The 56,831-nt window shown below is 64.7% G+C and carries 54 protein-coding genes and 3 tRNA genes (2 of these 57 cut by a window edge); 14 read left to right on the top strand and 43 right to left on the bottom strand.

Annotated features, from left to right (window positions below; all coding sequences use genetic code 11):
* The 7 genes from WQQ_RS22370 to rpsB all read right to left on the bottom strand — a co-directional run.
* Positions 1-708 carry the 5' portion of a 1-deoxy-D-xylulose-5-phosphate reductoisomerase gene (locus tag WQQ_RS22370; protein ID WP_007187562.1) on the bottom strand. It extends 495 nt beyond the left edge of the window, so only the first 708 of its 1,203 coding nucleotides appear in the window; its start codon is at positions 706-708; its stop codon lies off the left edge, out of view.
* The gene (locus tag WQQ_RS22375; RefSeq protein ID WP_007187563.1) at positions 708-1,544 is read right to left on the bottom strand and encodes a phosphatidate cytidylyltransferase; all 837 of its coding nucleotides are present in this window, start codon (positions 1,542-1,544) and stop codon (positions 708-710) included. Before WQQ_RS22375 ends, WQQ_RS22370 begins: the two co-directional genes overlap by 1 nt.
* Before the next feature lie 59 nt (positions 1,545-1,603).
* Complete coding sequence (gene uppS / locus WQQ_RS22380; protein ID WP_040455325.1) at positions 1,604-2,323, bottom strand: polyprenyl diphosphate synthase; 720 nt, start codon at positions 2,321-2,323, stop codon at positions 1,604-1,606.
* Between the two features lie 55 nt (positions 2,324-2,378).
* On the bottom strand, positions 2,379-2,936 hold the full coding sequence (gene frr / locus WQQ_RS22385; RefSeq protein ID WP_007187565.1) for a ribosome recycling factor: 558 nt from the start codon (positions 2,934-2,936) through the stop codon (positions 2,379-2,381).
* A gap of 10 nt (positions 2,937-2,946) precedes the next feature.
* A complete protein-coding gene (pyrH, locus tag WQQ_RS22390; protein ID WP_007187566.1) occupies positions 2,947-3,669 on the bottom strand; it encodes a UMP kinase in 723 nt (240 codons plus the stop codon).
* Between the two features lie 116 nt (positions 3,670-3,785).
* A complete protein-coding gene (tsf, locus tag WQQ_RS22395; RefSeq protein WP_007187567.1) occupies positions 3,786-4,691 on the bottom strand; it encodes a translation elongation factor Ts in 906 nt (301 codons plus the stop codon).
* Between the two features lie 98 nt (positions 4,692-4,789).
* Positions 4,790-5,599, bottom strand: coding sequence for a 30S ribosomal protein S2 (gene rpsB, locus WQQ_RS22400; protein ID WP_007187568.1), 810 nt, complete (start codon positions 5,597-5,599; stop codon positions 4,790-4,792).
* 183 nt (positions 5,600-5,782) lie between these two features.
* Between rpsB and map the strand changes: the two genes are divergently transcribed.
* The 5 genes from map (at position 5,783) to WQQ_RS22425 (ending at position 12,388) form a co-directional block, all read left to right on the top strand.
* A complete protein-coding gene (map, locus tag WQQ_RS22405; RefSeq protein ID WP_007187569.1) occupies positions 5,783-6,592 on the top strand; it encodes a type I methionyl aminopeptidase in 810 nt (269 codons plus the stop codon).
* A 117-nt stretch (positions 6,593-6,709) separates the two neighbouring features.
* A complete protein-coding gene (glnD, locus tag WQQ_RS22410; RefSeq protein WP_007187570.1) occupies positions 6,710-9,394 on the top strand; it encodes a [protein-PII] uridylyltransferase in 2,685 nt (894 codons plus the stop codon).
* A 15-nt stretch (positions 9,395-9,409) separates the two neighbouring features.
* A complete protein-coding gene (gene dapD, locus WQQ_RS22415; protein WP_040455645.1) occupies positions 9,410-10,225 on the top strand; it encodes a 2,3,4,5-tetrahydropyridine-2,6-dicarboxylate N-succinyltransferase in 816 nt (271 codons plus the stop codon).
* Between the two features lie 61 nt (positions 10,226-10,286).
* Positions 10,287-11,393 (top strand): succinyl-diaminopimelate desuccinylase, encoded by a 1,107-nt coding sequence (gene dapE, locus WQQ_RS22420; protein WP_040455648.1) that lies wholly within the window; start codon positions 10,287-10,289, stop codon positions 11,391-11,393.
* Positions 11,393-12,388 (top strand): YheT family hydrolase, encoded by a 996-nt coding sequence (locus tag WQQ_RS22425; protein ID WP_007187573.1) that lies wholly within the window; start codon positions 11,393-11,395, stop codon positions 12,386-12,388. The genes dapE and WQQ_RS22425 overlap by 1 nt, the downstream gene beginning before the upstream one ends.
* Here the strand turns inward: WQQ_RS22425 and WQQ_RS22430 are convergent.
* Together WQQ_RS22430 and WQQ_RS22435 are read right to left on the bottom strand one after the other, a co-directional pair.
* Positions 12,381-13,295: a 5'-nucleotidase gene (locus WQQ_RS22430; RefSeq protein WP_007187574.1), complete on the bottom strand. Its 915-nt coding sequence runs from the start codon at positions 13,293-13,295 to the stop codon at positions 12,381-12,383. The two genes, WQQ_RS22425 and WQQ_RS22430, sit on opposite strands and share 8 nt — an antisense overlap.
* A 1-nt stretch (position 13,296) precedes the next feature.
* Positions 13,297-14,085 (bottom strand): SDR family oxidoreductase, encoded by a 789-nt coding sequence (locus tag WQQ_RS22435; protein ID WP_007187575.1) that lies wholly within the window; start codon positions 14,083-14,085, stop codon positions 13,297-13,299.
* A 188-nt stretch (positions 14,086-14,273) separates the two neighbouring features.
* Between WQQ_RS22435 and WQQ_RS22440 the strand changes: the two genes are divergently transcribed.
* Positions 14,274-14,954 (top strand): YjbF family lipoprotein, encoded by a 681-nt coding sequence (locus tag WQQ_RS22440; protein WP_040455329.1) that lies wholly within the window; start codon positions 14,274-14,276, stop codon positions 14,952-14,954.
* A gap of 16 nt (positions 14,955-14,970) precedes the next feature.
* On the opposite strand, the gene WQQ_RS22445 is transcribed toward WQQ_RS22440, so the two are convergent.
* The 7 genes from WQQ_RS22445 to dapA all read right to left on the bottom strand — a co-directional run bounded on the left by WQQ_RS22445 (position 14,971) and on the right by dapA (position 22,093).
* The gene (locus WQQ_RS22445) at positions 14,971-17,124 is read right to left on the bottom strand and encodes a YjbH domain-containing protein (RefSeq protein ID WP_083844701.1); all 2,154 of its coding nucleotides are present in this window, start codon (positions 17,122-17,124) and stop codon (positions 14,971-14,973) included.
* A gap of 6 nt (positions 17,125-17,130) precedes the next feature.
* A complete protein-coding gene (locus WQQ_RS22450) occupies positions 17,131-19,548 on the bottom strand; it encodes an SLBB domain-containing protein (RefSeq protein WP_192813013.1) in 2,418 nt (805 codons plus the stop codon).
* Between the two features lie 578 nt (positions 19,549-20,126).
* Positions 20,127-20,378, bottom strand: a complete 252-nt coding sequence (locus WQQ_RS22455; RefSeq protein WP_157534839.1) for a hypothetical protein — start codon at positions 20,376-20,378, stop codon at positions 20,127-20,129.
* Positions 20,379-20,578: 200 nt separating this feature from the next.
* Positions 20,579-20,655: transfer RNA gene (locus tag WQQ_RS22460), tRNA-Arg, on the bottom strand.
* Positions 20,656-20,736: 81 nt separating this feature from the next.
* Positions 20,737-20,828: transfer RNA gene (locus tag WQQ_RS22465), tRNA-Ser, on the bottom strand.
* A 72-nt stretch (positions 20,829-20,900) separates the two neighbouring features.
* A complete protein-coding gene (locus WQQ_RS22470; protein WP_007187580.1) occupies positions 20,901-21,203 on the bottom strand; it encodes a hypothetical protein in 303 nt (100 codons plus the stop codon).
* A gap of 8 nt (positions 21,204-21,211) precedes the next feature.
* Entirely contained in the window at positions 21,212-22,093 is an 882-nt protein-coding gene (dapA, locus tag WQQ_RS22475; protein WP_007187581.1) for a 4-hydroxy-tetrahydrodipicolinate synthase, read from the bottom strand.
* A gap of 204 nt (positions 22,094-22,297) precedes the next feature.
* Between dapA and WQQ_RS22480 the strand changes: the two genes are divergently transcribed.
* The 4 genes from WQQ_RS22480 to WQQ_RS22495 all read left to right on the top strand — a co-directional run bounded on the left by WQQ_RS22480 (position 22,298) and on the right by WQQ_RS22495 (position 25,256).
* Positions 22,298-22,837 carry a glycine cleavage system transcriptional repressor gene (locus WQQ_RS22480; RefSeq protein WP_040455655.1) on the top strand — a complete coding sequence of 180 codons (540 nt, stop codon included), beginning with the start codon at positions 22,298-22,300 and terminating at the stop codon, positions 22,835-22,837.
* Positions 22,838-22,873: 36 nt separating this feature from the next.
* A complete protein-coding gene (locus WQQ_RS22485) occupies positions 22,874-23,341 on the top strand; it encodes a peroxiredoxin (protein WP_007187583.1) in 468 nt (155 codons plus the stop codon).
* Between the two features lie 99 nt (positions 23,342-23,440).
* Entirely contained in the window at positions 23,441-24,892 is a 1,452-nt protein-coding gene (locus tag WQQ_RS22490) for a PhoH family protein (protein ID WP_040455331.1), read from the top strand.
* A 31-nt stretch (positions 24,893-24,923) separates the two neighbouring features.
* On the top strand, positions 24,924-25,256 hold the full coding sequence (locus tag WQQ_RS22495; RefSeq protein WP_007187585.1) for a hypothetical protein: 333 nt from the start codon (positions 24,924-24,926) through the stop codon (positions 25,254-25,256).
* A 61-nt stretch (positions 25,257-25,317) separates the two neighbouring features.
* On the opposite strand, the gene radA is transcribed toward WQQ_RS22495, so the two are convergent.
* A complete protein-coding gene (gene radA / locus WQQ_RS22500) occupies positions 25,318-26,685 on the bottom strand; it encodes a DNA repair protein RadA (RefSeq protein WP_007187586.1) in 1,368 nt (455 codons plus the stop codon).
* 181 nt (positions 26,686-26,866) lie between these two features.
* On the opposite strand from radA, the gene WQQ_RS22505 reads away from it, so the two are divergent.
* Positions 26,867-27,688: a Stp1/IreP family PP2C-type Ser/Thr phosphatase gene (locus tag WQQ_RS22505; protein ID WP_007187587.1), complete on the top strand. Its 822-nt coding sequence runs from the start codon at positions 26,867-26,869 to the stop codon at positions 27,686-27,688.
* 15 nt (positions 27,689-27,703) lie between these two features.
* Here WQQ_RS22505 and alr read toward each other — a convergent pair whose 3' ends face one another.
* The 8 genes from alr to rnr form a co-directional block, all read right to left on the bottom strand.
* Positions 27,704-28,795, bottom strand: coding sequence for an alanine racemase (gene alr, locus WQQ_RS22510; RefSeq protein ID WP_007187588.1), 1,092 nt, complete (start codon positions 28,793-28,795; stop codon positions 27,704-27,706).
* Entirely contained in the window at positions 28,792-30,144 is a 1,353-nt protein-coding gene (dnaB, locus tag WQQ_RS22515) for a replicative DNA helicase (protein ID WP_007187589.1), read from the bottom strand. The genes alr and dnaB overlap by 4 nt, the downstream gene beginning before the upstream one ends.
* Positions 30,145-30,225: 81 nt before the next feature.
* Complete coding sequence (gene rplI, locus WQQ_RS22520) at positions 30,226-30,678, bottom strand: 50S ribosomal protein L9 (protein WP_007187590.1); 453 nt, start codon at positions 30,676-30,678, stop codon at positions 30,226-30,228.
* Between the two features lie 15 nt (positions 30,679-30,693).
* Positions 30,694-30,960, bottom strand: a complete 267-nt coding sequence (gene rpsR, locus WQQ_RS22525; RefSeq protein WP_007187591.1) for a 30S ribosomal protein S18 — start codon at positions 30,958-30,960, stop codon at positions 30,694-30,696.
* On the bottom strand, positions 30,960-31,373 hold the full coding sequence (rpsF, locus tag WQQ_RS22530) for a 30S ribosomal protein S6 (RefSeq protein ID WP_007187592.1): 414 nt from the start codon (positions 31,371-31,373) through the stop codon (positions 30,960-30,962). Before rpsF ends, rpsR begins: the two co-directional genes overlap by 1 nt.
* Positions 31,374-31,526: 153 nt before the next feature.
* A complete protein-coding gene (rlmB, locus tag WQQ_RS22535; protein WP_007187593.1) occupies positions 31,527-32,267 on the bottom strand; it encodes a 23S rRNA (guanosine(2251)-2'-O)-methyltransferase RlmB in 741 nt (246 codons plus the stop codon).
* Positions 32,268-32,335: 68 nt separating this feature from the next.
* Positions 32,336-33,052: a YiaD family glycine zipper/OmpA-like lipoprotein gene (locus WQQ_RS22540; RefSeq protein ID WP_007187594.1), complete on the bottom strand. Its 717-nt coding sequence runs from the start codon at positions 33,050-33,052 to the stop codon at positions 32,336-32,338.
* Positions 33,049-35,388, bottom strand: a complete 2,340-nt coding sequence (rnr, locus tag WQQ_RS22545) for a ribonuclease R (protein ID WP_040455334.1) — start codon at positions 35,386-35,388, stop codon at positions 33,049-33,051. The genes WQQ_RS22540 and rnr overlap by 4 nt, the downstream gene beginning before the upstream one ends.
* Positions 35,389-35,461: 73 nt before the next feature.
* On the opposite strand from rnr, the gene WQQ_RS22550 reads away from it, so the two are divergent.
* Both WQQ_RS22550 and WQQ_RS22555 read left to right on the top strand, forming a co-directional pair.
* Positions 35,462-35,546: transfer RNA gene (locus WQQ_RS22550), tRNA-Leu, on the top strand.
* Positions 35,547-35,778: 232 nt separating this feature from the next.
* Entirely contained in the window at positions 35,779-36,960 is a 1,182-nt protein-coding gene (locus tag WQQ_RS22555; RefSeq protein ID WP_040455336.1) for a transglutaminase-like domain-containing protein, read from the top strand.
* 49 nt (positions 36,961-37,009) lie between these two features.
* Here WQQ_RS22555 and WQQ_RS22560 read toward each other — a convergent pair whose 3' ends face one another.
* The 14 genes from WQQ_RS22560 to WQQ_RS22625 form a co-directional block, all read right to left on the bottom strand.
* Complete coding sequence (locus WQQ_RS22560; protein WP_007187597.1) at positions 37,010-38,302, bottom strand: adenylosuccinate synthase; 1,293 nt, start codon at positions 38,300-38,302, stop codon at positions 37,010-37,012.
* 165 nt (positions 38,303-38,467) lie between these two features.
* On the bottom strand, positions 38,468-39,448 hold the full coding sequence (locus tag WQQ_RS22565; RefSeq protein ID WP_007187598.1) for an ATP phosphoribosyltransferase regulatory subunit: 981 nt from the start codon (positions 39,446-39,448) through the stop codon (positions 38,468-38,470).
* Between the two features lie 110 nt (positions 39,449-39,558).
* A complete protein-coding gene (locus WQQ_RS22570) occupies positions 39,559-39,762 on the bottom strand; it encodes a DUF2065 domain-containing protein (protein ID WP_007187599.1) in 204 nt (67 codons plus the stop codon).
* A 21-nt stretch (positions 39,763-39,783) separates the two neighbouring features.
* Positions 39,784-40,653 carry a protease modulator HflC gene (gene hflC, locus WQQ_RS22575; RefSeq protein WP_007187600.1) on the bottom strand — a complete coding sequence of 290 codons (870 nt, stop codon included), beginning with the start codon at positions 40,651-40,653 and terminating at the stop codon, positions 39,784-39,786.
* On the bottom strand, positions 40,653-41,789 hold the full coding sequence (gene hflK, locus WQQ_RS22580; RefSeq protein ID WP_007187601.1) for an FtsH protease activity modulator HflK: 1,137 nt from the start codon (positions 41,787-41,789) through the stop codon (positions 40,653-40,655). The genes hflC and hflK overlap by 1 nt, the downstream gene beginning before the upstream one ends.
* Before the next feature lie 149 nt (positions 41,790-41,938).
* Entirely contained in the window at positions 41,939-43,270 is a 1,332-nt protein-coding gene (gene hflX, locus WQQ_RS22585; protein ID WP_040455670.1) for a ribosome rescue GTPase HflX, read from the bottom strand.
* Between the two features lie 26 nt (positions 43,271-43,296).
* Positions 43,297-43,557, bottom strand: coding sequence for an RNA chaperone Hfq (hfq, locus tag WQQ_RS22590; protein ID WP_007187603.1), 261 nt, complete (start codon positions 43,555-43,557; stop codon positions 43,297-43,299).
* Between the two features lie 81 nt (positions 43,558-43,638).
* Positions 43,639-44,574 carry a tRNA (adenosine(37)-N6)-dimethylallyltransferase MiaA gene (miaA, locus tag WQQ_RS22595; RefSeq protein WP_007187604.1) on the bottom strand — a complete coding sequence of 312 codons (936 nt, stop codon included), beginning with the start codon at positions 44,572-44,574 and terminating at the stop codon, positions 43,639-43,641.
* A gap of 8 nt (positions 44,575-44,582) precedes the next feature.
* Positions 44,583-45,707: a M48 family metallopeptidase gene (locus WQQ_RS22600; RefSeq protein ID WP_007187605.1), complete on the bottom strand. Its 1,125-nt coding sequence runs from the start codon at positions 45,705-45,707 to the stop codon at positions 44,583-44,585.
* On the bottom strand, positions 45,704-46,900 hold the full coding sequence (locus WQQ_RS22605; protein ID WP_007187606.1) for a YjgN family protein: 1,197 nt from the start codon (positions 46,898-46,900) through the stop codon (positions 45,704-45,706). The genes WQQ_RS22600 and WQQ_RS22605 overlap by 4 nt, the downstream gene beginning before the upstream one ends.
* Positions 46,901-46,947: 47 nt before the next feature.
* Complete coding sequence (gene mutL, locus WQQ_RS22610) at positions 46,948-48,801, bottom strand: DNA mismatch repair endonuclease MutL (protein WP_040455338.1); 1,854 nt, start codon at positions 48,799-48,801, stop codon at positions 46,948-46,950.
* Between the two features lie 92 nt (positions 48,802-48,893).
* Positions 48,894-50,201, bottom strand: coding sequence for an N-acetylmuramoyl-L-alanine amidase (locus tag WQQ_RS22615; protein ID WP_007187608.1), 1,308 nt, complete (start codon positions 50,199-50,201; stop codon positions 48,894-48,896).
* A 96-nt stretch (positions 50,202-50,297) separates the two neighbouring features.
* On the bottom strand, positions 50,298-50,792 hold the full coding sequence (gene tsaE, locus WQQ_RS22620; protein WP_007187609.1) for a tRNA (adenosine(37)-N6)-threonylcarbamoyltransferase complex ATPase subunit type 1 TsaE: 495 nt from the start codon (positions 50,790-50,792) through the stop codon (positions 50,298-50,300).
* Complete coding sequence (locus WQQ_RS22625) at positions 50,792-52,279, bottom strand: NAD(P)H-hydrate dehydratase (RefSeq protein WP_085943174.1); 1,488 nt, start codon at positions 52,277-52,279, stop codon at positions 50,792-50,794. Before WQQ_RS22625 ends, tsaE begins: the two co-directional genes overlap by 1 nt.
* Positions 52,280-52,326: 47 nt before the next feature.
* Between WQQ_RS22625 and queG the strand changes: the two genes are divergently transcribed.
* Entirely contained in the window at positions 52,327-53,403 is a 1,077-nt protein-coding gene (gene queG, locus WQQ_RS22630; protein WP_007187611.1) for a tRNA epoxyqueuosine(34) reductase QueG, read from the top strand.
* Here queG and WQQ_RS25045 read toward each other — a convergent pair.
* The 4 genes from WQQ_RS25045 to WQQ_RS22650 all read right to left on the bottom strand — a co-directional run.
* On the bottom strand, positions 53,400-54,296 hold the full coding sequence (locus WQQ_RS25045) for a PA2778 family cysteine peptidase (protein WP_157534840.1): 897 nt from the start codon (positions 54,294-54,296) through the stop codon (positions 53,400-53,402). The genes queG and WQQ_RS25045 overlap by 4 nt on opposite strands.
* 126 nt (positions 54,297-54,422) lie before the next feature.
* The gene (locus WQQ_RS22640) at positions 54,423-54,809 is read right to left on the bottom strand and encodes a PA2779 family protein (RefSeq protein WP_007187613.1); all 387 of its coding nucleotides are present in this window, start codon (positions 54,807-54,809) and stop codon (positions 54,423-54,425) included.
* An 81-nt stretch (positions 54,810-54,890) separates the two neighbouring features.
* On the bottom strand, positions 54,891-56,513 hold the full coding sequence (gene pgi, locus WQQ_RS22645; RefSeq protein WP_040455340.1) for a glucose-6-phosphate isomerase: 1,623 nt from the start codon (positions 56,511-56,513) through the stop codon (positions 54,891-54,893).
* A gap of 47 nt (positions 56,514-56,560) precedes the next feature.
* Positions 56,561-56,831 carry the final stretch of a TIGR02466 family protein gene (locus WQQ_RS22650; RefSeq protein ID WP_007187615.1) on the bottom strand. The gene runs 344 nt beyond the window's last position, so only the last 271 of its 615 coding nucleotides appear in the window; the start codon falls outside the window, past its right edge — the gene reads right to left on this strand; its stop codon occupies positions 56,561-56,563.

The following is a 56,831-nucleotide window of genomic DNA, read 5'->3' on the forward strand; positions in this document are numbered from 1 at the left end:
GACTTGATACAGCACCGAAGCTTCGATGAGTTCGAGCCCCTTGTTCATGAGCGTGGCGGAGTCGACCGAAATCTTCTGGCCCATGCTCCAGTTCGGATGCTTGACCGCTTCCTGCGGCGTCGCGGCGTCGATGCGCTCGCGGCTCCATTCACGGAACGGCCCGCCCGAGGCGGTCAACAGCAGCTTGCGCACCCCCTTGGGCGCATCACCGCAGCGATAGGCCGGCGGCAGGCACTGGAAGATGGCGTTGTGCTCGCTGTCGATCGGCAGGATGCAGGCGCCGTTTGCGGCGGCTTCGCGCATGAGCAGGCGGCCGGCCATCACCAGCGGCTCCTTGTTGGCGATCAGCAGCTGCTTGCCCGCGCGTACGGCGGCCAGCGTCGGCAGCAGGCCGGCGGCCCCGACGATGGCCGACATCACCACGTCGGTATCGCTCGATCCGGCGACTTCGTTGAGCGCCTCGACGCCGGACAGCACTTCGCAGTGAGAGTGTTCGGCGGCCAACGCCTTGCGCAGCAAAGTGGCGGCGGATTCTTCGACGAGCACGACGCGCTTGGGCGCGAATCGCCGGCAGAGCTCAAGCATGCCGCCCGCATCGCGGAACGCGGTCAACGTATGCACCTCGATCTCGTCCGCATGCAGCGCGGCCACTTCCAGGGTGCTGCGACCGATGCTGCCGGTCGCCCCGAGAATGAGCAGACGACGCATCAAAGTTTCAGCAGGTGCAAGCCGAGCGCCATCATCGGCGCGGCGGCGAGCAGGCTGTCGACGCGGTCGAGAAAGCCGCCGTGGCCGGGCAGCAGCGTGCCGCTGTCCTTCACGCCGGCGGCGCGCTTGAACAGGCTCTCGGTCAGGTCGCCGAGGATCGAAACCGCCGCGACCGTCATCGATACGAGCACGAACGGAACCGTCTTGTCGCCCGGCGCGAAGATCGCAATGCCGGCCGTGCAGGCCCAGACCGCACAAAGCAGCAGGCCGCCGATCGCGCCTTCGACGCTCTTGCCGGGCGATACCAGCGGCGCGAGCTTGCGCTTGCCGAAGCGGCGACCCGCGAAGTAGGCGCCGGTGTCCGCTGCGAAGATCAGGAAGAAGACGTACAGCAGCCGCCAGGTTCCCTCGTGCGGCTGCCCGCTTCCGCCGGCATGCAATACCGCGAGCGCGAGGATGGTCGGCAGCACGAGCACCTGCCCGATCAGCCCCATCGTGAGCTTGCCCGGGGCACCGCGTTCGAAGTTCTTCGGGTAGCCGCGCACGAGCGTGAACGCATAAAGCCACCAGAGCAGCGACACGATCGCGAGCAACAGCCAGAGCTCGGGACGCTGCTGAACGAGCCACCAGACCGCGGCGAGCAGCAGGCCCGTCAGCGCCGCATACGCCAGCTTCGGCGACGCGGACGAAAACCGCATCAGCCCGGCCCATTCCCAGGCGATCAGCACGCCGATCAGCGAGAACACCGCATACAGCGCTGGAGTCGGCAGCCACCAGATCGCCGCGAGCAGCAACGGCAACAGGACCAGGGCGGTGGCGACTCGCTGCATCAGCATGGGAATTCGATCTGCGATCCGCGGAAAAGAGGAGGAATCCGGACGGCCGGGCGTTGAAGCTAGGCGGATTCGGGCAAGCGTCCGAAACGACGATCTCGCGAGGCGAACCACTCGAGCGCCCGGGCGAACTCGGCATCACCGAAATCGGGCCAGAGGGTGTCACAAAAGTACAGCTCGGTATAGGCGAGCTGCCAGAGCATGAAATTGCTGATGCGCTGCTCGCCGCCGGTGCGCACGAGCAGATCGGGCGGCGGAACGCCCCGGGTATCGAGTTGTAACTCCAGGCTTTCGGTGGTGATCTCACCGCCGGCCGCGAGCACCCGGCGTGCCGCCTGAACGATGTCCCACTGCCCGCCGTAATCGACGGCGACCAGCAGCGTCAGCCCGGTGTTGTCCTTCGTGAGGTCGATCGCCCGCTCCATCGCGTCCTGCAGCTTCGGCGCGAAGCCTTCGCGGCTGCCGACGAAACGAATGCGTACGTTGTTGCGGTTCAGCGAAGCCACTTCGCGGCCCAGCGTCGCGACGAACAGCTGCATGAGCAGCTTCACTTCGAGTTCGGGACGTTTCCAGTTCTCCTGGCTGAACGCGAAGATCGTCAGGTAGCGCACGCCAGCGCTGTGCGCGGCCCGCAAGACCTTGCGAACCGAGCGCACGCCGGCCCGGTGGCCGAGCGCGCGTGGCTGGTGGCGCTGCTGGGCCCAGCGGCCGTTGCCGTCCATGATGATGGCGACGTGGGCGGGAACCGAAGACTGGGGAACGCTGGGCGGAAGCCGGGTCACGGTGAGAGTCCGACGATGGAGACCGATGCGCGGAACGGGACAGGAAACGCCCGTCCTACATCGACATCAGTTCCTTTTCCTTGGCCGCGGCAACTTCGTCGATCTTGGCGACGAACTGGTCCGTGAGCTTCTGGATATCGGTCTCGCCGCGCTTCTCGTCGTCGGCGCTGATGAGCTTTTCCTTGGCGAGCTCCTTGATGTCCTGGTTGGCGTCGCGACGCACGCTGCGAATGGCCACGCGGGCGCCTTCGGCTTCGCTCTTGACCACCTTGACCAGATCACGGCGCCGCTCTTCGGTGAGGGGCGGCATGATGATGCGGATGATGGTGCCCGCGGTGTTCGGGTTCAGGCCGAGGTCCGACTTCATGATGGCCTTCTCGATCACCGACACCATGTTCTTTTCCCAGGCCGTGATCGAGATCGTGCGGGCATCTTCGACGGTGATCTGCGCGGTCTGCGAAAGCGGAACTTCCGAGCCGTAGTAGTCGACGCGGATGTGGTCGAGCAACGCGGCGTTGGCGCGCCCGGTGCGCAGCTTGGCGAGTTCGTGGCGCAGCGAATCCACGCTCTTGTTCATGCGCTCGGTGGCGTCTTTCTTGATGTCGTTGAGCATTGTCTTTTCCTTAGCGGTGCACGCGCGTGCCGATGGTTTCGTCGCCCATGACGATGCCCATCAGGGCACCCGGACGGTCCATGTCGTAGACGCGCAGTTTCATCTTGTGGTCGCGGCACAGCACCATCGCGGTCTGATCCATCACGCCCAGGCGCTTGTCGAGTGCCTCATCGTAGGTCAGCTCGTCGTAACGCGTCGCGGTCGGGTCTTTCTTCGGGTCGGCCGTATAAATACCGTCGACCTTGGTCGCCTTGAGCATCACGTCGGCATTGATTTCGACGGCGCGCAGCGCGGCAGCGGAATCGGTCGTGAAGAACGGGTTGCCGGTGCCGGCCGCGAACACCACCACGCGGCCTTTCTCGAGATGGCGCACGGCGCGGCGGCGGATGTAGTCCTCGCAGACTTCGTTGATGCGGATCGCCGACTGCACGCGGGCTTCCAGGCCGACGCGCTCGACCGCATCCTGGATCGCAAGCGCGTTGATGCAGGTGGCGAGCATGCCCATCTGGTCGCCGGTCACGCGGTCCATGCCAGCCTTGGCCAGGCCTTCGCCGCGGAAGATGTTGCCTCCGCCGACGACGAGCGCCACCTGCACCCCCGCGTCGATGACTTCCTTGAGTTCGGCCGCCAGAAAGCGCATCACGTCCGGGGCGATGCCGAAATCTTCGCGCCCCATGAGGGCTTCGCCGGAGAGCTTGAGCAGAATGCGTTTGTAGGCAGGTTGATTGGCCATGTGCTTGGGCTGGGCGATTGGAGGTCGGGCGAGGAACGCCGGAACGGACCTCATTTGAAGGAAGGCCCCGTTTCCGGGGCCTTCCTGACTGCGTCGATTGTATCTCAGCTAGCGGCTCAGACCTGACTGGCCGCGGCGACTTCGGCCGCGAAGTCCACCTGCTTCTTCTCGATGCCTTCGCCGACAGCGAGTCGCACGAAGCGAGCCACACCGGCCTTTTTGGACTGCAGCAGCTTTTCGACCGTCACGCTGTCGTCCTTGACGAACTTCTGGCCCAGGAGGGTGACTTCCTCGAGGAACTTGCGCAGGTTGCCTTCGACCTTCTTGGGAAGGAATTCGGGCTTGGTGGCCTGCTTGCCGTTGGCGACGGCTTCTTCGTCGTCACGCGCGATCTTGGCTTCGATGATCTTGCGCTCGGATTCGAGGCTTTCCGCGGGGACCGCAGCAGCGTCGAGGTAGCGCGGGCTGGAGGCTGCCACGTGCATGGCGATGTCCTTGGCGAGTTCTTCGTCGCCGGCGGACAGCGCCACGACTACGCCGATGCGCGAGCCGTGCAGATAGGTCGCGATCGCGCCGCCGGATTTCTCGACCACTTCGAAGCGGCGGATGGTGGTGTTCTCGCCAGCCTTGGCGACGAACTCGCGGCGCTTCTCCTCGAGCGTCTTGCCGCCCTCGGTCAGCGCGAGCAGCGCTTCGAGCGTGGCCGGCTTGTTGGCCAGCGCGAGCTTGGCGGCGGCTTCGCCGAGTGCCTTGAAATCGTCGCCCTTGGCGACGAAGTCGGTTTCGCAGTTGACCTCGACGAGCGCAACGGCGGAGTCGCTCGAGGCAACGGCGATGATGCCTTCGGCGGCCGTACGGGCGCCCTTCTTGTCGGCCTTGGCCATGCCGTCGATGCGGAGCTTTTCGGCCGCCTTGTCGAGGTCGCCGCCGGTGGCTTCGAGAGCCTTCTTGCAGTCGCCCATGCCGGCGCCGGTGCGGTCGCGCAGCTCTTTAACCAGTGCAGCAGTGATCGGGGTGCTCATGAATAATCTTCCTATGACTGACGACCCCGTGAACGTTGCCGCGCACGGGGTCGGTTTGGACACATCGGGCCGGAGCGAACCCCGGTACCGATCAAGCTTTAGGCGTCGGCGCGCTCGCGACGGCCACCGCCGCCGGGCTTGCCGTCACGCGGAGGACGGCGCGGGCCACGCGGACGCTCTTCGCGGGCGACCGGCTCCGGAGGCGCTTCGCGGAACGGAACCGAGCTGGAGGCGCGCGCTTCGATGATGGCGTCGGCCACGCACTGGGCGTAGACCTTGATCGCGCGGGTGGCGTCGTCGTTGCCCGGAATCACCACGTCGATGCCCTGCGGATCGTTGTTCGAATCGACGATGGCGACGACCGGGATGCCGAGCTTGCGGGCTTCGGCGACGGCGATCTTTTCGTAGCCGGTGTCGACGATGAACAGGCAGTCCGGCAGCGTCGGGAGGTTCTTGATGCCGCCGAGCGACTTGCGGAGCTTCTCGAGCTCGCGCGAGAACATCAGCTGTTCCTTCTTGGACAGGCGGTTGACGGTGCCGTCCTCGACCTGCTTTTCCATCTCGTGCAGGCGCTTGATGGAACCCTTGACCGTCTTGAAGTTGGTCAGGGTGCCGCCGAGCCAGCGCTGGGAGACGAACGGCATGCCGGCGCGAGCGGCTTCGGCCTCGACGGCCTCGCGAGCGGCGCGCTTGGTGCCGACGAACAGGACACGACCGCCGTTGGCGGCGATCTTGCCCACGTAGTTGCAGGCGTCCTTGAGCATCGGCAGCGTGTGCTCAAGATTGATGATGTGGATCTTGTTGCGGCTGCCGAAGATGTAGGACTCCATCTTCGGGTTCCAGTAACGGGTACGGTGACCGAAATGCACGCCGGCTTCGAGAAGCTGGCGCATGGTGATGTTGGACACGGATTGACTCCTTGGGTTGGTCAGACCGCGCCGCCCAAAAAGGCTCCGAAGAGCTCACCCAAGATCGGCGCGGATGAAATTTCAGAGTGCTCGAGCGAGCTCGATGACCCTGGCTTTGCAAAAAAAAGCCCGGCTTTATACCATGCGGCGCTCCGCTGAACAACGAGCCAGACGGTCAACGTAGTGGATTCCACCGGCAACAATTCGAGCATTTCCCTGAAGTCCACGCCCGAGGCCATCGAGGGCATGCGGGCCGCCGGCCGCGCAGCCGCTAGCGTGCTCGAGATGATCGCCCCGCACGTCAAGCCTGGCGTGAGCACCGAGGAGCTCGACCGCATCTGCCATACCTTCATCGTCGACGAGCTGGGCTGCGTCCCCGCCCCGCTCGGCTACGGCGCAGCGCCGGGACGCCCGGCTTTCCCGAAATCGATCTGCACCTCGATCAACCACGTGGTCTGCCACGGCATTCCGGGGCCCAAGCTGCTCAAGCGGGGCGACATCATCAATGTCGATGTCACCGTCATCAAGGACGGCTGGCATGGCGACACCAGCCAGACCTTTTTCGCCGGTGAGCCGAGCATTCTTGCCCGTCGTCTCGTCGAAACCACGCGCGAATCGATGATCGAGGGCATCCGTCTGGTTCGTCCCGGGGCTCGCCTCGGCGACATCGGCGCGGCGATCCAGCGGTACGCCGAGCAGCGTAACTTCTCGGTCGTGCGCGAATACTGCGGCCATGGCATCGGCAGAATTTTCCACGAAGATCCGCAAGTGCTGCACTACGGCCGTCCGGGCACGGGCATCGAGCTCAAGGCCGGCATGTGCTTCACGATCGAGCCGATGCTCAACGCCGGCCGACCGGAGACCAAGCTGCTGCCGGATGCCTGGACTGCGGTCACCAAGGATCATTCGCTGTCGGCCCAGTGGGAGCACACCGTGCTCGTCACCGAAACCGGCTTCGAAGTGCTGACGCAGCGCAGCAACGAAACCATCTGAATCATCGCGCCTGACGAAGCGGGCCTGTCGGCAATCGCCGACGGGCCGCCGCTTCGTTTTTTCGCCCCTTGTCCAGCCAGCCGTGAGACAATCCCGGCTTCAGCGATTGATCACGACATGGGCGCAGAACTCGACTTAGCCGAAGACGAAGCCGCCGCCGTTTTTTCGGCGCGCAAGATTCGCGCGCGCCTGCGCGCCGACACCGTCAAACCGATCGTCGCCTTCCGCGACACCCTCGCCTGGGGCCGCGACCGGCTCTACGGATTGTTCGATGAAGGCCAGCCGGCTGACTCGCTCGTGCATGCTCGCGCGCACATCGTCGACGAAGTGCTGCGTGAAGCCTGGCTGCGTGCGCTGCCCGAGACGCTGGCCGGCGTGACGCTCGTCGCGGTCGGCGGTTACGGTCGCGGCGAACTGCTGCCACATTCGGACATCGACATCCTGCTCCTGCATGCCGGCGATGCGCTCGACCAGCATCGCGGCGCGCTCGAACGTTTCACCGCGTTCCTGTGGGACATCGGCCTCGAAGTCGGCCAGAGCGTACGCACCGTCGACGAATGCGTCAGCGAGGCGGCCAAGGACATCACCGTCATCACCAATCTGATCGAATCGAGATGGCTGATCGGTGATGCGAGCCTCTACACCCAGATGCAAGCGGCGCTGACGCCCGACAAGGTCTGGCCGGTCGGCGAATTCTTCCGTGCCAAGCGCGAGGAACAGGCCGCGCGTTACCGCAAGTACGACGACACCGGCTACAAGCTCGAGCCCAACGTCAAGGAAAGCCCGGGCGGCCTGCGCGACATCCATACGATCGGCTGGGTCGCCAAGCGCCACTTCGGCGCGCAGACGCTGCACGAACTGCGCGAACGCGGATTCCTGACCAAGAACGAGTGCGACGAGCTGTTCGCCGGCCAGGATTTCCTGTGGCGCGTGCGCTTCGCGCTGCACATGATCACGGGCCGCCGCGAAGACCGTTTGCTGTTCGATCACCAGATCAAGGTCGCCGGACTGTTCGGTTATGTGGACACCGACAAGAACCGCGCGGTCGAGCAGTTCATGCAGCTGTACTACCGCACGATCAAGTCGCTGTCCTGTCTCAACGACATGCTGCTGCAGCTGTTCGACGACGCGATCCTGCATGGCGACCAGCAGCCGCCCGCAGTGCCGCTCAATGCACGCTTCCAGACGCGCGGCGCGTACATCGAGGCGCGCGACGAGGAGGTGTTTCGCAAGCAGCCGGCGGCGCTCATCGAAATCTTCCTGCTGCTGCAGCAGAACCCCAAGCTCGCCGGCATTTCGGCGGCGACGGTTCGGCTGATCCTGCGCGACAACCGCCTGCTCACGCAGGAGGCGCGCGAAGATTCGCGCGCACGCGGCCTGTTCATCGAGATGTTCCGTCACGGCGCGGGCCTGACGCGCAATCTGCGGCGCATGAACCGTTACGGCGTGCTCGGGCGCTACCTGCCGGCATTCGGCAAGGTGGTAGGGCTCATGCAGTACGACCTGTTCCACACGCTCACGGTCGACGAGCATTCGCTTTACGTGGTGCGCAATGTGCGCCGCATGGCGCTGCCGCGCTTCGCGCACGAATTGCCGTTCTGCAATGAGCTGTTCGGCAAGCTCGAGAAACCCAAGCTGCTCTACATCGCCGCGTTCTTCCACGACATGTGCAAGGGCAGCGGCGGCGATCACTCCGAACTCGGCCTGCTCGAAGCCAGGAAGTTCTGTCTCGATCACGGCCTTTCGCACGCGGATGCGGAGATTGTCGGCTGGCTTGTGAAGAATCACCTGACGATGTCGCTGACCGCGCAGCGCGCCGACATCAGCGATCCCGAGGTGGTCACCGCGTTCGCGAGGAAAGTGGCCGCGCGCGAGCGGCTCGATTACCTGTTCCTGCTGACGGTCGCCGACATTCGCGCAACCAATCCTGCGCTCTGGAATTCGTGGCGCGCGACCTTGCTGACCGATCTGTATCGCTCGACCGCGCGTGCGCTCGAACGCGGTCTCGACAACCCTTTGCAAGCCAGCGACATCGCGACCGAAGCACAGATCGCGGCGCTCGAAATCCTCAAGGGCTCGGGTGTGACGCCCGAGCAGGCGCGAGCGGTCTGGGCGCGCTTCGAAAGCGATTACTTCCTGCGCCATTCGCCGCAAGAGCTCGCCTGGCATCTGCCCGAGATCATCAACGCCAAGCCCGAGGAGCTGCCGCTGATCCTGGTCAGCATGCTCGATGGACGTGGCACCACGGTGTTCGTCTACACACCCGATCGCGATCATCTGTTCGGCCTGTCCACCGGCGTGCTCGCTCGCCTGGGACTCAACATTCTCGATGCGCGCATCAACACCACGGCAGACGGCTTCACGCTCGACTCCTACGTGGTCATGGAGGGCGACGGCAGTGCGATTTCGCAGGGGCATCGCTTCGAAGAGATTCGCGACTCCCTGCATCGCGTGCTCGCCGATCCGAACATCTCGGTCGTCGACGTCAATCGCCGCACCTCGCAGAAACTCAAGCACTTCGATACGCCGACCGATGTGAGCTTCTCGCTCGACAAGGTGCGCAACCGCACGATTCTCGAACTCGTGACGGCCGATCGCCCCGGCCTGCTGTCGATGATCGGCCGCATCTTCCAGAAGCGCGGGCTGCTGCTCGACGCCGCCAAGATCGGCACCATCGGCGAGCGCGCCGAAGACGTTTTCTTCATCACCGATGCCGATCACAAGCCGATCAGCGACCCGTCACAGCTGGACGAGCTGCGCGAAGTGCTCGTCCGCACCCTCGATCACAACAGCACTCACTAAAGCTCACACATGAATCTGCTTGATCTGCGCGTGTCCATCGAACACGCCTGGGAACGCCGCGACAGCCTCAACTCCAGCGATACCAAGACGCGTGAGAACGTGCTCGCCGCAATCGCGCTGCTCGACAGCGGGCAGGCCCGCGTCGCCGAGCCCACCGAGAACGGCTGGCAAGTCAACGACTGGCTCAAGAAGGCTGTGCTGCTGTTCTTCCGCCTGCACGACAACATCCCGATCGAGATGGGCCAGCTCGGCGGCTACGACAAGGTGCCGCTCAAGTACGACGGCTGGACCGCCGAGGATTTCCAGAAAGCCGGCACGCGCGTGGTGCCGCCCGCCGCGGTTCGCAAGGGCGCCTTCGTGGCCTCCGGCGCGATCCTGATGCCGAGCTACGTGAACATCGGCGCCTACGTGGGCAAGGGCACGATGGTCGACACCTGGGCGACGGTCGGCTCCTGCGCGCAGATCGGCGAGCGCGTGCATCTGTCCGGCGGCGTCGGCATCGGCGGCGTGCTCGAACCGCTGCAGGCTTCGCCGACGATCATCGAAGACGACTGCTTCATCGGCGCGCGCTCGGAGATCGTCGAAGGCGTGATCGTCGAAAAGGGCGCGGTGATCTCGATGGGCGTGTTCATCGGTCAGAGCACGCCGATCTACGATCGCGCGAGCGGCGAGATCACGTATGGCCGCGTACCGTCAGGTGCCGTTGTGGTGCCGGGTTCGCTGCCCAAGGACGGCGGCCGCTACAACCTCAACGCGGCGATCATCGTCAAGCGCGTCGATCTGCAAACCCGCAGCAAGGTCGGCATCAACGCGCTGCTGCGCGACGAGTGAGCCCGCGGTGAGACGGGAGACGGGAGACGGGAGACGGCTTGAAGCAGCCCCCGTTCTCGACCTGCTCTGCGCATTGATCGCGCGGCGCTCGAATACGCCGGACGACGCCGGCTGTTGCGAGCTGCTCGAATCGCGCCTCGCGCCGCTGGGCTTTTCGTTCGAGTACATCAATGCCGGCGGCGTGACGAACCTGTGGGCCACACTCGGCAGCGGCGCGCCGCTGATGATCCTGGCCGGCCACACCGATGTGGTGCCGACCGGCCCGCTCGCACAATGGACCAGCGATCCGTTCACGCCGACCGTGCGCGACGGCCTGCTCTATGGCCGCGGTGCGGCGGACATGAAATCGGGCATCGCGGCGATGGTCTGCGCGGTCGAACGTGTGCTCGCGCAGGGTCCGGTCAAAGGCACGCTCGCGTTCCTGATCACGAGCGACGAGGAAGGCGCGGCCCGATACGGCACGCGCCATGTCGTCGACGTACTCAAGGCGCGCGGCGTGGTGCCGGATTACGCGATCGTCGGCGAGGCTTCGTCGAACGAAACACTCGGCGATCGCATCGTCACCGGCCGTCGCGGCTCGCTGGGCTGTAATCTGCGCGTGATCGGCAAGCAAGGCCACGTCGCGTATCCGCACAAGGCCGACAATCCCGTGCACCGGCTCGCGAGCGCAATGGCCGAACTCGTCGCGATTGCGTGGGATACGGGTAACGAAAGCTTTCCGCCGACCTCGTTCCAGGTATCGAACTTCAACGGCGGCACCGGAGCGAACAATGTCATTCCGGGCGAAGCGACTGCGGTCTTCAACTTCCGTTATTGCACCGAATCGACCGCCGACTCGCTCAAGGCGCGCGTGCACGCGGTGCTCGATCGTCACTGCCCGCAGTACGAAGCGGACTGGTGGCTGTCGGGCGAGCCGTTTTTGACGCGGCGTGGCGCGCTGATCGAAGCCGCCGAAGCAGCCTGCCTTTCAGTGGCCGGGCGCAAGCCGGACTTCTTCACGGGCGGCGGCACTTCGGACGCGCGTTTCATCGCGCCCTGGGGCGCGCAGACCGTCGAGATCGGGCCCATCAGCGACAGCATCCACAAGATCAACGAGCACGTGCGTATCGACGATCTGGAGCCGCTGTCCGCGATTTATCAGAGCATTCTCGAACGCCTGATGCGCTGATGCGCAGCGTCTCGACGTTCGCTCCGGGCTTCGGTCTGCGCAGTGCGCTCGTGCAGACCGTGCTCGCGTCCAAGCGGCCCGCGGCCAGGCATTGGCGCAAGCGCGGTATCGATCTCGCGCCGATCTCGACGAGCCATGTGCTCGATTGCGGCGATGGCGTTCGCCTGACCGGCCACTACACGCCACAGCCGCAGGCACCGCGCGCGCTCGTCGTGCTGATTCATGGCTGGGAAGGCAATCACGACTCGGCGTATCTGGTCTCGATGGCCTGCGCGCTGCATCGGGCCGGATACGCGGTGTTTCGCCTGAACCTGCGCGATCACGGCGGCTCCCACGCACTCAATCAGGCCATGTTCCACTCGGCGCGCATGAGCGAAGTGCTCGGCGCGGTGCGCGCGATCCGGGCACTCGATGGGCACACACCTGCGGCCGAATTCGCGGTGATCGGTTTCTCGCTCGGTGGAAATTTTGCGCTGCGCGTCGGCTTGCAAGGGCCGGCAACAGGCTTATACCCACGCGTGTCGATCGGCATTTCGCCTTCGATTCATCCGCGTCACACGCTCGAAGCCATCGACAACGGACCCAGGGTTTTCCAGCGCTACTTTCTGCAGAAGTGGCTGCTGACGCAGCAGCTCAAGGCCGAAGCCTGGCCAGGCCAGTACGACTTCACGAGTCACCGCAAGCTGCGCAACTTCATCGAGATGACGCAGCGCTTCGTCGAGGATTTCACCGAGTACGACGGGCTCGAAGACTACTTCGAGCGTTATACGCTCACGCCCGAGATGCTCGTGAACTCGCCCTCGCCGCTCGGGATCATCACCGCGGGCGACGACTCGGTGGTTCCGATCGCCGATTTCACCGGGCTTTCGGCACGCGGCTCGGTGATGCACTACGAAGCCACCGATCGCGGCGGCCATTGCGGCTTCATTCAGGACTGGCGCCTGAACACCTGGACCGAAGACCGCGTGCTCGAACTGCTGGCCCGCGCTAGCTGATCTTCAGCAGGTTGGCGATGCCGGCCGCGACGTGGCCGGTCGGCGCCACGAGCGCAGCCGAATCGCAGTGGCGCGTCTGGTCGTCGAAGAAGAAATCGGGCTCGAATTCGCGCAGGAATGCGCCTTTGTCGAGCCCGCCGAGGAACATCGCCTCGTCGACCTCGATGCCCCACTGCATGAGCGTGCGCACCGCGCGCTCGTGCGCGGGCGCGCTGCGCGCGGTCACGAGCGCAGTACGCAGGCGCATCGGTGCATGGCCTTCGCCCGCTTTCTGCAAACGATCGAGCGCATCGAGCAGGGGCTTGAACGGACCCGGCGGCAACGGCGTGCTCGCGCGCTCGGTTTCATGCTCGATGAACGCCGGCAGGCCGTCGCGCTGAAACACCTGCTCGGCTTCGTCGGAGAACAGCACGGCGTCGCCGTCGAAGGCAATGCGCACTTCATCAGGATACTGCTCGGCCGCGCGCACCGAGTTCGGATAGACGCGCGCCGCCGGAAAGCCAGCTTCGAGCGCGTCGCGCACATCGGCCTCGTTGGTCGACAGGAACAGCACGGCGCCGAGCGGCTTCAGATAACGATACGGCGAGCGCCCGCGCGTGAACACGCCGCGCTCGATCGAAAGCCCGTGCGCGCGCGAGGAGCGGAACACGCGCAAGCCCGACACCGGATCGTTGCGCGACAGGATCACCACTTCGACGCGATTCGCCTCGGCCGTATTGAACGCGAGCAGCTTGCGCACGAGCGGAAATGCGGCGCCCGGCTTGGCGACCTGGTCGATGCGCTCGAGTTGTACGCTCATGTAGGCGCGATCGTCGCTGCTTTCGAAGACCTGGTTCTCTTCTTCGAAGTCGAAAAGCGCGCGCGAAGACAATGCGACGACGAGCTTGTTCTGCAGGCTCACGGCCATGTCAGGTCACCTTCGCGCGCTTGAGCGCGAACGAGGCCAGACGCGGCGCGAAGCGTTTGACGAGCACCGCGAGCGCTTCTTTTCCGATGACGATTTCCTCGCGGTCGGCCGCGACCGCGCTCCAGATCTTGCGCGCGCAGCGCTGCGCATCCATGCCTTTTTCCTGGCCGCGATCCATGAGGCCGTGACGCTCGCCGCTGGCGGTGATCGCGTTGATCGAGACGTTCGTGCGGATGTAGCCCGGGCAGACGATCGTGACTTTCACGCCGCTGCGCCAGGATTCGGCGCGCACCGAATCGAAGAACCCCTGCACGGCATGCTTGGCGGCCGCGTAACCCGAACGCTGAGGCGTGCCGAGATAGCCCACCACGCTCGAAATGGCGACGATGTGGCCCTGCCCACGCGCGCTCATGCCGGGAAGCACCGCCTTGGTCAGCGCCACGGGAGCGAAGAAATCGAGCTCGAAGATGCGCCGGTAGACCGCCATACTGGTGTCCATCACCGAGCTGCGCTGCGAAATGCCGGCGTTGTTCACGAGCACGTCGACCGGCCCGAAGAACGCGACGGCGCGATCGTGCAGGCTGTCGGCGTCGAAGTCGGTCAAGTCGGCCGGCAGCAGCGCGACGTTCTGCGGATGCGCGCAGGCCGAGCGAACGCGCTCGAGCTCGGCTTGCCGGCGCGCGCTCAACACGAGTTTGGCCCCGGCGGCGCTGGCCTCGTAGGCCATCGCCTCGCCGATGCCACTCGATGCACCGGTGATCCAGACCACCTTGCCTGCAATATCCGTCATGTCGCGTCCTGTTGGCTCAAACAAGGGCCGGCCGACCACGAGTCTGTCGCGACCGGCCGGGGGTTTCAATGCAGCGAGGTGATGGCTTGCGGTAGCACCGTGAGTCTTGCGAGCTTCGGGCTTCTGCCTTGACGCGCAGCTTCGAGTGGTAGAGTCGGTTTTGCGTTTCGCGAACATCGACCTCACCCATGCTCTATCGTCCTCACGATCCAGCCCGCCGGCGCCTGATGCTCGGAGCCCTGCCGCTGGCGCTGGCCGGCTGCACCCCCGATTCGACGCTCGGCATGCTGCACGACAGCTTCACCGCCACCCTGGGCGGCAGCGACGCGTACGCGCGCACGCGCCAGCAGGTCGACGACCTTGCCTTCGCCCAGCTCGGCGTGCGCATCGGTCGCGGGGGCCGCGGCATCATGGTGCTCAACGAGGTGCGGGGCGACGATCTGTACTGGATTTCGGCGAACCGCATCCTGCTCGTCACGCGCAAGGGCCGCATCGTGCGGTCGGTGGGGCTTGCGTCCGACCTGCTCGGCACGCGCTTGTTCGGGCAGGACCTGCTCGATGCCTACGACTACGAGCATCCGCAGATCGATGGCCTGGAAACCTCCAGGAGCGTCGACACGGCGGCGGCCCACGGCGAATCGGTGCGCGCCCGCTTTCGCGTCGAAGGCAGCGAGACGATCAGCATTCTCGATCGCCCGTTCGAAACCCTGCGCGTTCGCGAGGAGGCCCGCTACGGCGCCAATCGCTGGAAGGCGACGAATCTGCACTGGCTCAGCAAGCGCAGCGCGCTGATCTGGCAAAGCCGGCAGTTCATCATCGACGGCAGCCCGGCGATCGAGTTTCAGGTGCTGAAGCGACCGCCGGCCTGAGACGCATCGGGTCGCCTCACTTGAGGACGTCGACCCAGGACGCGTCCTGATCGTAGGCGTTGGCCTCGAAGCGGCTGTACAACGCGGCACCGTCACGCACCTTCTGGCCGCCATCGCGCGTCAGCGGCTTGAAGACGAGCGTCGCACCGCGCTGGCTCGATCGCAGCGAAAACAGATCCAGCGGCAGATACAGGAACAGGCCCTTGTCGAAGCTGCCTTCGCCGAACTGTTCGGCCGAGACATCGGTCTTGGTCGCGAAAGCGCCCACCTTCACGCCGCTCGGGAAAACGCGTGCGAGCTGGAAGGTTCCGCCGTAGTCGCCCGCGAGGTAGCGGCCGACGCTGACCGTCATCTCGAGATTCCAGATCGGCAGGTTGAAGTAGCCGGTCAGGTGTCCAGTGGTGATTTCGTAGTCCTGGAAACCGAAGCGCTGGTCGAAATCACGCTTGCGGACGCGGTTGACGTTGAAGCCGACGGCCCAGGGCTGGTACGGCTTGGCGTACAGCACTTCGCCAGCGACGCCGCCATACATTTCCTCGAAGATGCCTGCGGACACTCGCGCGGTCCACGACTGCGAGATCGGCCAGACGTAGTTGGTCTCGAGGCGGACGATGTTGTTCTCGCCCTCTTTCATGTACTGGACGATGTCGCTGCGCACGTGCGGCAGTTCGCTGGTGTCGCGGACCTTCAGACCATCGAAGTTGTTGTAGATGTTGGCGCCGACCGAGCCATTGATCGACCAGCGTGAAGTCAGATCGAGATTGGCACCGACGCGCCACCAGAGCTGGCCGAAATAGAAATCGTCGGGCCCGCCGATGTGCTGGCGCAGCGCGGGCCCCATGCTCCAGCTGAAAGCCGGCATCTTCGGTGGCTGCTGGAAATCGGCGCCGGCGTAAGCCCGGGCAGACGGCGTATCGACGAGGCTCGAGGCGCGAATCTCTTCGACACTGCCCTTGAAATCGACCGCCGCCGCGATGTCCTTGCGCAAGGTGGTGACGCGGTAGCTTTCGCGCTCGCCGTCCACGTTGGCCACGGTGAACGCGCCGTAGCGTGGCGGAGCCAGCACCGCGAGCGTCTGAGAGACACGCCCGATCGCCCGATGAGGATCGCGCGTGAGCTTTTGCGTGAACCAGACCGTCAGCACGCCTTTGTCGTCGTCGGCATCGAGCGCGATCAGCGTGATGCGCTGGCGCGCGAGTTCCTGTTCGAGCTGAGCCAGGAAGCTCGTGTCGACGCTCTCCTCGCGCTTGAGCGGATCGCCCTTGCTGGCTTGCTCGCTCGCATATGTCGGCGTCGGAACCGGATCGAGAATCTTCGGCGGGCCCTTCTGGCTGACAAGATTCGTGAACGCGGAAACACGCAGCATGGCGGTGTCACCGCGCTCGACGCCGACGGACAGGTCGACGGCGTTGGCGAGGCGCCAGTTCAGGGCAGCGTTGACCGGGAAGTGGATTTCCTGGTTGTTGGGCGGATCGCCCAAGGTGGACGCTTCGTGCTGGTAATCGTTGCCGTCGTATTCGAGCTTGAGGCTCAGGCCGCGCAGCGGCGTTTGCCACTCGACACCGCCGAACAATCCGACTTCGCGACCACGAAACCATTTTTCGACCGGAACACCGCCGGGAGTGCTCAGCGCATCACGCTCCTCGGCTGCCGACGACACCAAGGTGAACGGATTCTTGATTCCGCCTCTGGAACCGAGCCTGCCCCAAGCAAGACCCAGAGTGAAATCGAAGTTCCACACGCGCCGGGTGGCGACCAGATACTCGCTCGAAAACAGGCCAGTGCCGCCGATATCCATGACGCCTACCGCGAGCGACGGCAAGGCGTCGCCCTCCTGCAAGAGCCGGACCTTGAAGTCAATGCTGCGATCCTTGTAGGTCTGATCGCCGCTGAAATCTTCTGGGCCGTAGCGACGATTGCGCACGTCGACGTAGCGCAATTGCGTTTCGAGCCAGGGCAGCAGCTGCATGCCGAGCAAGGCCTGATGATAGGGATAGACGATCGAGATGCCGCCTGTGATCTGCCCATCCTCCGCGAATCTTGCGGTGGGTACCTGCAACAGGCCAACGCCGCCATAGTCGCTCGATGAGTGGACAGGCTCGGCGCGAACGCTGGCCTGCCCGCTCATCAGCAACCCAAGCATCAACAGCCCGGGCTTTCCGGCTCTCATTTCAGGCTAGTTGTTGTTGATCGTGACCAAGGCCGCCGCCGAAATGGCCAGGTTCGAGAAAATGCTCAGCAGGCGCTCCGACAACAGCCACTTGTTCAACGGCGCCGCATCGCGAGGCACGATGATCAGGCTGCCCGGCGGTACATCCTGGCGCGAGAAATTCCAGCTCGAAATGTTGAGCTGCTTGGCGGCGCCATCCGGGAACACGATGAAGGCCCGGCTCTTCTTGGCCGCCTGCGCCACACCACCGGCGCGCTCGATGTAGTCGGTGGCGGACAAGCCGGATTCGAAGGCCAGCGAGCCCGGGTTCAATACCTGTCCCGCCACCGCTACCGAAGTCGGGCGCTTCGGAATCATCAGCACGTCGCCCGGCTCGATGATCACGTCCTGCTCCGGCCTGACCTTGAGCATGGCCGGGTCGGCCTGCACGACGACACGCCCCACCGGCGTCGCGTTCTCGAGCCGCTTCACCACCGCATCGAAGAACGCTGCGGTCGACGAGGCATCGCCGCTCTGGCCACTGCTGCTGATCGCGGTCACGGCCGCTTCCTGCAGATCGCGGGCCGCGCGCTTGAACGAAGCCGATTCGGCCTTTCGAGCGCTCTCGCGCGTGAACACCGCTCCGTACGGATAGGCGTTGTCGGTCAGCCCACCCGCGCGTGCGAGCACCTGCGACAAGGTTTCGCCCCGGACCACGCCATAGGTTCCCGGAAACTTCACTTCGCCCATCAGGCGTATCGAGCCCACTTCCTGATCAAGGTAGATCGGACGCAAGTTCAGCGTGTCACCGGATGAAATGCGATACGACCGCAGGTCCGTGTTCGTCAGATCGATCTTCTGGTAGCGCGCACGGCCATTCGCGACCGTCTCCTCGTAGGAAACGTATTCGATGTTCTTGGGATCGCTTTCCGCCGTCGGACCCGCCGCAGCCTGCAATACAAGCGGCAGGCTCGCACCCTTGGCGACCGGATAAAGCCCGGGGCGCAGCACCTCGCCGTAAACACCGACGCCCCGATCGAGCAGCGCCGGAAGCGCCCCCGGAACCTCCTTGAAGATATCCGGGCAACGCAGGCGGGCCCGCGTGGAATCGGCCGTGCGCACCAGGCTTTCGGACGACAGCACATTGAGGAAGCGCGCCGCGCGCTGGCTGTTGACGAGCTGACGAAGCTCGAGAAGAGCCGAGCAGTTATTCGTCGCCGTGACCCGGCTTCCGTTCAACGCGGCTTCGACTTCGAACGAGCTCATGTACGCGATGTCCGCGCGACTGAACACGATCACCAGGTCATTCGGCTCGAGCGGCAGCAACGATGGGGGCGTATCGCTGGCGTAATCCGCCAGATTGAAGTCGATGAACTCGCGCACGCCCGAGGTCTTGTCGGTCCGCTGGAGCAGCCCGATCGGCAGATAGATTTCGGCATCCGAATCCGAGGCCTTCAGACCAGCCTGCTTGAGCACCGTACTCAAGTCGCGATTCTCCGACCACGGATACGTGCCCGGATATTTCACATAGCCCGTCACCTTGATCTCGTTCGATATCTGCCGGGAGACGCGGCGAACGCGCACCACATCGCCATCCTGGATCGCCGCGCGCAGGTCGGCCGGCTTGGCCGCATCGAAGTTGAGAACCGTGCGCTCCGAGCCGGCCGCGATGCGCTCGACCTCGACATAAGTCTTGTCGCTCGAAGCCATCTGTCCGCCTGCGAGCGCGAGTACATCCGAAAGCGAGCGCTCCTGCTTGATCTCATAGATCGCAGGCCGCTTGACCTCGCCTTCCACCGTCACGCGCGCACCGACGGGTGGCACGAAGACGACATCGCCAGGTTGCAGGCGCAGATCGGAGCTCGAATCGCCGGCGAGCAGGAATTTGTAGAGATCGAGCGTTTGCACGAGCCGTCCGGCGCGCTTGAGCTCGACATGGCGCAAGGAGCCGACATTGCTGACGCCGCCGCTCAAAAACAGGGCGTGCGTCATCGTCGACAGCGACGACACCGTATAGGAGCCTGGGCGAGAAACGTCGCCGAGCACGAAAACCCGAATCGAACGCAGACGGCCCAGCGAAATACTCGCCGTCGTGCCGATCATCTCGCGGCCGACGCGCTCCTCGAGCATCGACTGCAGCTCATCGAAGCGCAGCCCGGTGGTGACGATCGGCCCAAGCTTCGGGAAATTGATGGTCCCGTCCCGCGACACCAGCAAGGTGAAAGTCTGGTTCTGATTGCCGAACAGCTGAACGCGGACATTGTCGCCGGGCCCGATCACGTAATCGGCCGGAATCGGAATATCGGTCGCCGGAGCGAAGGTATTCGGAACCCCGGAAAACAGCTCGTAGCCGAACGGCTGGGGGGAGCGATTGCGACGAGTTTCCCGATACGGCTGTTCGTAGGGGTTCTGCAATGGCGTGCGCGATTCGGAACGCGGATTCATCGAGCCGATGAAATCGTCATCGCCGCGGCTGCGGCCAGACGACGAAGCCCCATTTGCACCATTCAACGGATAACGCGTGCTTCTCGAGCCTTGGGACTCATCCCAATCGCCGGCTGCCGGATCGTAGGTTTGAGCATCGTCCAGATTCCGTGACCCGGGGCGTCGCTCGAATTGATCGGCATCCCGGCTTCGGGAATCGACGACACGGGGGTTGGAGAGCGTCTGATCCTGATTGCTCAAGCCACCGCTGCCGTCGCTTCCGCCGCCGAACCCATTGATGAGCTGCTGGCGCTCCTCAGGACTCAGGCTGGACAGCACCGAAGGATCGATCGTAGAAACCTGGGCGGCGCTAGCGCCCATCCACAGCATCGAAACCAGCGCGATGACGAGGCGGAACCTTTCCACTCCCGTTTTCATTCTCACCCCAGGATTGATTCTCGGCCGATGGAATCGGCACTTCAGGCAATGACTCGACAATTGATATCGATAATTATCGAGTAGGCAGCCGCAAACAAAGAAGGCCAGCGAGGCTGGCCTTCTTTACAACCGAAACAGCAGCGTCGCTAAGTAAACTTAGGTTAGTGAGTCGCGGTAGCGGTGCTGGTACTGGTGCTCGTGCTGGTCGTGCTGTTGGCTTCGTCATCGCCGGCAGCGGCATTCACGATCGCGCCGATCGCGCCGGCAACGCCAGCGGTCACGCCAACCGTCAGCGGAACATTGGTAGCGCCCGCGCCATCAGCGCCGGCAGAACCTGCAGCACCCTCTTCGGCGGCGAACGCCATCGAGCTGAACACCAAAGTGCTGGCCAGAACAGCGATAAGCTTTTTCATCTGAATCTCCGAAAGAATGCGATGTTGCAGTGCGATGGGCCGAAGCATAACAAGAGAATGCCAGTCCGACAAAATGAACAGTTAATGCTCCGTGGAGAGCTTACATGGTCAATGCGTAAGTTCAAGCTGAACGAAAGGCGGACAATGTGACTTCGCGCCGCTATGACGCCTTTGTTTCGAAAGGCATTCAAACCAGAAAATGGCGCGCCCGGCAGGAGTCGAACCTGCGACCCACGGCTTAGAAGGCCGTTGCTCTATCCAACTGAGCTACGGGCGCGTTGCTTGGGTCGGCGGCAGCGAGCGAGTTCGGCGCAGGCAGGAAAACCGGAATCGCGATGAAATCCGGCCTTTCAGGAATTGGCGGAGAGAGCGGGATTCGAACCCGCGATACGGTTTGACCCGTATACACGCTTTCCAGGCGTGCTCCTTAAACCACTCGGACATCTCTCCGGAAGCGACATCGGTACAACAGGTCTTGCCGATAACCGGCGCGCATTATAGCGGCGACCGGTTGAGGCGGCTCTACTTTTTTTTGGCCGGTTTGGCGGGGGTTGCAACGGCTTCGGTGGCGGTGGCCGAGGTCAGCGTCGGCGGCTTGTCGAGGCAGACGCCATCGCCTTTCGCATCGGCGACTCCGTACGGCACGCCATCGGGCGTGCGTTTGGGTACGCGCAGGGCGGTTGGGGATTCGGGCAGTTTCAGGCCGCTCACCGCCTGCAGCGGAATGCGATCCTCGGCGTTGTCGTAGTCCTGCTTGCCCAGGCAATAGCTGTTGGAAGCACAGCCCGTCGCCAGTACGGCAAGGCCCAAGGCAGCGAACGACAAGCAAAACCTCATGAAAGCACTCCAGCGGCGCGAAGAGCCGTTTCGACACGCGAATAAGAAGATGATTCCAACGGCACGAGCGGCAGGCGGATGCCCTCGGGAATACGGCCCATGCGGTGCAGCGCCCACTTGACCGGGATCGGATTGGGTTCGATGAACAGGTCGCTGTGAAGCAGGGCGAGCTTCTCGTCGAGCTGAGCCGCCTTTGCCGCATCACCGGCCGCCGCCGCGACGCAAACTTCGTGCATGAGTTTCGGCGCCACGTTGGCGGTGACCGAAATATCGCCGTGGAAACCCAGCAGGATCGATTCGCGCGCGGTGGCATCGTCGCCCGAATACAGCGCGAAGCTCTCCGGCAGACCGAGCGCGAGCAGGTCGCGCACTCGGCCGAGGTCGCCCTTGGCTTCCTTGAGGCCGACGATGCCGGGCACCTGGGCCAGACGGCCGACCGTGGCCGGCAGCATGTCGACGCCGGTGCGGCCCGGTACGTTATAGAGGATCAGCGGCAGTTCGACGCTTTCGGCGATCCTACGGTAATGACGATACAGGCCTTCCTGCGGCGGCTTGTTGTAGTACGGCGTCACCAGCAGGGCGGCGTCGGCGCCGACCTTCCGGGCGGCTTCGGTCAGCTCGATCGCCTCGACCGTCGAGTTGGCACCGGTTCCGGCGATCACCGGAATGCGCTTGGCCACTTTGGCGATGACCCGGCGGACGACTTCGATGTGCTCTTCCACGTCGAGCGTGGCCGATTCGCCGGTGGTTCCCACGGCCACGATCGCGTCGGTCCCTTCGGCGATGTGCCATTCCACGAGGGCGTCCAGGCTGGCGTAGTCCACGCTGCCATCGGCGCTCATCGGTGTAATCAGTGCTACCAGGCTGCCCTTGATCATGGCGCTTTGAGGTGAATTGAAGAGTTGGATTCGAGGGGTACGGGCGGCGCGGCCGTCCGGAAGCGGGCGCGAGTATAGCGTGTGAGGGCGCTCCGACATCGTTTCGGCCTGTGCCGTTTGGGAGCGACCGGACACGGGAAATGCAGGTTCGACTTTTCGGGGATGCCTGCCTACACTCGCTCCATTCTCTTTGCCAGCGACACGATGTCCTCCCAAGACAGCCTGCTCTCCATATCCGTACTCGCTCGCGCCCGTCCGAACATTCCCCTAGAGCTGTTTCGCGCCATTCGCGAGCGCGGCTGCGAGGTGGAGGACTGTCGCATCGCTCCCATCGGCGATCGCCTCGCCGCCAACCTGGTGGTCTCCGGCAACTGGAGCGCGCTCGGAAGACTCGAAACCGCGCTGCCCGGCATCGCCCAGAAGCTCGATCTGCAGGTTCGGTACGAGCGTTGCGGCCCGCGAGAGCAGAACCCGGAATTCCGTCCCTACGCGGCCGACGTGATCGCCCCGCAGCAGCCCGATCTGCTCGTGCACCTGCTCGAGTTCTTCGGCAGCCAGGACGTCGAGGTCGCGGAGATTTCGACGCAGAAGTACGCCTCCAATTACACCGGTGCCGAGATGTGCAGCGTGCAGATGGTGCTGCACGTTCCGGTGAACCAGCATCCGCAGGCCTTGCGCGAATCGTTCATGGATCTCTGCGACGATCTCAATGCGGACGGCATGCTGGACCCGATCAAGACTTGACCTCCTGCGGTACGACGAGAGCCCAAACACCAGCCAATGAGCATCCAAGCCGGCGACTCCCTTCCCGACCTGAACCTGCCCGCCAACGGCGGCCGCACCATCAGCCTCAAGAAGGAGTACGCGGGCAACAAGCTCGTCGTCTACTTCTATCCGAAGGACAACACTCCGGGCTGCACGCTCGAAGGCCAGGACTTCGCGCGGCTTTATGCGGAATTCAAGAAGGCCGGGGCCGACGTCGTCGGCATCTCCAAGGACAGCGTCAAGTCGCACGACAACTTCTGCGCCAAGTTCGGCTTTCCGTTCGCGCTGATTTCGGATGCCGAGGAGAAAGCCTGCGACGCCTTCGGCGCCATCGTCGAGAAAAGCCTCTACGGCAGAAAATATATGGGCATCGACCGATGCACCTTCCTGTTCGATGCCAAGGGCAAGCTGGTGCAGCAATGGCGCAAGGTGAAAACCAAGGGCCACGCCGACGCGGTGCTCGAAGCGGTCAAAGCGCTCTGAAGCGGCAGCCATTGAAGATTCGATCTTTGAACAAGCTGGATTCTTGAAGAACCGGCCCTTCCTCGCAGCACCCTCTCTCACGACCGGCGACGGTCGTCCATGCGGTTCCAATCCAAACGGACACTCGTGAAGAAAAAAATCTTCGTACTCGATACCAACGTGCTCATGCACGATCCGAGCAGCCTGTTCCGCTTCGAGGAACATGACCTGTTCATTCCGATGGTGGTGCTCGAGGAACTCGACGGCCTCAAGAAAGGCACGTCGGACACCGCACGCACGGCGCGCCAGGTGAGCCGCCAGCTCGACGAGCTGGTCGCCAACAAGAACCACGCGCAAATCGAGAAAGGCCTGCCGATTCCGAGCGGCATTCGCAAGAACCCCGCGCTCGGCGGCGGCAAGGTCGGCGAGCCCGCGAGTGGTCGCCTGTTCTTCCAGACCACGCCGACCGAAACCAGCCTGCCCGGCATCCTGCCCGGCAACAAGCCGGACAACAGCATCCTGCTGACCGCGCTCGCGGTGCAGCAGAAGAATCCGGGACGCAAGGTCGCGCTGGTCAGCAAGGACATCAACCTGCGCCTGAAGGCCGCCATCGTCGGCGTGCACACCGAGGACTATCACAACGACCAGGTTCTCGAAGACCTCGACCTGCTGCCGGCGGGCTACACCGAGCTGACCGAAGATTTCTGGCAGACCCACGGCGACAAGATGGAAAGCTGGCAGGACGAGCGCGGTCGCGCCTGCTACAAGCTGCAGGGTCCCGGCGTGAAGGAGTGGTATTCGAACCAGTTCCTCTACATGGCGGACGGCGACGATCGCGGGCTCGAGCTGAGCGTGCAGTCGATCGACGACGACAAGGCCAAGCTGCGCGTGATCCGTGACTATCGCGTGGGCAAGACGCCGGTCTGGGGCATCCACGCCAAGAACCGCGAGCAGAATTTCGCGCTCAACCTGCTGCTCGATCCGGATATCGACTTCGTCACCATTCTCGGCACCGCCGGCACCGGCAAGACGCTGCTGACGCTCGCCGCAGGCCTCGCGCAGGTGCTCGATGAGCCGCGTTATCGCGAGATCATCATGACGCGCGTGACCGTGCCGCTCGGCGACGACATCGGTTTTCTGCCCGGCACCGAAGAAGAGAAGATGACGCCCTGGATGGGCGCGCTGATGGACAACCTCGAAGTGCTCACCCAGCAAGGCAGCGCGGGCGATTGGGAACGAGCGGCCACCAACGATCTGCTGTCCAAGCGCATCAAGATCCGCTCGCTGAACTTCATGCGCGGCCGCACCTTCCTGAATCGCTTCGTCATCATCGACGAGGCGCAGAACCTCACGTCCAAGCAGATGAAGACGCTGATCACGCGCTGCGGCCCGGGCAGCAAGATGATCTGCCTCGGCAACCTCACGCAGATCGATACGCCGTATCTGTCGGAGACGACGTCGGGCCTGACCTACGTGGTCGATCGCTTCCGCGGCTGGGCGCACGGCGGTCACGTCACCCTGGCCCGCGGCGAGCGCTCTCGCTTGGCCGCGCACGCTTCGGACGTCCTCTGAACGGCCCCGAAAATTCTCAGGAATTCGAAGAATGCTCGGCAAGATCGCCAAAGGCATGAAAGACGGAGCCATGGGCCTCGCGCTCAAAAGCTTCTTGAACGACAAGCTCGGCCGCTACGGCGAAATCGTCGAAGTGCAGATCGATACCGCCAATAGCCGAGTCCAGCTTACCGCTCTGCTAAAGGGTGAAAAGGACACCGTCACTGCAGCGATCGAACGCTATGAACTCGAGCGCAACGGCGACGATCGCTACATTCGCCTGAAGTCGTTCTCGAGTTCGCGCGAGTGGCTCACGGTGTTGCTCTACGATCGGCTCACCGACAAGCAGTTCAAGCTGCCGGCGGCGGTTTCGAGCTTCCTCTGAAGCAGGCGGGAAACGGCCCGGCTCAGCGAGGATCCGCAATAGCCCGGGGGCAGCGCTTTTCTCAGAGCGCGTCGATCGCCTGCTCCAGCCGGGCGACCGGCGTGACTTCGATGCCGAGCCTGGCGTTCTTGCGCGGCTTGTTCGCCTCCGGAACGATGGCGCGCTTGAAACCGTGCTTGGCGGCTTCGATGAGCCGTTCCTCGCCGGCCTGAACCGGGCGGATTTCGCCAGCCAGCCCCACTTCACCGAAGACGATGGTGGTGCCCGACACCGGCTGGCCACGGAAGCTCGACAGCGTCGCGAGCAGCAGCGGCAGATCCGCCGCCGGCTCCTGGATGCGCATGCCGCCGACCACGTTCGCGAACACGTCCTGATCGGACAGTGCGATGCCCGCGTGGCGATGCAGCACGGCCAGCAGCATGTTGAGCCGGTTGCCTTCGAAGCCGAGCGTCACGCGGCGCGGGCTGCCGATGTGGCTTGCATCGACCAGCGCCTGCACCTCGACGAGCAAAGGCCGGCTGCCCTGGCGCGTCACCGTGATCACCGAGCCCGAAACGGGTTGCTCGTGCCGTGACAGGAACAGCGCGGACGGATTGCTGACTTCCTTCAGGCCGCCGTCGGTCATCGCGAACACGCCGAGCTCGTTGACCGCGCCGAAGCGGTTCTTGACGGCGCGCACGATGCGATAGCGGCTGCCGGCGTCGTGCTCGAAGTACAGCACCGTGTCGACCATGTGCTCGAGCACGCGCGGACCGGCGATGGCTCCCTCCTTGGTCACGTGGCCGACGAGAATCACCGTGGTGTTGCTGGCCTTGGCGAAGCGCACGAGCCGGGCCGCGCACTCGCGAATCTGCGAGACCGAACCGGGCGCGGAATCCAGGGCCTCGGTGTAAAGCGTCTGGATCGAGTCGATGACGACGAAGCCCGGCCGATGCTGGGTGAGCTGGTCGAGAATCAGGTCGACGCTGGTCTCGGCGAGCACCGGCAGATCGAGCCTCGGCAAGCCGAGCCGGCTCGCACGCAGGCTGACCTGGGAGAGCGATTCCTCGCCCGAGACGTAAAGCGTGTCGAGCCGGCCTTCGACCGCGGCGAGCACCTGCAACAGCAGCGTCGACTTGCCGATGCCCGGATCGCCGCCGATCAGGATCACCGCGCCCGGCACGATGCCGCCGCCCAGCACGCGGTCCATCTCCGAGAGTCCCGACGACACGCGCGGGGCGTCGTCGGCGCTGACCTCGTGCAGGCGCTCGATGCGCACTTGGCCGGCGATCGCGGCCCGGCGAGCGGGCGAGCTCGCCTCGGCGACGGTCTCGACGAGCGTGTTCCAGGCTCCGCATTCGGCGCACTGCCCGGCCCATTTGGTCGTCTGCGCCCCGCAGGACTGGCAGACGTATCGAACGTTGTTCTTCCTGCTTGCAAGCTTGGTCACGCTAACCCCTGATTTTGTTGGCCGATCGACAGCCCGCGTGGGTGATCTTCACGTATTCCGGCCCCGATGGATTTTTGTAGTATGGCGCGGTCCGGCGGCCGCCGACCTCGAGGCGCTTCGGCCGGCTGCCTCCGCCGCCGTTGACGACATCCCTTCTCCCCAGGACGAGAACCTCGAGTCGATGCCGCTGAACTACCAGCTCACGACCCATCTGGCCACCGAGGTCGGAAACGTCCGCACCAACAACGAGGATTCGCTCACCCAGGACGTCTCGCTCGGCCTGCTCGTACTCGCCGACGGCATGGGCGGCTACAACGCCGGCGAAGTCGCGAGCGCGATCACCACGGCCACCATCCTGCAGGTCATGCGCGCCCAGCTGCCCAAAATCGGTTCGGGCGAGCGCGATCCGGCCACCGGATACCGGCGCGAATCGGCCCTGCTCAAGAGCGCGGTCGAAACCGCGCACCAGGCCGTGCTCTCGCGCGCCTCGATCGACCCGAGCTGCACGGGCATGGGCACCACAGTGGTCGCGCTGCTGATCCATCGCGGGCTCGTGACGATCGCGCACGTCGGCGACTCGCGCGCCTATCGCTACCGCGCCGGTAAGCTTGCGCAGATCACGCGCGACCATTCGCTGCTCGAAGAGCTCATCGCAAGCGGCCAGTATTCGCGCGAAGACGCGTCCCGGTTCGTACGCAAGAACATCGTCACGCGGGCGCTCGGCGTGGACGCCGAGATCAACATCGACATCATCGAAGAGCCCGCGCAGATCGGCGATCTGTACCTGCTCTGCTCGGACGGGCTCACCGACATGACGAGCGACGAGCAGATTCAGCAGATCATGGAGATTCGCGGCTTCAAGCTCGACCTGCTGGCGCGCGCGCTCGTGAACCTGGCGTTGCAGGGCGGCGGCAAGGACAATATCTCGGTCGCCCTCGCCCGCCTCGAACCGGGCCCGCCGTCGAATCGCCCGTTGCTGCAGAAGCTCAAGGACTGGTTCTAGCCGCCGCCCCGGCGCTCAGGCCGCCGGATCGACGTACTCGAACTGCACCCGGTTGGTCAGGCCGCAGAACAACTCGTAGGCCAGGGTGCCCGCATGTTCGGCGACGATTTCGGCCGGAGCATGCTCACCCCAGAGCACCACTTCATCGCCGATCCGGGCCTGCGGAGCCGCGCGCAGATCGAGCGTGATCATGTCCATCGAAACGCGCCCCGCGATCGTCGCCGGACGGCCGGCCACCTGCACAGGCGCTCCGCTCGCGAGGCTGCGAGGAATGCCATCCGCATAGCCGACCGCGGCCACGCCGATCTTCATCGTCTCCGGGCAGCGATACGACGCGCCGTAGCCGATCGCGCTGCCGGCCGGATACTCGCGGATCGCGATCAGCCGGCTCGTCAGCGTCAGTGCCGGCCGCAGGCCGAGAGCGCGCCCGGTCTTGCCGGGCAGCGGACTCGCGCCGTAGAGCATGAGCCCGGGGCGCACCCAGTCGCGGCGGGCCTGCTGCCAGGCCAGCAGGCCCGCCGAATTGGCGATCGAACGCGCACCGGCAATACCCGCGAGCGTGATGTCGAAAGCCTCGATCTGCTCGACCGTCGCGGACACCTCGGGCTCGTCGGCACGCGCCAGATGCGTCATCCAACCGCAGAAACGCCAGCTGCGATTGCGTTGCAGCACCTGCCGCAGTTTCGGCACCGCCGACAACGGAAACCCGAGCCGGTGCATGCCGCTGTCGAGCTTGAACCAGACCTGCAGCGTCGCGCCCTGCGGCATGCGCTCGAGCAGCTCGATCTGCCAGAAATCGTTGACGACGATCTGCAGGCCTTCGTAGGCGGCAAGTGTGGCTTCCTCGGCGCTCAGGATGCCTTCGAGCAGCGCGATCGGCGCGCGGATGTGCGCCTCGCGCAACTGCTGGGCCTCCTGCATGCAGGCGACCGCGAGCGCATCGATGCCGGCGGCTTCGAGCGTGCGCGCGACCGGCACCGCGCCGTGACCGTACGCATCGGCCTTCACCGCGCCCATGACACACGAGTTCGGGGCGTAGCGGCGAACCTGCGCGAGGTTGTGGCGGATGGCAGCCAGATTCACCGTCGCCACGGCGCGCTGGTTCATTCCTCGTAGTCCGCCACCGCGAACGGCTGCCGCGGATTTTCGAAGCGCGTGTACTGGCCGTGGAATTCGAGCGGAACCGTGCCGAGCGGGCCGTTACGCTGCTTGGCGATGATGACTTCGGCCTGGGTGTCGTCGCTGGTCTTGTTGTAGACCCAGTCGCGATAGATGAACACCACCAGGTCGGCGTCCTGCTCGATACCGCCCGATTCACGCAGGTCGGCCATGCGCGGGCGCTTGTTGTCGCGCTGCTCGACGCCGCGGTTGAGCTGCGAGAGCGCGATGATCGGCAGCTTGAGCTCCTTGGCCAGCGCCTTGAGGCTGCGCGAAATTTCCGAAATTTCGCCGGTGCGGTTGTCCTTGGTGCCCGGCACCTGCATGAGCTGGATGTAGTCCACCACGATGAGCTTGAGGTTCGTGCGCATCGCCAGGCGCCGCGCGCGCGCGCGCAGGTCGTTCGGCGACAGCGCGCCGGTCTCGTCGATGAACATCGGCGCTTCGCGCAGCCGGTTGATGGTCCAGGTGAGCTGGTCCATCTCCTGGTCGGATAGTTCGCCCGAACGCAGTTTCTGCATCGGAATGCCGCCGCGCGAGGAAATCACGCGGTAGCCGATCTGCTCGGCCGACATTTCCATGCTGAAGATCGCCACGCCCTCCTTGCGCTCGAAGGCGACGTACTCGGCGATGTTCACGGCCAGCGTGGTCTTGCCCATCGACGGACGTGCCGCGAGGATCATGAGATCGCCCTCGCCCAGGCCGCTGGTCTTGTTGTCGAACTCGACGAAGCCGGTCGGCAGGCCCGCGGTGCCCTGCGGATTGTCGCGCACCGACGAAATGCGTTCGAACACGCCCGCCATGATCGCCGGCATGTCGAAGTAGCTGCTCTGAGCACGAGTGCCGCGCTCGCGGATCTTGAAGACCTTCTGCTCGGCGATGTCGATGAGCTCCTGCGGCTGGCGCCCTTCGGCGCGAAAGCCCAGGTCGCTGATGTCCTGGCCGGCCGCGATCAGGCTGCGCAGTACCGAACGCTCGCGCACGATGTCCGCGTAGGCCACGATGTTCGCCGCGCTCGGCGTATCGGCCGCGAGCGTGCCGAGATACGACAGGCCACCGGCCTCCTCGAGCTTCTCCTGCGTGCGCAGATGCTCGGCCAGCGTCACGAAGTCGCAGGGTTTGCCGAAGCCGATCAGATCGCAGATCGCCTTGTAGATCAGCTGGTGATCGACACGGTAGAAATCGGCCTCGCTGAGCCGATCGGCGAGCTCGTTCCAGGCGCGGTTGTCCAGCAGCAGGCCGCCGAGTACGGACTGCTCAGCCTCGATGGAATACGGGGGCTGCTTGGGATCGGGCATCGCGATTGTGTACCAGAACAAATAAAAACGGCCCGCTGAGCGGGCCGTTTAGTCTACTAGTCGTTGGCCAGAAAAAGCCGATCAGGCCTTTTCTTCCTCGACCACGACCGTCAGGCTGGTTTCGACTTCGCTGTGCAGGCGCACGGCGATGTCGTAGCTGCCGGTCTGGCGGATCGGGCCGTCGACCAGATCCAGCTCGCTCTTCTCGACGGACAAGCCGAGCAGTTCGGCGGCGCGCACGATTTCGGCCGGACCGACCGAGCCGTAGAGCTTGCCTTCGTCCGACGCCAGTGCCTTGACCTTGATGGTCTTGCCGGCGAGCTTTTCGGCGCGCAGCTTGGCGGCGTTGAGCGAATCCTGCGACTTCTTCACGAGTTCGGCCTTGCGCTCTTCGAATACCTTGCGGTTGCCTTCGGTCGCCGACAGCGCGATGCCCTTCGGCAGCAGGAAGTTGCGGCCGTAGCCCGGTGCAACCTTGACCACGTCGCCGAGGTCGCCGAGATTCTTCACTTTCTCAAGCAGAATGACTTGCATGGTTGTCGTGGCCTCTTATTCGTGCTTATCGGTGTACGGCAGCAGGGCCAGGAAACGGGCCTGCTTGATCGCGACCGCGAGCTGGCGCTGATAGCGCGTGCGCGTGCCGGTGATGCGGGCCGGAACGATCTTGCCGTTCTCGCCGATGTAGCCCTTGAGCATCGCCAGATCCTTGTAGTCGATCGGCGCGGCCTTGTCCGAGCTGAATTTGCAGGACTTCTTGCGACGGAAGAAACGGCCGCCGGAGCCGCCACCGCCACCTTCTTTACGTTCGAAAGCCATTAGACGCTCTCCTCGGTGGCTTCGGCATCTTCGGTCGCGAGCGGGTTCACGGTGTCGTCGCGGCGGGACTTGTACTCGGGCTTCTTGTCTTCTTCCGGAGCCTTGAACAGCGGCGACTGCGCGGTTTCGGCGGCGTCCTTCTTGATGATCAGCTTGCGGATCACGGCGTCGTTGAACTTGAACGCGCTCTCGAGTTCGGCAAGAACCTTTTCCGAGCACTCGACGTTGAGCAGCACGTAGTGCGCCTTGTGCAGCTTGGCGATCGGGTAAGCCAGCTGACGGCGGCCCCAATCTTCGAGACGGTGGATCTGGCCACCATCGCCTTCCACCATCGCCTTGTAACGCTCCGTCATGGCCGGAACCTGATCGCTCTGGTCCGGATGCACCATGACTACGATTTCGTAGTGACGCATTCGTTTGTACTCCTGACTATGGATGTCGGCCGGAAACTGATGCACTTCCGGCCAGGACAGTCCCCCGCAGGATGCGGTGGGACAGCGCCTCGCAGCCGTGGGCGGCGACGAGGGGGCGCGAATCCTAACGGAAAGCCGCCGGAGCGGCAATGCTCAGCGCTTCTTGCCACTGCGCTGGCGGAAAGCCTCGTAGAGGCAGACAGCGGCGGCCACCGAGACGTTGAGGCTCTCGATCTTGCCGAGCATCGGAATCTTCACGAGTCGATCGCAGGTCTCGCGCGTGAGCCGGCGCATCCCCTCTCCTTCGGCGCCCATGACGAGCACGAGCGGGCCGGTGAGGTCGGCTTCGTAAAGCGTTTCGGTGGCTTCGCCGGCCAAGCCGGTGAGCCAATAGCCTCTTTCCTTGAGCTTATCCAGGGCGCGCGACAGGTTGGTCACCGCGATCACCGGCACGCGCTCAGCCGAGCCAGCTGCCGCCTTCAAGGCAACCGCCGTCAGGCTCGCGGCACGATCCTTCGGAATGATCACTGCCGTCGCGCCCACCGCTTCGGCCGTGCGCAGGCAGGCGCCGAGGTTGTGCGGATCCTGCACGCCGTCGAGCGCGAGGAACAACCGATCCGGTGAGGCAGGAGCGTCCAGCGCATCCTCGCCGGTGAATTCGCGCGCCGGAATCAAGGCGAGCACGCCTTGGTGACGAAGCTCGGGCGCCTTGATATCGAGATCGGAGCGCGAAACCGTGCGAACCGGTACCGAGTGCTCGCGAGCCAGCGCGATCAAGCGCCGGGCGCGATCGTCCTGACGGGTATCGGAAAGCAAGATTTCGTAGGGTTTGGTAGCGCCGTCTTCGAGCGCCGCCATCACGGCGTGGAAGCCGCCGATGTATTGGTCTGCCATAGGCGCGGCATTCTACGCGCAAAGAAAAAGGCGCTTAAGCGCCTTTTTCTTTGCCGCAGCAGCTCGGATCAGCTGCCGAGGTAGGGCGGCGGAGCCCAAGCCGACTGCTCGTTGCCCTCGACCACGGGCTTGATGACGATGTCGACGCGGCGGTTACGCGCCTCCTTGACGTTGTCGGCCGTGCGCACGATCAGTTCGCGTTCGCCACGGCCTTCTTCGCGCAGGCGCGTTCCGGGCACGCCCTGCGACGCCAGGAAAGTGCCAACCGCCGCGGCGCGGCGCTCGGACAGGCCCTGGTTGAAATCGGACGTGCCGCTGGTATCGGTGTGGCCGATGACGTGAATCACCGTCTTGTCGTAAGTCTTGAGGATCGCGGCAATGCGACCGTAGGCGTCCATCGCGTCCGGGCGCAGGGTCGCACTGCCGAGGTCGAAGCTCACGTCGCTGGCGATGGCGACCTTGAGCGAGCCGTCCGACAGCGTCGTCGTGCTCAGGTCACCGCGCTGGATCTCGGGCGCCATCTGCTGCTCGACTTCCTTGCGCTGCTTGTCCATGTAGTTGCCCACTGCGCCACCGGCGATTGCGCCGACGATGGCGCCGACGATCGGGGCGCCACGCGCATGGCTGACCTGATTGCCGAGTACGGCACCCGTCACCGCGCCGATACCCGCGCCGCGCTTGGCGTTGCGATTCGGATCTTCTGCGCAGGCGGCCAGACCGATGATGGCGGTCGCGACTACCGCTGTTTTGACCGCTGTTTTAAAGGTTGCCTTGCTGGGTTTCATCGTCCTTTCCGCCTCGACTTGGAGTTCTTGGGTTTGTGGCCCGGGCCTGACTTGGGCTCTTGCTGCGCGCGGGATTCTCTGGGCACGTCCTTAATTTTCAGTGAACGTCCATTGGCCGTCTTCACCGCGAGCAGCTCGAGATCGATCTTGCGCTCGTCGAGATTAACGCGAACCACTTTGACCCTCACCGAGTCGCCGAGGTTGTAGGTCTGCCCGCTGCGATCTCCGATGAGCCGGTGATGGCGTGCCTCGAACTGGTAATAATCGTTCTTGAGCTGGCTTACGTGCACGAGCCCTTCGACGTAGAGCCCGGAAAGCTCGATGAACAGGCCGAACGGCGCCACGCCGGACACCAGGCCATCGTGCTCCTCGCCGACGTGATGGCTCATGTATTCGCACTTGAGCCAGGTGGTGACCTCGCGCGTCGCCTCGTCGGCCCGGCGCTCGGTCATCGAGCAGTGCGCGCCGTGCTTTTCGATCGCATCGACCGAATACGCGAACTCCTTCGCCGGCTTCTTGTGGATCAGGTGCTTGAGCGCCCGGTGCAACAGCAAATCCGGATAGCGGCGGATCGGCGAGGTGAAGTGCGAGTAATGCGTCAGCGCGAGGCCGAAATGACCGAGGTTCTCGGCGCTGTAACGCGCCTGCATCAGCGAGCGCAACATCACCGTCTGGATCAGCGGCTGGTCGGGGCGATCCTTGGTGCGGCTCAGCATGGCCGCATAGTCTTGCGTCTCGGGCCGGTCGCTGCCGGCGAGCTTGAGCCCGCGCTCGGTCAGGAACTCGCGCAGCGCCTGCACCTTCACCGCATCGGGCTTTTCGTGGACGCGATACGGAGCCGCGATCTTCATCTTGGCGACGCGACGCGCCGACTCGACATTGGCCGCGACCATGCATTCTTCGATGAGCCGGTGCGCCCGGTTGCGCTTGATCGGTACCACGCGATCGATCTTGCGCTCACCGTCGAAGACGATGCGCGTTTCGGTGGTATCGAAATCGATCGCCCCGCGCTTCTCGCGTGCCGCGAGCAGCGCCTCAAAGACCTGATTGAGCACGAGCAGATGCGGCACCACGTGCGGCACGTTCTGCGCTTCCGGCCCCTTGGGGTCGTCGAGAATCGCGGCGACGTCTTCATAGATCAGGCGCGCTTGCGAGCGCATCACCGCTTCGTAGAACACCGACTTGGCGACTTCGCCGTCCGGCATCACGCGCATCTCGCAGACCATGCAGAGCCGGTCGACGTTCGGGTTCAGCGAGCACAGGCCGTTGCTGAGCTTCTCGGGCAGCATCGGAATCACCCGCTGCGGGAAATACACCGAGTTGCCGCGCGTGAGCGCTTCGACATCGAGCGGCGAATCGGGCGTGACGTAGGCTGCCACGTCGGCGATCGCCACCCACAGCGTCCAGCCACCGCCGCCGCCGAGCAGCCCCTTGCGCATCGGCTTGGCGTAGACGGCATCGTCGAAGTCGCGGGCGTCGGCGCCGTCGATCGTCACCAGCGGCAGGTCGCGCAGATCCTTGCGGCCGGCGATCTGCGAAGGCTGCACGGTGTCCGGAATGCGCGCGGCCTGCGCCTCAACTTCATGCGGAAAGACATACGGCAGGTTGTGCGCGCGAATCGCCGCCTCGATCTCCATGCCCGGAGCGAGATGGTCGCCGAGGATTTCGATGACCTTGCCGACCGGCAGGGTGCGATGCCCCGGCGGCGCGGTGATTTCAGCCACCACCATCTGCCCCTGCTTGGCCCCGCCGCGCGCCTCGGGCGGAATCAGCAGATCCTGCTGCACGCGCGGGTTGTCCGGAATCACGTAGCTGATGCCCTGGTCCACGTGCAGGCGGCCGACCACTTCGCGCGACCCGCGCTCGATCACTTCGACGAGCGTGCCTTCGGGCCGTCCCTTGAAGTCGGTGCCGGTGATGCGCACGAGCACGCGATCGCCATTCATGACCGAGCGCATCTGCCGCGGCGGCAGGAAGATGTCCGGACCGCCCTCGTCGCGAATCAGAAAGCCGAAACCGTCGCGATGCGCCTGGATCACGCCCGGAATCGCGTTCATCTGCGCGACCGGGCCGTAGGCGCCCTTGCGGTTCTGAACCAGCTGGCCATCGCGGATCATCGCCGCGAGACGCTTTTCGAAGGCACTCTGCTGGTTGAGCTTGGTGAGCTGGAACGTCCCGATCAGCTCGTCGACGTTGAGCGGACCATCGTGCGCCTTGAGTGTTTCGAGGATCAGGGCTCGCGACGGAACCGGGTCTTCGTAGCGTCCCTGCTCGGCATTGAAATTGGGATCCCGACTTTGCCAGTCGGTCGTATTGCTTCTGTTTTTTGGTTTCATTGACAAAGCATACGCTCATCGCCACAATTCGCGCCCTCGCAACGCCTCAGAGCGTCAGCGGGGCTTCAAGTGGGCCGAGATGGCGGAATTGGTAGACGCACTAGTTTCAGGTACTAGCGAGTAAAATCGTGGAGGTTCGAGTCCTCTTCTCGGCACCAAATAAGTTGAACGCGCAGCGATGCAGCACGAAACCCGCGATGACTCGCGGGTTTTTGCTTTCTGACGCATGGGAACGCGGATCCCCGCTTGCGCAAAGCCAGCCTGTAGAGCCTCGGCAGGCGCAGGCGTAGACTCGGACCGCCGCCCTAAGGGGCGCCTCGGGGGGCTGCGATGAGCGTGTCGGAGCGATTTCGTTTCCGTTGGCTGGCCTCCTCGATACTCTCGACCGGCTTGGCCGCCTGCACCTCGCTGCCCACCGCGCCCTCCAGTGCCCCGAACGAGCGCGCATGGGTGCTGGCCGGCGCCGGTGAGCTACCAGCCGACGCGCAGCCGACGATCGATGCCGCCCGCTTGCTCGTCGTCAACGACGAGATGCGTGAGTTCGCCCGGCGAGTCACGGCCAACGCGGGCGGTCGCGCCGACCAGATCCGAGCGCTGAGCCACGCCCTGCTCGATGAAGACGGAATGGAACTGCGCTACGAGGCCGAGGCGACGCTGTCGGCCGCTGAAGCCTTCGCTCAACGGCGCGTCAATTGTCTTTCTTACACGCTGCTGGTCATCGCGTTGGCGCGCGACATCGGCATCGATGCGCGCTTCAACCACGTGCAGATTCCGCCGATCTGGGACCTGCGCGGCGACCAGGTGCTGCTGTACCAGCACATCAACGCGCGCATCGATGAAACGGTGCCGCGGGAAAACAATACCGGTAACGCTCATTCGCGCGCACTGATCCTCGACGTGGCGAGCGCCGAATACAGCCCCGCCTTTCCGCAACGCGTGATCACGGACGACGAGGCCTTGGCGCAGTTCTATAACAACATTGCAGGCGAATCCGCGAGCGCCGATCCGCGGCAGGCCCTGCGCGATCAACTCGAGGCGCTACGCCTGGCCCCGGGGCTGGGCTTTCTGTGGACCAACCTCGCACAGCGCTACCTGAGCCTGGGCAATCTCGGAGCGGCCGAGGTGGCGGCCCGTACTTCCTTGCAGTTGGACCCCACGGATCTGATGGCCTACGCTGCAGCGGCTCGCGTCTACCGGAGACTCGGCGACCAGCGCCGGGCGCAAGAGCTGCAACAGCAGGAACAGGCCCTGCTCGAGCGCAATCCCTACCATCACTACTGGCTTGCACAGCGGGCCTTCAAGCTCTCGCAGCTATCGGCGGCCAGCGAGGCCGCGCATCGCGCGATCGAGCTCAATCCGAACGACCACCGCTTCTATTTCCTGCAGGGCTTGATTCTTCGTCGGCTGGACAAGCCCCGGGAGGCGCAGCGCAGCCTCGATGCCGCCCTGAGGCTGAGCGCCGGCGATGCCGGACAGCAGGCCCGCTATCGCAGCAAGTTCGAACGCCTCATAAGCTCACAAGCAACAGCGGGTGGAAACGCCTTGCCGGGCTCGCGGTCGACCGAGCCCTAGCCCGCCGGCAGCAACTCCCGAACGGGTCAGGCGCTGCTGCGCGCTGGCCTCATTCGAACGGATTGCGCAGCACGATGGTGTGCTCGCGGTCCGGGCCGGTGGAGATCAGGGCGATCTCGGTTTCGGTGACTTCGCGGACGCGCTCCAGGTAGCGACGCGCAGCCTCCGGCAGGTCTTCGTAGCGCGTGACGCCGTAGGTGCTGGTCATCCAGCCCGGCAGTTCTTCGTAGATCGGCTCGATCTTAGAAAAGCCCTCGGCACCGATCGGCGGCACTTCCACCGGTTTGCCGTCGAGCTGGTAGCCGACGCAGATGCGGATCACATCGAGCTCGTCTAGTACGTCTAGCTTGGTGACGCACAGGCCGGTGACGCTGTTGTTGAAGATCGAGCGGCGCGCAGCCACCGCGTCGAACCAGCCGCAACGGCGCGGACGCTTGGTCACGGTGCCGTATTCGGCGCCCTTGTCGCGAATGTGCTGGCCGATGTCGTTTTCCTGCTCGGTCGGGAACGGGCCCGAGCCGACGCGCGTCGCATAGGCCTTGACGATGCCGAGCACGTAGTCGAGGTTGCGCGGGCCGACGCCCGACCCCGTCGCCGCACCACCGGCCGTGGTGTTGCTCGAGGTCACGAACGGATAGGTGCCGTGATCGACGTCGAGCAGCGCGCCCTGCGCCCCTTCGAACAGCACGTTGTCGCCCTTGCGGAGATGCAGGCGCAGCAACTCGGTCACGTCGGCGACCATCGGCTTGATGATGTCGGCGTAGCCGAGCAGCTCGTCGAGCGTCTGCTGGAAGTCGACCGGCTCGAGCTTGAAGTAATTGACAAGCACGAAGTTGTGATACGCCAGCAGCTCGCCGAGCTTGGCAGCGAGCTGTTCGCGATGGAACAGGTCGCCGACGCGAATCGCACGCCGCGCCACCTTGTCTTCGTAGGCCGGTCCGATACCCTTGCCGGTGGTGCCGATCTTGGCTTCGCCACGAGCGAGTTCGCGCGCCTTGTCGAGCACCGCGTGCACCGGCAGAACCAGTGGCGTGGCCTCGGAGATCTTCAAACGGTCGCGCACCGAGGCGCCGGTAGCCTCCACCTTCTCGATTTCCTTGACGAGATCGGGCAACGACAGCACCACCCCATTGCCGATCAGGCAGGCGACGTCGGGGCGCATGATGCCACTCGGAATCAGGTTCAGCGCGGTCTTGATGCCGTTGATGACGAGCGTGTGCCCGGCATTGTGGCCGCCCTGGAAACGGACCACGGCCTGTGCACGATCGGTGAGCAGGTCGACGACCTTGCCCTTGCCCTCATCACCCCATTGAGCGCCGATCACCACGACTGACTTACCCATGCTTTTGCTCCTGACGCTCGATGGGGTGGAACCCCGTTTGGTTGGATACCGCGTCGAGACACGGCATCGGCGCCCCGATTACGACGACTGATTTACCCATGACTTTTCTAGACGGTGGCGGCCCATGGATGCGGACCGCTGGAACGGTGACTGGTTACGCGGTTTCTAGGAGCCGAGCTTCAGCAGCTCGTTCATGTCGGCGGAGAAGCCGGTCGCCGGCAGTGGCCGGCCGAACTCGCTGCCGACGCCATCGTAGCGGCCGCCTCTGGCGATTTCGCGGCCCGACCCGGGCACGAAGGCCGCGAACACCAGGCCGGTGTGATAGCGCAGCCCGCGCAACTCGGCGAGATCGACGTGAATGACCACTTCGGGGAAGCTGCGCTGCAATTCGTCGGCGACGCGTTCGAGCGTCGACAGCGCCTCGACCACGCCCTCGCCAGCCGTGGCGAGGACTGCGCGCGCACGCTCGAGCACGCCGACGTCGCCGTTGAGATCCATCAGCGCCGACAGCGCTTCGGAAACGCCATTGAGCCGGCTATTGGCCGCGAACTCGGCCAGATCCGGATGCGATTTGCGTTGCAGAATCTCGAACAGCACCGCCTCGTCGTCGGCATCGAGCCCGAGCCTGGCCGAGAGCGCCCGATAGATGCCGACATGTCCCAGGTCGAGGTGCACCGGTCCGACGCCGGCCAGCTCCAGAGTCTTGAGCATGAGGCTCAGCACCTCGAGGTCGGCCTCGAGTTCCGGACGGCCGAACAGCTCGCAACCGACCTGGCGCGGGGAACGCGGGCCGCCCTGGTTGTCCGGCGAGGTACGCAACACGGTGCCGAGGTAGCACAGGCGCACGGTCTCGGCGTCGGAGTACCGGCGGGCGGCGATGCGCGCCGCCTGCGGGGTCATGTCCGCACGCAGGCCCAGCAGCCGGCCGCTGGCCGGATCGGTGAACTTGAAGGTCTGCTGCTCCAGGTCGCTGCCCGCGCCCGTCAGCAGGGCGTCGAGATGCTCGACCAGCGGCGGGAAGATCAGCTCGTAACCGCATTGGCGGTAATGGTCGAGCAGCTTGCGGCGCAGGTCTTCGAGCTGCCACGACGTCGGCGGCAGCGTTTCTTCCATGCCATCGGGCAGCATCCAGCGTTTGATGGCCATCTTCGCGAGGGGTCCTGGGGATAAGGGGTGCTTAGGGGGCGCTATTGTCCTAGGCGACGATGTCTTTCGCCACCTCGGAAGCTTGCGACGACCGGCTAGGGTCCTCGCGTTTACTTGGGAACGATGTCTGCACCGATGATCTGCAGCAGGATCAGCCCGGCCACCATGCTGATCAGGGCCAGCAGGCGCATCCATTTGTCTTCCAGACTCGCGAAATTGAGCAGAGACTGACGGAAACGGCGCGGCGACAGGAAGGGCATGATGCCCTCCAGAATCAGCAGCAGCGCCAGCGCCTGGACGATATCGATCCACATTGGGGTTCGGGCCGACGCGCGTTACGGTGCCGAACCCTTTCTGAAGTACTTGAACAGCTCGCTGTCCGGCTGCAGCACCATCACGTCCTGCTTCTTGCCGAAAGCCTCGCGATAGACCTCGAGCGAGCGGTAGAAGTTGTAGAATTCCTGGTCCTGCCCGTAGGCGGCCGCATAAATTTCGGATGCCTTGGCGTCGCCCTCGCCGCGCAGCTTTTCGGCATCGCGGTAGGCATTGGCGATGGTGATCTGCGCCTCGCGATCGGCTTCTGCCTTGATCTTCTCGGCCTCTTCGGCGCCGCGCGCGCGCAGATCCGAGGCGGTGCGCGTGCGCTCGGCGCGCATGCGCTCGTAGACCGAATCGCTGACTTCCTTGGGCAGGTCGACGCGCTTCACGCGCACGTCGACCAACTCGATGCCCAGATCGCGCACGCGTTCAGACGCTCCTTTCTGCAGCGATTGCAGGATCTCGTCACGCTCGCCCGAGACCACCTGCTGCACCGTGCGAGAACCGAACTGGTCGCGCAGTCCACGGTTGATGATGCCCGACAGACGATCCATGGCGACGATGTCCTGACCGCCGGTCGCACGGTAGTAGGTCGTGGTGTCGGCGATGCGCCACTTCACGAAATAGTCGACCTCGACGTTCTTCTTCTCGACCGTCAGGAAGTTCTCGGTCTGGTTGTCGAGCGTCAGCACTCGGTTGTCGAGGCGCAGCACCGACTGCACCACCGGCAGCTTGAAGTGCAGGCCCGGCGAATAGTCGGTGCCCTGAATCTCGCCGAATTGGAACAGCACCACGCGCTCACGCTGGTCGACGATGAAGCAGGAACCCGAGATCAGGAAGACGGCCAGAACCGCGATCGCGAGCCAGAAAACTTGAGAGTTCTTCATTACTGGCGCCCCCGGTCACGCGTGCGGCCCGAATCCTGCGGGTTCGGCGCGGCGCGGTTGGCACCGGAACCCGAGGAGTTCGAGAAATCGTACTCGTCGGCCTTGGGCGAATTCTTCAGTAACTGATCCAGCGGCAGATAGAACATCGGGTTTCCCTGCTTGACGTCGATGAGCACCTTGCTGCTCTGCGAGAGCACCTGGGTCATCGTGTCCAGATAGAGACGGTCGCGCGTCACCTTCGGTGCCTTGCGGTATTCGGCGACGAGCTGGGAGAAGCGCGAGGCATCGCCTTCGGCGCGCGCGACCACCTGGTCGCGGTAGGCCGAAGCCTCCTCGAGCTGGCGGGCCGCCGCACCGCGCGCACGCGGCAGACGATCGTTGGCGTAAGCCTCGGCCTCGTTCTTGACGCGCTGCTGATCCTCGCGGGCCTTGATCGCGTCGGCGAAGGCCGACTGCACGGCCTCCGGCGGCTGCGCCTGCTGCAAGTTCACTTCGGTCACGATCAGACCGCACTTGTACATGTCCAGGCGGTCCTGCAGCAGCTGCTTGGTGCGGTCGGCGACGGCCTGACGGCCTTCGGTGATGATGAAGTCCATCTCGCTACGGCCGACCGTTTCGCGCACGGCCGACTTGGTGGCCTGACGCAAGGTCATGTCCGGATCGGCGACCGAAAACAGATATTGCTCGGCCGAGGACACGCGGTACTGCACGGTCAGCTCAACGTCGACGATGTTCTCGTCCTTGGTCAGCATGGTCGCGCGGTCGTTGGCCTGGCGAACCTGGGTGACGTTGACGATCTCCACCTTTTCGGCCGGCCACGGCGCATGCCAGCCCCAACCCGGATCGGTAGTGCGCGCATAGGCACCGAAGCGCATGACCACACCGCGCTCCTGCTCATCGACCACGTAGAAGCCGGTGCTGAGCCAGAGCCCCGCGACGAGCGCGACCACGAGACCGACCAGTGCTTTCGGCACACCGGAGGACGAGCCACCCGGAGTACGCGGGCCCTTGCCGCTGAGCCGGGCCTTGAGCCTGCGCAGCATTTCATCGAGATCGGGCGGACCATCGCCACGCTTGTTGCCGCCGGGCCCTTGATTCCAAGGGTCGCGATTCGGCCCAGGCTCATTCCAAGCCATTGCTGCTCCAGAGATGCCAATTCATTTGTGTGGGCGGATGCGGGACAGCCATGATCCGCCGGCGGACCGCGATTCTACCCGGTTGATGGATTCGCTTGCCGATTCGCCGGCCGAAAAGAACCGCTCAGCGAGCTGACGGACGAATCGACCTAGCGATTCGAGGACTCCCATTCTTCCAGCATGCGCGGTTCGGGCGGAGGCTCGAGGCCGGCCGCCACGCAAAGCCCGCGCAAGCGCTCATACGCCAGGCTCACGGTCAGATGAACGCTGCCGTCTTCCTCGATCTGCTCGCGACGGACCGCGCGCAGCTCGAATAACTGAGCACGCAGGCGAGCCGCATGCGGCGGCACGAGGATAAGGAACTCCGGCAATCCCGGCCGAATCCGCTCGACGATCGCGGCCTTGAGCAGATCGAGCCCCGCTCCGGTTTGCGCCGACACGTAGACCCGTACGGCCAGACCGCTGTCGTCACGCTCGATGCGCGCGGTTTCGTCCTCGCGCAGATCGATCTTGTTGAAAACCTGCAGGCGCGGAACCTCGTCGGCCCCGATCTCGTGCAGCACCGCGTTGACCTGCTCGATGCGCGCCATTCGCTCCGGATCGGAAGCATCGGTGACGTGCAGCAGCAGGTCTGACTCGCGCGATTCTTCAAGTGTGGCGCGGAACGCGGCGATCAGGTCGTGCGGAAGATCACGGATGAAGCCGACCGTATCGGCCAGGACCGCGGGCTCGCCTTCGGGCAGATCGAGCCGGCGCACCGTGGTATCGAGCGTCGCGAAGAGCTTGCTCGAGGCGTAGGTGTCGTCACCGGTCATCGCATTGAACAAGCTGGACTTGCCGGCGTTGGTGTAGCCGACCAGCGACACCGAAGGCACTTCGTTGCGTTTGCGCGAGTTGCGGTTCTGCGCGCGGCGAGCCCGCACCTCCTCGAGATGCCGACGCAGCGTGACGATCTTGTCGTCGATCAGGCGACGGTCGGTTTCAAGCTGGGTTTCGCCCGGGCCGCGCATGCCAATGCCGCCTTTCTGGCGCTCCAGATGCGTCCAGCCACGAACCAGCCGCGTGCGCAGATGGCGCAGCTGGGCCAACTCCACCTGCAGCTTGCCCTCATGCGAACGAGCCCGGCGCGCGAAGATGTCGAGAATCAAGCCGGCCCGATCGAGCACGCGACAGCGCAGAATCTTCTCGAGATTCCGCTCCTGGCTCGGTGACAGGTCGTGATTGAAGATCGCGAGTTCGGCGCCGCCGGCCGCAACTGCGGCCGCCACTTCATCGGCCTTGCCGCTGCCGATATAGAGACCGGCGTCGGGCCGCTGGCGCGAACCGCCGATGAGCAGCAGGACGTCCGCGCCCGCCGAACGGGCCAGGTCTTCGAATTCGCGCCGATCGCTCTCGTAATCGCTACTCGCGGCGCTCGCCACGCCGCGCACATCCAGATGGATTAGTACCGCCTTCTGTCCTGAAGGCGGCCGGTCAAACAGATTGCTGAGTGCCAATGAAGCTCACTTTATTTGTTGCCGACATCCTCGGCGGAGTCACCAGCTTCACTGGCGTCATACACGCGCACCGGGCGGGCCGGAACGATCGTGGAAATGGCGTGCTTGTACACCATCTGGCTGACGCTGTTCTTCAGCAACACGACGAAGGAGTCGAATGATTCGATCTGGCCCTGCAATTTGATGCCGTTCACCAGGTAGATCGAAACCGGAATGCGCTCTTTGCGAAGAGCGTTAAGAAACGGTTCTTGTAACGTATGACCTTTGGACATCTCTGCTTCCTTAGTTTTTTATACATCCCTTGCGGGTAAACCCCTGGCCGATGGCACACCCATAGGCTTGACAAAAGTCTATCACGCGGTCTTGGGCAATAAACAATTCAGGGAAGTCCAAAACTGGTCGAACAAACGGGGATCATCCGGGTCGAGCCGCTGTGCACCGGGTTCGTTCCTCAACCAGGTCAACTGGCGCTTGGCGAACTGCCGGGTGGCCGCGATTCCTCGTTCGACCGCTTCGGACAAACCGTATTGCCCTTCGAGGTGCAGCCAGAGCTGCCGGTATCCGACCGCGCGCAAAGAGGGGAGTTCCAGATGCAGATCGCCGCGATCTCGCAGGCGCTGCACTTCGGCCAGAAAGCCCTGCTCCATCATCAGATGGAATCGCTGCTCGATGCGCTGGTGCAGCCGCGCTCGATCGGGCGATTCGAGCACCACGCTTAAGTAGGGTTGCGCAAGAAGCACGCTCGATCGCGCGGCGAAATGCTCGCCCAGCGGCTTGCCGCTGATTTCGATCACTTCGAGCGCGCGCTGGATGCGCTGCTGATCGTTGGGGTGCAATCTCGCCGCCGTCACCGGATCGACTGCGGCGAGCCTGCCGTGCATCGCCGGCCAGCCTTCGCGTTCGGCCTGCTGCTCGAGCCGCTTGCGCACTTCGGCGTCGGCCGACGGCAGATCACTGAGCCCCTGTAGCAGCGCGCGGTAGTACAGCATGGTGCCGCCGACGAGCAGCGGCAGCCGCCCGCGGCCGCGGATCTCATCGATGAGCCGTAGCGCGTCGCTCGCGAAGCGAGCGGCCGAATAAGGCTCCAGCGGATCGAGAATGTCGACCAGATGATGCGGAATGCGAGCCAGCGTGTCGCGATCGGGCTTGGCGCTGCCGATGTCCATGCCGCGATACACCTGCGCGGAATCGACGCTGATGATTTCGCATTCGATGCGCTCGGCGATCGCGAGCGACAGCCCGGTCTTGCCCGAGGCGGTCGCGCCCATGATCAGCACGGCAGGCAGCATCGCCTCACTCACCGCATTTCGCGCAGGACGCGAACGCGCTCCTGCGTCGCCGGATGCGAGGCCAGGTACTGCATGAGCGCCTGCGCGTCGTCGGAACCCTCATCGGCCGGCTTGGACGCTTCTTGCTGCGGTTCTTGCGGTGCTTCTTTGCCCGCCGAAGCACTCGGCTCATCCGACTTCTGTTCCGCCTTGCGGGCTCGCAGTCGCGCCTGCTGGGCCTGCTGCGCCTGCAACTTCTCGAGCATTTCGGCCAGCCGCACCGGCGATATCGCATGCGCCTTCAGGCGCGCGGCGGCGTAGTGATCCGCATCGGCTTCGAGCTCGCGAGAGAACCGAGCCTGCATGAGTGCGGCCGGAGCCGCCGCGATCACCGAGCTGAAATCGCCGATCCACCAGGCCAGAACCGCAGCCACCGCCGTGCTCTGCACGAGCAGGCGCACGCTGTGACGATGCCGAACATGGCCGAGCTCGTGCGCGAGCACCGCGAGGATCTGTTCGTCGTTGTCGGCCAGTTCGACGAGTTCGTCGAGCAGCACCATGCGACCATCGGGCAGCGCGAGCGCGTTGGCTCCCAGTTCGGGCGAGCGGCGGAATTCGATGACGGCCCTCACATCGCCATCGTCTCCGTCGTCGGCGAGCGCCTCGAACTGCTCGCGCAGCTCGCTCTGGCGCTGCACCGGCAGCTGACTGTCTTCGAGCAGATGCCGATCGAGCAGCTTGAGCGTCTGCTCCGACATCAGGCGAAGGGCCGACGCGGGCATGCGCTCGGCGACCTTGTCGGCCGCGAACGGCAAGCCCCAGCGATAGGCAGCGAACGCGAACGCCGCGATCAGCAGCACGCTCAGGCCGGTCGTGAGCCAGCTGCGTTGCAGCAGATCGACGCGCCGCTCGCGATAACCCGTTTCCGCAAGCCAGCGATCGAAGGCAGCGTGATCGCGCACTTCGAGATGCGCGCCATCGGCGAAGCTCAGCGTGCGCGGCGCAGTACCAAGGCGCTCGGAAATGCGCACTTGCGCGAGTGGAGCCTGGCGCTCGGCTTCGCCCGAGAAACGGACCTCTCCGGCCACCGTCGCCAGCGTGACGCGGTGGCGACGGGCGCTGCGACCGTCGAAATAATCGGCCTGCAAGCTCACAGCCCGATGTCGAAATCGAACATGTCGAGCGTTTCCTCACCGACCGCGCCGACTTCACCCTCGGCACTGGCGAGGAAGGCTTCGAGCGATCCGGCCGGATGCAGCACGAGGTTCTCGGCACGGTAGCGCGCCAGCCGCACGGCCGCCCACGGCATGTACAGCCCGAGCGTGATCAGCACGAGCAGCATGTTGGTGAGCATGATCCACATGAGCGGCAGCACGCGCAGCTGGCTTTCAAAGCGATGCTCACCGAGCCGCGTGCCATTCCAGACCAGGTTGGCGATACGCGCCGAGAAGTAGGCGCCGGTGATGGCGAACAGCAGCAGGTAGGCCGGAGCGACCAGCGTCAGAACGCCGTAAACCGCCTCGCTACCTCCTTCGCGAGCAACTAGCCCTCCAACGCCTGCGGCGATGGCCGCGACGATGCCGATGCCGAATGCAGCGCCCACCCAGATCAATCCGGTCATGGCATAGATCGCGTAGAAGCGCCCTGCCGTCGCGCCGAAAGAAAACGGCGTGAGTCCGAACCAGGCATTGCCATGCTGGAAGCGCTTGAGGCGCTGATGCAACAGCGGAATCACGAGTGCGTAAGCCACTGCGATGGTGCCCATGAGTCCTGCGAAAATCATCGCTTTTTGTGCGTCGACGGACTCTTCGGGGTCCGTTGGCATCTGGCCGTTGAATGCCCAGGCCGTCAGGCCCACGAACAACAGCGCGAAAAAGCCGTACGGCAGGAAAGTGGAGTAAGCCTGCGCATTGCCAGCCTTGAACGAGAACCGCAGACCTCTGTAGCTCGAATAGCGCAAACGGAAGCGGAACGAATTGCGCAGCAGCCACGGCAGCACCATGACCATCACAGCGAGCGCAATGAAAGTCGCCGCAAACGAAATCTTTCCCGATGCGTTGTAGGCGATCAGCAGCACGAAGGCGACCGCGCGGCCGGCCAGGATCGACAGCGGGCTGCCGTGATAATCGAAGCTCGACCCGGCGACTTCGGTGTGCCGGTAGAAATACTGCAACCGGCGCACCTTGGCCCAGGCCGAGTAGATGCCGAACGTCAGGATCGTCAGCAGCAGATTGACGATCCAGATGCGGAAGTACTCGCCGCCGCTGCCGGTGAAGCGAAACCGCTGCGGGCTTTCGTCGGGGACGGACGACGGCGCGTCGGACACGGGGCTCGGATCGTTTTCCATGGGACAGCAGGCTCGGGCGGGGAAGACCACCCTAGTCTATCGAGGCTTCAGCGCCCGCGAAGGAACAAACGATCGAGCTCCTGAGAACCGAGCTGCACCCAGGTGGGCCTTCCGTGGTTGCACTGGCTCGCGAACTCGGTGCGCTCCATGTCGCGCAGCAGCGCATTCATCTCGGGCAGCGTGAGCACGCGATGCGCCTTGATCGCGGCCTTGCAGGCCATGTCCGCCATCACACGTTCCTGGGCGTTGAGCACTTCTTCGACATGACCCTGCGCCTCGTCGTCGACCAGATCGCGCAGCAGCGCTTCGAGATCGCCGCTCGCGAGCAGCGGTGGCACCGCGCGCAAGGCCACCGACGTCGGGCTCACGCGATCCACCACCAGGCCGAAGCGGCTCAGGCCCTCGCGACGCTCTTCGATGCGATCGGCCTGGTCTTCCGGCATTTGCAGCACCACCGGCACCAGCAGCTGCTGAGACGGCAAGGCACCCTGCGCGAGCTGGACCTTGAGCTTTTCGTAGAGCACGCGCTCGTGCGCCGCATGCGCATCGACGATCACCAGCCCGTGCTCGTTCTGCGCGAGGATGAAGATGCCGTGCAGCTGCGCGAGCGCTTGACCGAGCGGCTGCTCGGGCGGTGGCGCCGGCGTGCGAAGCTCGGCTGCGATGGCCTGCACCGCCGTCTGCGGCTCGGTGCGGATTTGCGGCTCGGGGGATTTGATCAACGGCCAGCCCGTGGATTCGACCGAGCGCTCCTGCACTGCCCACGAAGCCGGCGCCGATCGAGGTTCGTAGGCCATCCGGGTCTGCGTCTGCAGCTCCGGACGCTGCGACACCGCAGACGCCGACGGCTCGGCCATCGCCACGCGATGATGCTGCTCCGGGTCGGGACGCACTTTGCGCAAGGCCTGGTGCACCGCACCGAACAGCAGATCGTGCACACGCGCCGAATCGCGGAATCGAACTTCGGTCTTCTGCGGATGCACGTTGACGTCGACGCCGCGTGGATCGATCTCGATGTTCAGCACGAAGGCCGGATAGCGCGTCGAATGCAGCACGTCGGCGAAGGCGCGGCGCAGCGCGCCGCCGAGCAGGCGATCACGCACCGCACGGCCGTTGACGTACAGATACTGCAGGTCCGGCAGCGGCCGCGAGAAGGTCGGCAGCGCCACCCAGCCCCAGAGCCGCGTGCCGAGCCGCGTTTCGTCGAGGAACAGGGCGTTGTCGGTGAATTCGTCCCCGCAGACTTCGCGCACACGATCTTCGAAGCCCGCTTCGCTCAGGCAAGGCCGCAGCTCGGCGACACGGCGACCGTTGTGCTTCCAGCTGAAGGCGACATCGAAGCGCGCGAGCGCGAGCCGGCGCAGCGCCAGATCGATATGGCGGAACTCGGTCGCCTCGGCCTTGAGGAACTTGCGGCGCGCCGGCGTGTTGAAGAACAGGTCGCGCACTTCGATGCAGGTGCCCTGCTGCTGAGCCGACGGCTGCGGCTCCCGGTTCGCGAGTACGCCCTCACCGGCGAGCATCCAGCCATGCTCCGCATCCGCCTGCCTGGATGCGAGGCTCAGGCGCGACACCGACAGCACGCTCGCGAGCGCTTCGCCGCGAAAGCCGAGGCTGCCGACCGCTTCGAGATCGTCGAGACTGCCGATCTTGCTCGTCGCGTGCCGCTCGAGCGCGAGGATCAGCTCGTCGCGCGCAATGCCATGGCCATCGTCGCGAATGCGCAGCAGGCCCAGGCCGCCCTGCTCCACGTCCACTTCGACGCGGCGGGCACCGGCATCGAGGCTGTTTTCGACGAGTTCTTTGACGACGGCGGCGGGACGTTCGATGACCTCGCCAGCCTTGATCTGGTTGACGAGCACATCGGACAGGACGCGGATCGAAACAGCGGGCATGGCCACGGCGGCACTTGGACGAAAAACAGGCCGCCAAGGATACGGGATGCGGCGCCGGCCGGCCGAGCAGCGGCCTGCCGGCTGCAGGCGCGGAGATTTTAGCGCAGCGCGGCCAGCTGTTCGCCGCCGAAACCGTCGGTGCTGGAGGTCTTCACCTTCTGCAGGCGCGGGGTTTCCTCGACGATCTGCTGCTGCGGGCGATAGCTCTTGAAATAGCCCTGGATGCCTTCGAGCAGCGAACGCGCGATCTTGTCGTGGTAGGCGCGATCGCGCAGCAGCTTCTCGTCCTGCTCGTTGGTGATGAAGGCGGTTTCGACGAGCACCGACGGAATGTCCGGCGACTTGAGCACCATGAAGCCGGCCTGCTGCACCTCGGCCTTCTGCAAGGTGTTGATGCCGCCGAGCGACTTGAGCAGGCGCGAGCCGACGTCGAAGCTCGCTTCCATCGACGACGCCTGCGACAGGTCGATCAGCACCGCGGCGAGCTCATTGTCGCGGCCACCGAGTTCGAGCCCGCCGACCAGATCGGCCGAGTTCTCCTTGTGCGCGAGCCAGCGCGCGTGTTCGCTGGTGGCGCCGCGATTCGACAGCACGTAGACCGCGCTGCCGCGCAGGCTGGTGTCCTTGTACGCATTGCAGTGCACCGACACGAACATGTCGGCCTGGGCCTGGCGTGCCTTGACGGTGCGCTCGCGCAGCCCGATGTAGTAGTCGCCGTCGCGTGTCAGCACGGCCTTCATGCCGGGCTGGGCATTGATCTGTGCTGCGAGCTTGCGCGCGATCGACAGGGCGACGTCCTTTTCCTGCAGGCCACGCTTGCTGATCGCACCGGGATCTTCGCCGCCGTGGCCGGCGTCGACCGCGATGACGATGGGTTTCTCGGCGAACTTGATGGTCGGCGCGACCTTGATCTTGGGCTCGGGTTTGGCCGGGGCCTGGGCTTCGACCCGGATCTCGGCTTTCGCCTCCGCCTTGGTGTCGGTCTTCGTGCCGGTCGTAGCTTCGACGAGCTCATCGAGCGTCGGCGTACGGCCGTAGAGATCGACGATCAGCCGATCACCATACTGCTCCGTCGGCGCCATCGCGAAGCTCTTGGGGGTGACCGGCTCGGAAACGTCGAGCACCACGCGCAGGGCGCCGTCGCGCGGACCCGAGCGAACCGTCTTGACCACGCCCTTGCCGGTCGCCTTGTTGGCGATCTTGATGCCCGATTCGCCGATGCCGGCGATGTCGATGACGATGCGATCGGGGTTCGACAGCGTGAAAACCTTGTGGCTGGTGGCCCCGCTGAGGTCGAACACCACGCGAGTGCTTTCGGGCCCGTCCCAGACCCGCAGGTCGCGCAGGTCCGTCGCGCTCGCGCAGAACGAACACAGACCCAGAAAACCCAAAATGAGAGCGCGCATGGCAGACCCCGCCTACAGATAGTGGCGAAGATAGCCTGAGTTTTTATTCAAAGCAAGACACTTATCTTTAAAAACCAGTCAGATGCACGACATTTCTCAGGTGGAGTCTCGCTGAATCGAAACCGCCAGCGCCTTGGCCCATTTTTTTGCGTTGTCGGGCAGCTTGAGGAGCAGGCTGCGACCTTCGGCTTCGGCCATCAAATGCAGCTCGAGATCGGCCGGCGGCAGTGCGCCGGCGACTTTCTCGGGCCATTCGACGAGCCAGAGCGTGCTGTCGGGAGGGTAGTCATCGAGCCCGAGCTGTTCGAGATCGGCCGCCTCGATGCGGTAGAAATCCATGTGCAGCAGCCGGCGACCGCCGACTTCGTAAGGCTCCATGAGCGTGTAGGTCGGGCTCTTGATCGCGCCGGTGACGCCCAGATGGCGCAACAGCGCCCGCGCGATCGTGGTCTTGCCGGCACCGAGCGTGCCGGTCAGGTAGATCACGCCGCCGTACGCTTCGCGCAAAGCTTCCGCGAGCCGCTCTCCGAAGGCCTCGGAGGCCGCGGAATCAGTCAGGTGCAGTCGCAAATCCAGTCGAGGTCCGGCCATCAGTTCGCTTCCGGTTTCGGATTGACGATCTGCCGCAGGCACTCGATCAGGTCGCTCGGCAGCAGGCCGCGCTCGCCCGCCTTGGCGGCGACGTCGCCCGCGAGCGCATGCACCATCACGCCGGTCTGCGCGGCGGGCTCGGGCGCCAGGCCCTGCGCGACGAAGGCCGCGATGATGCCGGTGAGCGCATCACCCATGCCCCCGACGGCCATGCCCGGATTGCCATAGGGACATACGGCGAGCTGCTGCCCACAAACCAGCGTTCCGGCACCCTTGAGCACCACGGTGCCGCCGTAGCGATGCGCGACTTCGCGCACGGCGGCGACGCGATCGGCCTCGATTTCGGCGACCGTGCAGCCGAGCAGGCGCGCGGCTTCGCCCGGATGCGGCGTCAAAATCCATGGCGCGGCGCGGCGGTCACAGGATTGCGGATCGGCGGCGAGCAGGTTCAGCGCGTCGGCATCGACCACCAGCGGCTTGTCGCTGCGCAATGCGGCCCGCCAGAGCGCCCTGCCCCAATCGCCCTGGCCGAGGCCGGGACCGATCGCGACGACCTTGGTCTTGTCGATCCGGGCGACGAAGTCGTCGGCCGATTCGGTCGGACGGAACATCGCTTCGGGTTGCGCGGCCGCGAGCACGGCCGCATGCGCGCCGCGACTGGCGACGGTCACCATGCCGGCCCCCGCGCGCAGCGCGGAACGCGTCGCCATCAGGATCGCGCCGGTGTAGCCCTCGTCGCCGCCGGCCAGCGTCACGAACCCCGAACTGCCCTTGTGCGCCGTGCGCGCCCGCTTCGGCAGGCGGATCGCGAGCGAGGATTCGTCGAGCAGCGTGGCGGCCGGCTCGACGCCTTCGTCCTGCGGCACGCCGAGATCGCAGAACACCTTTTCGCCGCAAAGCTCCGGCCCGGCCCCGGTGTAGAGGCCAAGCTTGCGGCCGATGAAGCTCACGCTCAGATCGGCCTTGACGGCGGTCCCGAGCGGTTGCCCGGTGTCGGCCGACAGGCCGCTCGGAAGATCGATCGCAAGCACGAAGGCTTGGCCCGACAAAGCGCGAATTTCTTCGATGGCCTCGGCCGCGAGTCCGGATGGCGCGCGCGACAGACCGGTGCCGTAGATCGCATCGACGACGATGGTCGCCTCGCGCAGGCAGCCTCGCTCGTATACCTGCGTCGTGCCGACCGCGGACCAATCGCCGAGCGCCTGCGCGGCCTCGGTTCCGGCCTGCGGCTGGCCGAGCGACCAGACGCGCACCTCGACGCCATCGGCCTGCGCCAGGCGAGCGAGCACGTAACCGTCGCCGCCGTTGTTGCCTGGCCCGCAGACGACATCGATGCGCCGCGGATTGGGGCGCCGCCAGCGCAATTCGTCCCAGGCCGCGACCGCTGCACGGCACATGAGTGCATAGCCGGCGATCGGCAGCCCCTGGATCGCCCGGCGATCGAGCTCGCGCGTTTGCGCTGCCGAATACAATGGAAGATCGCGCACCAGCGTCACCTTGCTTGAGCCTTTCGTTCGTCGCCTCGTCTTCACCCATGATAGCCGCCGCCATTCCGACCGACTTCGTCGCCCGCATCCGGCAGTGGGCGCTCGAACTCGGCTTCGCCGATGCGGAGGTTGCGCATCTGCAACTCGACGAAGATCTGGCGCATCTGCAGCGCTGGGTCGCCGAGGGCCGCAACGGCGGCATGGCCTACATGGGTCGCGATCCGGAGCTGCGCGCCGATCCCTCGAAGCTGCGTCCCGGCACGCTCAGCGTGATCAGCCTGCGCATGGATTACAAACCGCCCGGCATCGATCCGCGCAGCGTGCTCGAAGACGGCGAGGCGGCGTACATCGCGCGCTATGCGCTGGGCCGCGACTATCACCGCACCCTGCGCGCGCGCCTGCTCAAGCTCGGACGCCGCATCGAAGCCGAAGTCGGACCGCACGGTTATCGCGTGTTGACCGACAGCGCGCCGGCCTTCGAGAAAGCGCTCGCGCGCAACGCGGGCCTCGGCTGGATCGGCAAGAACACCTTGGTGCTCAACGCCGAAGCCGGCTCGCTGTTTTTTCTCGGCGAGATCTATACCGATCTGCCGCTGCCGCTTTCCACGCGAGGCGATGCGGAAGACCGCTGCGGACGCTGCAGCGCCTGCCTCAAGATTTGCCCGACGCAGGCCTTCATCGGGCCTCGGCAACTCGATGCGCGCCGCTGCATTTCGTACCTGACGATTGAGCACCACGGCAGCATTCCCGAAGAACTGCGACCACTGATGGGCAATCGCATCTTCGGCTGCGACGATTGCCAGCTCGTGTGCCCGTGGAATCGCTACGCTCGCATCAGCGAGGAGCCCGATTTCGCTGCGCGCAATGGACTCGACGCGCCCAAGCTCATCGAGCTGTTCGCCTGGAGCGAACACGAGTGGCTGCAGAAGACCGAAGGCATGGCCTTGCGGCGCGCGGGCTATTCGCGCTGGAAGCGCAATCTCGCGATCGCGCTCGGCAATGCGCCGCGCAGCGAAGCCGCCGTCACTTCATTGCGAGCGCGCATCGACGACGAAGACGAAACCGTGCGCGAGCATGTGCGCTGGGCACTTGATCGCCAGCTGCGCCATGCCGGGGCGAGCTAAGGCGCAGCGCTGCAGTGGACCTTGCGATCCGCGCCGAGCTGGCGCGCCTGCGCGCGCGTATCGTCGATCGCGGATTGCAGCGCCGCCGGCACGGATTCGATGCGATCGAGCGCCTCTAGCGCGGCGACTCCGCAACCACGTTCGAGCCGAACCTGTGCGAGATTGTTGAGCGCCGCCGCCTCGGGCTTGATCGCGATTGCCGCTTCAAGCGCCTGTTCGGCGCCTTCGAGATTCTTCTGCGCATAACGCACGTTCGCGAGGGCGGTCCAGGCCAGCGATTCCTGCGGCCAGCGCTGCGTTGCCGATGCGTAAGCCCGCTCGGCCTGCTCGATCTGCCCGGTCGATTCGAACGGCGCGGCCGCGGCGATCCAGTCCGCCGGCGTGACCGTCGCCGGTGGCGGCTGCGAGGGATCGGCGATCACCACGGCCCAGCGATCCGCGAGCTCCCAGGTTTGCAGAAAGCGCGCCGACGAAAGGCGCTGCCGCCGCTCTCGCCCCGACCGCAGGATCAGCTCGTTCTTCGGACCGTTCCAGCCGATCAGCACCGCGTAATGCCAAGCGGGCCTCGACTTGAGCCCGAGGTTCTGCAGCATCAGCACCGGCCGGCCCTCGGCAATGGTCTGCAGCAGCGTTTCAGTGGATGGCGCGAGCCGAACCGCCATGCGCGAGTTGCGCCGGCTCGCCGAAATCAACTCGGCCTGCAGGCTACCTTCTCGCCCCGGAATGTACACCTGATCGGCAAGTGATTCGGGCATGATCGAAACACCATCGGCGCCCAGTACGGTCGCAAGTGCTGCGGGACCGCACTGATGGATTTCCTGCGGAAAGAACGGCGTTTGCGTGAGCTCCATGACCGGCTGCGCAATCACCGGCTTGAGCTGCGCTTTTTGCAAGGATGGCAGTGCGCAAGCGTTCAGCGATGCGAACAGCAGCGCGCATGCCAATGAAAAGGCGGGCCGTAAGGCCCGCCGTCTTGCATTGCCGCTGATCAGTCCGAGAATCAGCGAGGTCACCCGGCGTCAGAAGCGCGAGAACACGTGCGTCACGCCGAGCAGCTCGAGCACGATCAGCACCACGAAGATCACACCAAGCACAACGATCACGTCGCCACCTGCTGGCTGTTCGCCGATCGTCTTTGACAGGTGCTGCAGTTCGGCGTCGCTAAGAGCCGCCACTCGCTGGTCGGCGAGATCGGAAGCCACGCCAAGCGCCTCGAGCTGCTGCTTGACGTCGGCACGAGCCAGAAAGCCCTGGACCTGCGCGACCTGTGCATCGCGCATCTGCTCGGACTGCACCGACACCATCTGCTCGGTCGTCACCATCGCTGCATGCGCCGGCATCCACGAGGTTACCGACAGCATGGCCGCTACCAGCAGGCCGCTCAGGAAAGTTTTCTGTTTACGCATGGAGGCTCCCTTGGAAAATATAGATCAAGCCAGCACGATGCTACCGTCGGAACCTGAACGGATTCGGATCGACTTGGCCCTTCAGTACGTCGAAGCCTTCTTGAGCAGCTCGGCTGTGGACGGATCGAGCTCGACCGGCTTCCCGTCCATCGCCTTCATCACGGTTTGCGCAAGCTTCTTGCCGAGCTCCACGCCCCATTGATCGAAAGCGTTGATGTCCCACAGGATCGATAGCACGAAGGTGCGATGCTCGTAGAGCGCCATCAAAGCGCCGAGGTGATACGGATCGATCTGCGGCATCAGCAACGTGCTGCTCGGACGATTCCCGGGGAACACGCGGTGCGGAACGGCAGCTTCGAGCGCCTCGCCTTCGAACTGCCCCCGCAATTCCTGGCGCACCTCGTCGGCTGTCTTGCCGCGCATGAGCGCCGCGCTCTGCGCGAGGCAGTTCGCGACCAGCATGCGCTGCTGCTCGGGCCACGGATGAGTCCCCAGTACCGGCAGGATGAAATCGACCGGATGCACTTCGCTACCCTGATGCAGCATCTGAAAAAAAGCATGTTGGCCGTTGGTTCCGACATCGCCCCAGAGTGCGGGTGTGCTGTGCGCCTGCAACGCGCTGCCGTCGCGGTGAACACTCTTGCCGTTCGATTCCATCTCGAGCTGCTGCAGCCAAGCGACGAAGCGTTCGAGCTTCTGTGCATAGGCGGCAACGACTTGCGTCGCGGCACCGAGGAAGTTGCGATTCCACACTGCGAGCAAAGCCATCATCACCGGCAAGTTGGACCGCAGCGGAGTGGTGCGAAAGTGTCGGTCCATCGCGTTCGCACCGTTGAGCCAGGCGCGAAACCGCTCTGGTCCGAGCGCGATCATGAGAGCGAGGCCGACCGCGGACCATACCGAGTAACGGCCGCCGACCCAATCCCAGAACTCGAAGGTGCAGTCGGCCGAAATGCCGAAGCGGCGTACCTCTTCCGCATGGGTGGAAACGGCGACGAAGTGATGCGCCACTGCGTTGTCACCGAGCGCCACCGTGAGCCAGCGCCTGGCCGCGTTCGCATTGGCCATCGTCTCGAGCGTCGTGAACGTTTTCGAGGTGACGATAAACAGGGTTTGCGCCGGCTCCAGCATCTTGAGCACCGCTTCGAGCTGGGCTCCGTCGACGTTGGCGACGTAATGGACATTGGGTCCGTCGGTGAAGTCGATCAGCGTCTCGTTGACCATGCGCGGCCCGAGATCGGAGCCGCCGATGCCGATATTGACGACGTCGGTGAAAGTTTCGCCGGTCGCACTGCGGTAGGTTCCCTGGCGTACCGACTCGGCGAAAGCCGCCATGCGATCGAGTACGCGGTGCACGTCGTCGGTCACGTTCTGCCCATCGACGACGAGGGCTTCCGAGCGTGGGGCACGCAGGGCCGTATGCAAAACCGCACGGTTCTCGGTGTGATTGATGTGTTCGCCGGCGAACATGCGCGCGATCCAGCCGGAGACGTCGCGCTCGTTCGCCAGAGCCAGCAGCGCATCGGCCACGGCCTGGTCGACCGGCTGCTTCGAGTAGTCGAAATACAGCCCGCAGGCTTCGATCACCAAGTCCTTCGCACGATTCGGGTCGGCTTCAAACAACGAAAGCAGCGAACGAGAACGGACGGCGTCGGCGATGAGAGCCAGCTGGGACCAAGCTGGACTGGAGCTGGGCGAGTTCATGGCGGCTATGAGAGCGCTTGGAGATCGAACCCAAGCTTAGCCGCCAATCAACCCCAGTGGTAATTGAAGCTGACGCTGATTCGCTCGGAAGCCGCGAGGTTCGCGGCCACTTCGTGACGCAGCCAGCTTTCGAACAGAATCAGCTGGCCGGCGGCCGCCGGATACTCGATATGGGAGCGATGCATGGGCTCGGCATCCGGCAAACGACCTGGCGCCGCCATCATGTGAGCGAGCCGCGGATCTTCGAACTTGAGCCCGGGCGCTCCTTTGGGAACCTTGAGGTAGTACGTTCCGCTGATGACCGACTGGGGATGCAGG

The organism is Hydrocarboniphaga effusa AP103, assembly GCF_000271305.1.
GTDB classification, from domain to species: Bacteria; Pseudomonadota; Gammaproteobacteria; order Nevskiales; family Nevskiaceae; genus Hydrocarboniphaga; species Hydrocarboniphaga effusa.

Excerpts from the sequence above, each read along its gene's own strand:
- WQQ_RS22505 (WP_007187587.1), top strand. The coding sequence starts at position 26,867 with ATGCCGCTGAACTACCAGCTCACGACCCATCTGGCCACCGAGGTCGGA.
- WQQ_RS22570 (WP_007187599.1), bottom strand. The coding sequence starts at position 39,762 with ATGTGGATCGATATCGTCCAGGCGCTGGCGCTGCTGCTGATTCTGGAG.
- rlmB (WP_007187593.1), bottom strand. The coding sequence starts at position 32,267 with ATGGCAGACCAATACATCGGCGGCTTCCACGCCGTGATGGCGGCGCTC.
- alr (WP_007187588.1), bottom strand. The coding sequence starts at position 28,795 with ATGAACCAGCGCGCCGTGGCGACGGTGAATCTGGCTGCCATCCGCCAC.
- WQQ_RS22540 (WP_007187594.1), bottom strand. The coding sequence starts at position 33,052 with ATGAAACCCAGCAAGGCAACCTTTAAAACAGCGGTCAAAACAGCGGTA.
- rplI (WP_007187590.1), bottom strand. The coding sequence starts at position 30,678 with ATGCAAGTCATTCTGCTTGAGAAAGTGAAGAATCTCGGCGACCTCGGC.
- hflC (WP_007187600.1), bottom strand. The coding sequence starts at position 40,653 with ATGAAGAACTCTCAAGTTTTCTGGCTCGCGATCGCGGTTCTGGCCGTC.
- WQQ_RS22495 (WP_007187585.1), top strand. The coding sequence starts at position 24,924 with ATGCTCGGCAAGATCGCCAAAGGCATGAAAGACGGAGCCATGGGCCTC.
- WQQ_RS22490 (WP_040455331.1), top strand. The coding sequence starts at position 23,441 with ATGCGGTTCCAATCCAAACGGACACTCGTGAAGAAAAAAATCTTCGTA.
- hflK (WP_007187601.1), bottom strand. The coding sequence starts at position 41,789 with ATGGCTTGGAATGAGCCTGGGCCGAATCGCGACCCTTGGAATCAAGGG.
- frr (WP_007187565.1), bottom strand. The coding sequence starts at position 2,936 with ATGCTCAACGACATCAAGAAAGACGCCACCGAGCGCATGAACAAGAGC.
- WQQ_RS22640 (WP_007187613.1), bottom strand. The coding sequence starts at position 54,809 with ATGCGTAAACAGAAAACTTTCCTGAGCGGCCTGCTGGTAGCGGCCATG.
- WQQ_RS22445 (WP_083844701.1), bottom strand. The coding sequence starts at position 17,124 with ATGAGAGCCGGAAAGCCCGGGCTGTTGATGCTTGGGTTGCTGATGAGC.
- dapA (WP_007187581.1), bottom strand. The coding sequence starts at position 22,093 with ATGATCAAGGGCAGCCTGGTAGCACTGATTACACCGATGAGCGCCGAT.
- rnr (WP_040455334.1), bottom strand. The coding sequence starts at position 35,388 with ATGAAACCAAAAAACAGAAGCAATACGACCGACTGGCAAAGTCGGGAT.
- pyrH (WP_007187566.1), bottom strand. The coding sequence starts at position 3,669 with ATGGCCAATCAACCTGCCTACAAACGCATTCTGCTCAAGCTCTCCGGC.
- tsaE (WP_007187609.1), bottom strand. The coding sequence starts at position 50,792 with ATGGCCGGACCTCGACTGGATTTGCGACTGCACCTGACTGATTCCGCG.
- WQQ_RS22430 (WP_007187574.1), bottom strand. The coding sequence starts at position 13,295 with ATGGCCGTGAGCCTGCAGAACAAGCTCGTCGTCGCATTGTCTTCGCGC.
- WQQ_RS22605 (WP_007187606.1), bottom strand. The coding sequence starts at position 46,900 with ATGGAAAACGATCCGAGCCCCGTGTCCGACGCGCCGTCGTCCGTCCCC.
- WQQ_RS22375 (WP_007187563.1), bottom strand. The coding sequence starts at position 1,544 with ATGCTGATGCAGCGAGTCGCCACCGCCCTGGTCCTGTTGCCGTTGCTG.
- WQQ_RS22435 (WP_007187575.1), bottom strand. The coding sequence starts at position 14,085 with ATGACGGATATTGCAGGCAAGGTGGTCTGGATCACCGGTGCATCGAGT.
- miaA (WP_007187604.1), bottom strand. The coding sequence starts at position 44,574 with ATGCTGCCTGCCGTGCTGATCATGGGCGCGACCGCCTCGGGCAAGACC.
- WQQ_RS22450 (WP_192813013.1), bottom strand. The coding sequence starts at position 19,548 with ATGAATCCGCGTTCCGAATCGCGCACGCCATTGCAGAACCCCTACGAA.
- glnD (WP_007187570.1), top strand. The coding sequence starts at position 6,710 with ATGGGCGCAGAACTCGACTTAGCCGAAGACGAAGCCGCCGCCGTTTTT.
- dnaB (WP_007187589.1), bottom strand. The coding sequence starts at position 30,144 with ATGCCCGATCCCAAGCAGCCCCCGTATTCCATCGAGGCTGAGCAGTCC.
- pgi (WP_040455340.1), bottom strand. The coding sequence starts at position 56,513 with ATGAACTCGCCCAGCTCCAGTCCAGCTTGGTCCCAGCTGGCTCTCATC.
- WQQ_RS22615 (WP_007187608.1), bottom strand. The coding sequence starts at position 50,201 with ATGCGCGCTCTCATTTTGGGTTTTCTGGGTCTGTGTTCGTTCTGCGCG.
- hfq (WP_007187603.1), bottom strand. The coding sequence starts at position 43,557 with ATGTCCAAAGGTCATACGTTACAAGAACCGTTTCTTAACGCTCTTCGC.
- WQQ_RS22485 (WP_007187583.1), top strand. The coding sequence starts at position 22,874 with ATGAGCATCCAAGCCGGCGACTCCCTTCCCGACCTGAACCTGCCCGCC.
- WQQ_RS22565 (WP_007187598.1), bottom strand. The coding sequence starts at position 39,448 with ATGGCCATCAAACGCTGGATGCTGCCCGATGGCATGGAAGAAACGCTG.
- WQQ_RS22440 (WP_040455329.1), top strand. The coding sequence starts at position 14,274 with ATGCTCTATCGTCCTCACGATCCAGCCCGCCGGCGCCTGATGCTCGGA.
- rpsR (WP_007187591.1), bottom strand. The coding sequence starts at position 30,960 with ATGGCTTTCGAACGTAAAGAAGGTGGCGGTGGCGGCTCCGGCGGCCGT.
- tsf (WP_007187567.1), bottom strand. The coding sequence starts at position 4,691 with ATGAGCACCCCGATCACTGCTGCACTGGTTAAAGAGCTGCGCGACCGC.
- WQQ_RS22560 (WP_007187597.1), bottom strand. The coding sequence starts at position 38,302 with ATGGGTAAGTCAGTCGTGGTGATCGGCGCTCAATGGGGTGATGAGGGC.
- WQQ_RS22480 (WP_040455655.1), top strand. The coding sequence starts at position 22,298 with ATGTCCTCCCAAGACAGCCTGCTCTCCATATCCGTACTCGCTCGCGCC.
- rpsF (WP_007187592.1), bottom strand. The coding sequence starts at position 31,373 with ATGCGTCACTACGAAATCGTAGTCATGGTGCATCCGGACCAGAGCGAT.
- WQQ_RS22455 (WP_157534839.1), bottom strand. The coding sequence starts at position 20,378 with ATGAAAAAGCTTATCGCTGTTCTGGCCAGCACTTTGGTGTTCAGCTCG.
- WQQ_RS22425 (WP_007187573.1), top strand. The coding sequence starts at position 11,393 with ATGCGCAGCGTCTCGACGTTCGCTCCGGGCTTCGGTCTGCGCAGTGCG.
- queG (WP_007187611.1), top strand. The coding sequence starts at position 52,327 with ATGATAGCCGCCGCCATTCCGACCGACTTCGTCGCCCGCATCCGGCAG.